Annotated in this window: 44 protein-coding genes and 4 tRNA genes (1 of these 48 only partly in view); 29 read left to right on the top strand and 19 right to left on the bottom strand. The window is 70.8% G+C overall.

What is annotated here, in order from left to right; translation table 11 throughout:
- Positions 1–87 precede the first annotated feature (87 nt).
- Both ABD831_RS18660 and ABD831_RS18655 read left to right on the top strand, forming a co-directional pair.
- Entirely contained in the window at positions 88–942 is an 855-nt protein-coding gene (locus ABD831_RS18660; RefSeq protein WP_344950206.1) for an RDD family protein, read from the top strand.
- 149 nt (positions 943–1,091) lie between these two features.
- Positions 1,092–2,654 carry a DHA2 family efflux MFS transporter permease subunit gene (locus ABD831_RS18655; RefSeq protein WP_344950203.1) on the top strand — a complete coding sequence of 521 codons (1,563 nt, stop codon included), beginning with the start codon at positions 1,092–1,094 and terminating at the stop codon, positions 2,652–2,654.
- Between the two features lie 29 nt (positions 2,655–2,683).
- Here the strand turns inward: ABD831_RS18655 and fahA are convergent, their stop codons facing one another.
- Together fahA and ABD831_RS18645 are read right to left on the bottom strand one after the other, a co-directional pair.
- Positions 2,684–3,919 carry a fumarylacetoacetase gene (gene fahA, locus ABD831_RS18650; RefSeq protein ID WP_344950200.1) on the bottom strand — a complete coding sequence of 412 codons (1,236 nt, stop codon included), beginning with the start codon at positions 3,917–3,919 and terminating at the stop codon, positions 2,684–2,686.
- Positions 3,916–4,785 carry a hypothetical protein gene (locus ABD831_RS18645; RefSeq protein WP_344950197.1) on the bottom strand — a complete coding sequence of 290 codons (870 nt, stop codon included), beginning with the start codon at positions 4,783–4,785 and terminating at the stop codon, positions 3,916–3,918. The genes fahA and ABD831_RS18645 overlap by 4 nt, the downstream gene beginning before the upstream one ends.
- A gap of 82 nt (positions 4,786–4,867) precedes the next feature.
- Between ABD831_RS18645 and ABD831_RS18640 the strand changes: the two genes are divergently transcribed.
- From ABD831_RS18640 to ABD831_RS18630, 3 genes are all read left to right on the top strand, one after another.
- Positions 4,868–6,142, top strand: coding sequence for a homogentisate 1,2-dioxygenase (locus ABD831_RS18640; RefSeq protein ID WP_344950194.1), 1,275 nt, complete (start codon positions 4,868–4,870; stop codon positions 6,140–6,142).
- Between the two features lie 4 nt (positions 6,143–6,146).
- A complete protein-coding gene (locus ABD831_RS18635; protein ID WP_344950191.1) occupies positions 6,147–6,821 on the top strand; it encodes an IclR family transcriptional regulator in 675 nt (224 codons plus the stop codon).
- A 184-nt stretch (positions 6,822–7,005) separates the two neighbouring features.
- Positions 7,006–7,821, top strand: a complete 816-nt coding sequence (locus ABD831_RS18630; protein WP_344950188.1) for a DUF6299 family protein — start codon at positions 7,006–7,008, stop codon at positions 7,819–7,821.
- Positions 7,822–7,931: 110 nt separating this feature from the next.
- Here ABD831_RS18630 and ABD831_RS18625 read toward each other — a convergent pair whose 3' ends face one another.
- Positions 7,932–8,546, bottom strand: coding sequence for an isochorismatase family protein (locus ABD831_RS18625; protein WP_344950185.1), 615 nt, complete (start codon positions 8,544–8,546; stop codon positions 7,932–7,934).
- Between the two features lie 3 nt (positions 8,547–8,549).
- Entirely contained in the window at positions 8,550–9,863 is a 1,314-nt protein-coding gene (locus tag ABD831_RS18620) for a nicotinate phosphoribosyltransferase (RefSeq protein ID WP_344950182.1), read from the bottom strand.
- Positions 9,864–9,936: 73 nt separating this feature from the next.
- On the opposite strand from ABD831_RS18620, the gene clpS reads away from it, so the two are divergent.
- From clpS to ABD831_RS18585, 7 genes are all read left to right on the top strand, one after another.
- Positions 9,937–10,242, top strand: coding sequence for an ATP-dependent Clp protease adapter ClpS (gene clpS / locus ABD831_RS18615; RefSeq protein ID WP_344255443.1), 306 nt, complete (start codon positions 9,937–9,939; stop codon positions 10,240–10,242).
- Positions 10,242–10,940: a DUF2017 domain-containing protein gene (locus tag ABD831_RS18610; protein ID WP_344950180.1), complete on the top strand. Its 699-nt coding sequence runs from the start codon at positions 10,242–10,244 to the stop codon at positions 10,938–10,940. The genes clpS and ABD831_RS18610 overlap by 1 nt, the downstream gene beginning before the upstream one ends.
- Positions 10,941–10,996: 56 nt before the next feature.
- Positions 10,997–11,764, top strand: coding sequence for an MBL fold metallo-hydrolase (locus tag ABD831_RS18605; RefSeq protein ID WP_344950177.1), 768 nt, complete (start codon positions 10,997–10,999; stop codon positions 11,762–11,764).
- 139 nt (positions 11,765–11,903) lie between these two features.
- Positions 11,904–12,773, top strand: a complete 870-nt coding sequence (locus ABD831_RS18600; RefSeq protein WP_344950174.1) for an aldo/keto reductase — start codon at positions 11,904–11,906, stop codon at positions 12,771–12,773.
- Positions 12,774–12,893: 120 nt separating this feature from the next.
- Positions 12,894–13,673, top strand: coding sequence for a ribonuclease PH (rph, locus tag ABD831_RS18595; protein ID WP_344950171.1), 780 nt, complete (start codon positions 12,894–12,896; stop codon positions 13,671–13,673).
- Positions 13,670–14,290, top strand: coding sequence for an RdgB/HAM1 family non-canonical purine NTP pyrophosphatase (gene rdgB, locus ABD831_RS18590; RefSeq protein WP_344950168.1), 621 nt, complete (start codon positions 13,670–13,672; stop codon positions 14,288–14,290). Before rph ends, rdgB begins: the two co-directional genes overlap by 4 nt.
- Complete coding sequence (locus tag ABD831_RS18585) at positions 14,287–15,852, top strand: molybdopterin-dependent oxidoreductase (protein WP_344950165.1); 1,566 nt, start codon at positions 14,287–14,289, stop codon at positions 15,850–15,852. Before rdgB ends, ABD831_RS18585 begins: the two co-directional genes overlap by 4 nt.
- On the opposite strand, the gene ABD831_RS18580 is transcribed toward ABD831_RS18585, so the two are convergent.
- Positions 15,833–16,249, bottom strand: coding sequence for a RidA family protein (locus ABD831_RS18580; protein ID WP_344950162.1), 417 nt, complete (start codon positions 16,247–16,249; stop codon positions 15,833–15,835). The genes ABD831_RS18585 and ABD831_RS18580 overlap by 20 nt on opposite strands.
- Positions 16,250–16,289: 40 nt before the next feature.
- On the bottom strand, positions 16,290–16,526 hold the full coding sequence (locus ABD831_RS18575) for a hypothetical protein (protein ID WP_344950159.1): 237 nt from the start codon (positions 16,524–16,526) through the stop codon (positions 16,290–16,292).
- Positions 16,527–16,640: 114 nt separating this feature from the next.
- Here ABD831_RS18575 and ABD831_RS18570 point away from each other — a divergent pair.
- The 3 genes from ABD831_RS18570 (at position 16,641) to ABD831_RS18560 (ending at position 17,587) form a co-directional block, all read left to right on the top strand.
- A tRNA-Leu gene (locus ABD831_RS18570) sits at positions 16,641–16,721 on the top strand.
- Between the two features lie 97 nt (positions 16,722–16,818).
- Positions 16,819–17,292 (top strand): thioredoxin-dependent thiol peroxidase, encoded by a 474-nt coding sequence (gene bcp, locus ABD831_RS18565; protein WP_344950156.1) that lies wholly within the window; start codon positions 16,819–16,821, stop codon positions 17,290–17,292.
- A 28-nt stretch (positions 17,293–17,320) separates the two neighbouring features.
- The gene (locus ABD831_RS18560) at positions 17,321–17,587 is read left to right on the top strand and encodes a DUF3618 domain-containing protein (protein ID WP_142179957.1); all 267 of its coding nucleotides are present in this window, start codon (positions 17,321–17,323) and stop codon (positions 17,585–17,587) included.
- Positions 17,588–17,715: 128 nt separating this feature from the next.
- On the opposite strand, the gene ABD831_RS18555 is transcribed toward ABD831_RS18560, so the two are convergent.
- From ABD831_RS18555 to orn, 3 genes are all read right to left on the bottom strand, one after another.
- Positions 17,716–17,788: transfer RNA gene (locus ABD831_RS18555), tRNA-Lys, on the bottom strand.
- Between the two features lie 367 nt (positions 17,789–18,155).
- Positions 18,156–18,231 (bottom strand) — tRNA-His (locus tag ABD831_RS18550).
- Positions 18,232–18,401: 170 nt separating this feature from the next.
- Positions 18,402–19,025, bottom strand: a complete 624-nt coding sequence (orn, locus tag ABD831_RS18545; protein ID WP_344950152.1) for an oligoribonuclease — start codon at positions 19,023–19,025, stop codon at positions 18,402–18,404.
- A 94-nt stretch (positions 19,026–19,119) separates the two neighbouring features.
- On the opposite strand from orn, the gene ABD831_RS18540 reads away from it, so the two are divergent.
- The 6 genes from ABD831_RS18540 (at position 19,120) to ettA (ending at position 26,764) form a co-directional block, all read left to right on the top strand.
- Positions 19,120–20,322 (top strand): PrsW family intramembrane metalloprotease, encoded by a 1,203-nt coding sequence (locus ABD831_RS18540; protein ID WP_344950149.1) that lies wholly within the window; start codon positions 19,120–19,122, stop codon positions 20,320–20,322.
- Positions 20,323–20,377: 55 nt separating this feature from the next.
- Positions 20,378–20,450, top strand: a tRNA-Arg gene (locus tag ABD831_RS18535).
- Positions 20,451–20,792: 342 nt separating this feature from the next.
- The gene (locus ABD831_RS18530; protein ID WP_344950146.1) at positions 20,793–22,502 is read left to right on the top strand and encodes a GTPase family protein; all 1,710 of its coding nucleotides are present in this window, start codon (positions 20,793–20,795) and stop codon (positions 22,500–22,502) included.
- Positions 22,499–24,208 (top strand): GTPase, encoded by a 1,710-nt coding sequence (locus ABD831_RS18525; RefSeq protein ID WP_344950143.1) that lies wholly within the window; start codon positions 22,499–22,501, stop codon positions 24,206–24,208. Before ABD831_RS18530 ends, ABD831_RS18525 begins: the two co-directional genes overlap by 4 nt.
- A gap of 207 nt (positions 24,209–24,415) precedes the next feature.
- Positions 24,416–25,012 (top strand): single-stranded DNA-binding protein, encoded by a 597-nt coding sequence (locus ABD831_RS18520; protein ID WP_344950140.1) that lies wholly within the window; start codon positions 24,416–24,418, stop codon positions 25,010–25,012.
- Positions 25,013–25,081: 69 nt separating this feature from the next.
- On the top strand, positions 25,082–26,764 hold the full coding sequence (ettA, locus tag ABD831_RS18515) for an energy-dependent translational throttle protein EttA (RefSeq protein WP_142179962.1): 1,683 nt from the start codon (positions 25,082–25,084) through the stop codon (positions 26,762–26,764).
- 74 nt (positions 26,765–26,838) lie between these two features.
- On the opposite strand, the gene ABD831_RS18510 is transcribed toward ettA, so the two are convergent.
- Together ABD831_RS18510 and yczR are read right to left on the bottom strand one after the other, a co-directional pair.
- Positions 26,839–27,882, bottom strand: a complete 1,044-nt coding sequence (locus ABD831_RS18510) for a magnesium transporter CorA family protein (protein WP_344950135.1) — start codon at positions 27,880–27,882, stop codon at positions 26,839–26,841.
- 68 nt (positions 27,883–27,950) lie between these two features.
- Positions 27,951–29,396, bottom strand: a complete 1,446-nt coding sequence (gene yczR / locus ABD831_RS18505; RefSeq protein WP_344950132.1) for a MocR-like transcription factor YczR — start codon at positions 29,394–29,396, stop codon at positions 27,951–27,953.
- 61 nt (positions 29,397–29,457) lie between these two features.
- On the opposite strand from yczR, the gene yczE reads away from it, so the two are divergent.
- Positions 29,458–30,192, top strand: a complete 735-nt coding sequence (gene yczE / locus ABD831_RS18500; RefSeq protein WP_344950129.1) for a membrane protein YczE — start codon at positions 29,458–29,460, stop codon at positions 30,190–30,192.
- A 4-nt stretch (positions 30,193–30,196) separates the two neighbouring features.
- Here the strand turns inward: yczE and ABD831_RS18495 are convergent, their stop codons facing one another.
- Complete coding sequence (locus ABD831_RS18495; protein WP_344950126.1) at positions 30,197–30,736, bottom strand: 2'-5' RNA ligase family protein; 540 nt, start codon at positions 30,734–30,736, stop codon at positions 30,197–30,199.
- Positions 30,737–30,744: 8 nt separating this feature from the next.
- On the bottom strand, positions 30,745–31,377 hold the full coding sequence (locus ABD831_RS18490) for a TetR/AcrR family transcriptional regulator (protein WP_344950123.1): 633 nt from the start codon (positions 31,375–31,377) through the stop codon (positions 30,745–30,747).
- Positions 31,378–31,475: 98 nt separating this feature from the next.
- On the opposite strand from ABD831_RS18490, the gene ABD831_RS18485 reads away from it, so the two are divergent.
- Both ABD831_RS18485 and ABD831_RS18480 read left to right on the top strand, forming a co-directional pair.
- Positions 31,476–32,621 (top strand): acyl-CoA dehydrogenase family protein, encoded by a 1,146-nt coding sequence (locus ABD831_RS18485; protein ID WP_344950120.1) that lies wholly within the window; start codon positions 31,476–31,478, stop codon positions 32,619–32,621.
- Positions 32,621–33,397 carry an SDR family oxidoreductase gene (locus tag ABD831_RS18480; protein WP_344950117.1) on the top strand — a complete coding sequence of 259 codons (777 nt, stop codon included), beginning with the start codon at positions 32,621–32,623 and terminating at the stop codon, positions 33,395–33,397. The genes ABD831_RS18485 and ABD831_RS18480 overlap by 1 nt, the downstream gene beginning before the upstream one ends.
- 27 nt (positions 33,398–33,424) lie before the next feature.
- On the opposite strand, the gene ABD831_RS18475 is transcribed toward ABD831_RS18480, so the two are convergent.
- Entirely contained in the window at positions 33,425–34,615 is a 1,191-nt protein-coding gene (locus ABD831_RS18475; RefSeq protein ID WP_344950115.1) for a baeRF3 domain-containing protein, read from the bottom strand.
- A gap of 391 nt (positions 34,616–35,006) precedes the next feature.
- On the opposite strand from ABD831_RS18475, the gene glgX reads away from it, so the two are divergent.
- Genes glgX through treZ form a run of 3 tightly spaced genes read left to right on the top strand, consistent with a single transcriptional unit; the run spans position 35,007 to position 41,430 of the window.
- On the top strand, positions 35,007–37,178 hold the full coding sequence (gene glgX / locus ABD831_RS18470) for a glycogen debranching protein GlgX (RefSeq protein WP_142179979.1): 2,172 nt from the start codon (positions 35,007–35,009) through the stop codon (positions 37,176–37,178).
- A complete protein-coding gene (treY, locus tag ABD831_RS18465) occupies positions 37,175–39,604 on the top strand; it encodes a malto-oligosyltrehalose synthase (protein WP_344950111.1) in 2,430 nt (809 codons plus the stop codon). Before glgX ends, treY begins: the two co-directional genes overlap by 4 nt.
- Positions 39,601–41,430, top strand: a complete 1,830-nt coding sequence (gene treZ, locus ABD831_RS18460) for a malto-oligosyltrehalose trehalohydrolase (RefSeq protein ID WP_344950108.1) — start codon at positions 39,601–39,603, stop codon at positions 41,428–41,430. The genes treY and treZ overlap by 4 nt, the downstream gene beginning before the upstream one ends.
- Before the next feature lie 154 nt (positions 41,431–41,584).
- Here the strand turns inward: treZ and ABD831_RS18455 are convergent, their stop codons facing one another.
- Together ABD831_RS18455 and ABD831_RS18450 are read right to left on the bottom strand one after the other, a co-directional pair.
- Positions 41,585–42,553 carry an acyl-CoA thioesterase gene (locus ABD831_RS18455; protein WP_344950105.1) on the bottom strand — a complete coding sequence of 323 codons (969 nt, stop codon included), beginning with the start codon at positions 42,551–42,553 and terminating at the stop codon, positions 41,585–41,587.
- Positions 42,554–42,605: 52 nt separating this feature from the next.
- Entirely contained in the window at positions 42,606–44,759 is a 2,154-nt protein-coding gene (locus ABD831_RS18450; protein ID WP_344950102.1) for a RecQ family ATP-dependent DNA helicase, read from the bottom strand.
- A gap of 122 nt (positions 44,760–44,881) precedes the next feature.
- On the opposite strand from ABD831_RS18450, the gene ABD831_RS18445 reads away from it, so the two are divergent.
- Both ABD831_RS18445 and ABD831_RS18440 read left to right on the top strand, forming a co-directional pair.
- Complete coding sequence (locus ABD831_RS18445) at positions 44,882–45,367, top strand: acyl-CoA thioesterase (protein ID WP_344950099.1); 486 nt, start codon at positions 44,882–44,884, stop codon at positions 45,365–45,367.
- Positions 45,364–46,002, top strand: a complete 639-nt coding sequence (locus ABD831_RS18440; RefSeq protein ID WP_344950097.1) for a DUF8185 domain-containing protein — start codon at positions 45,364–45,366, stop codon at positions 46,000–46,002. Before ABD831_RS18445 ends, ABD831_RS18440 begins: the two co-directional genes overlap by 4 nt.
- Positions 46,003–46,064: 62 nt before the next feature.
- Here ABD831_RS18440 and ABD831_RS18435 read toward each other — a convergent pair whose 3' ends face one another.
- The 3 genes from ABD831_RS18435 to ABD831_RS18425 form a co-directional block, all read right to left on the bottom strand.
- Positions 46,065–46,856 carry a glycerophosphodiester phosphodiesterase family protein gene (locus ABD831_RS18435; RefSeq protein WP_344950094.1) on the bottom strand — a complete coding sequence of 264 codons (792 nt, stop codon included), beginning with the start codon at positions 46,854–46,856 and terminating at the stop codon, positions 46,065–46,067.
- Positions 46,857–46,946: 90 nt separating this feature from the next.
- A complete protein-coding gene (locus ABD831_RS18430; protein ID WP_344950092.1) occupies positions 46,947–47,468 on the bottom strand; it encodes a DUF2247 family protein in 522 nt (173 codons plus the stop codon).
- Positions 47,465–48,986, bottom strand: partial view of a hypothetical protein gene (locus tag ABD831_RS18425; protein ID WP_344950090.1) — the 3' portion only. It continues 1,304 nt past the right edge of the window; 1,522 of the gene's 2,826 nt are visible here — the last part of the coding sequence; the start codon falls outside the window, past its right edge — the gene reads right to left on this strand; its stop codon occupies positions 47,465–47,467. Before ABD831_RS18425 ends, ABD831_RS18430 begins: the two co-directional genes overlap by 4 nt.

The following is a 48,986-nucleotide window of genomic DNA, read 5'->3' as shown; positions in this document are numbered from 1 at the left end:
GACCCGGCATGCCGGGTCAGCGGCCGATCGACCGCGGACCCGGCATGCCGGGTCCGCGGTCGACCGCCGTCGTGGCACAGTTGAGCCATGAGCCAGCAGCCCTCCGGGTGGTACGACGACCCCAGCAACGCCGACATGCTCCGCTACTGGGACGGCGTGACGTGGACCAACCACACCGCTCCGAAGAAGTCGCCGACCGTGTCGCAGAGCACCATCGGACTGCCGCAGCAGAGCCAGCAGGCGCAGCACGGGCAGGTGCCGCCGGACCGCACCGGTGCGCCCACGCCCACCACCCCGATGCCGCAGGGGAGCGGCTGGCAGACGCCGTCCCAGGCGCCGCAGCAGCAGGCGCCGCAGGGCTACTACCAGCAGGCACCGGCCAACGCTCAGTGGATGCACAACATCCGCACCACCGCCGACGGCATCCCGCTCGCGTCGTGGGGCAAGCGCTTCGGGGCGTGGATCCTCGACGGCATCATCCTCGGCATCGGCTCCTACCTGCTCCTGCGGGCCTTCGTCCCGGAGTACTTCACCTCGATCCAGCGCGTCATCGACGCGGCCGCCGCGGGGGACCAGACGACGGCGAGCTCCCTCATCAACGACGTCGCGGGGCAGGCGGTCAGGGCCGGCCTCGTGTCGTGGGTCTTCTCGGCGGTCTACTGCATCGCCTTCTGGACGACGACCGCACAGACCCCGGGCAAGATGGCCCTCGGCATCAGCGTCCGGCGAGCCGATGCACCCGGCCCCCTCGACATCGTGACGGCCATCCGCCGCCGCCTGCTGTCCGCGCTCCAGCTCGTGCCCTTCGTCAGCGGCGTCTACTTCCTCGTCTTCCTGCTCGACGGGCTCTGGCCCCTGTGGGACGACAAGCGCCAGGCCCTGCACGACAAGGTCGCCAGCACGCAGGTCGTCGAGGGCAAGCAGCCGCGCAAGCAGGCGTGAGCAGGCTCCCCGTGGCAGGGTGACGGGTCGGCCGGCGGCGTAACTCGCTTGCGCCGTTGTCGGTGGCCGGCGCGAGAATGGATGCCTCGCGGGCAGTCCCGCGACCGCGGCGTGAGGCGTCGCGCACCACCGCCCGAACGGGAGTCCCCGTGTCTGCTCACACCCCTACGGCCCAGCCCGAGTACCCCGACACCATCGACGGGGCCGTCCTCAAGATCGCCGGGGTCGTCGTCCTCGGCGCGATCATGTCGATCCTCGACATCACGGTCGTCAACATCGCCCTGCCGACCTTCCAGACGGTGTTCGCCGAGAGTCCGGAGGAGCCCCTGCCCTACTCCACCGTCGCGTGGACGGTCACGGCCTACACCCTCGCGCTCGCGACGGTCATCCCGCTGACGGGCTGGGCAGCCGACCGGTTCGGCACCAAGCGGCTCTACATCCTCGCCGTCGCCCTCTTCACCGCGGGCTCCGCGCTGTGTGCCACCGCCGGTTCGATCGAGCTGCTCATCGGCTTCCGGGTGCTGCAGGGCCTCGGTGGCGGCATGCTCATGCCGCTCGGCATGACGATCATGACCCGCGCAGCCGGCCCGGCCCGGATGGGTCGGCTCATGGCGATCCTCGGCGTCCCGATGCTGCTCGGCCCGATCTTCGGACCCATCCTCGGTGGCTGGCTCATCGAAGTCGCGAGCTGGCACTGGATCTTCCTCATCAACGTCCCGATCGGCGTGGTCGCGGCGCTGTACGCCCTGTGGGCCCTACCGTCCGACGCTCCCGAGCCGTCGGAGTCCTTCGACGTCGTCGGCATGCTCCTCATGTCGCCCGGCCTCGCGCTCTTCCTCTACGGCATCAGCTCGATCCCGGGCGAGGGCACCTTCATCTCCAGGAAGGTGCTCATCCCGCTCGGCATCGGGCTCGTCATGCTCGTCACCTTCGTCTTCTACAGCTTCCGACCCCAGCACCCGCTGCTCGACCTGCGGCTCTTCCGCAACCGGCGGCTCACCGTCGCGACGATCACGATGTTCCTCTTCGCGGCGGCCTTCTTCGGCGGGCTGCTCCTCGTGCCGACCTACCTCCAGCAGGTGCGAGGGCTCGACACCCTCCATGCGGCCTTCCTCATGGTGCCCCAGGGCCTCGGCGCGATGGTGACGATGCCGATCGCCGGCGCCCTCTCGGACCGCATCCCGGTCGGACGCATCGTGCCCTTCGGGCTGCTCGCCATCACGGGCGGGATGTTCGCCCTGACGCAGGTCTCGGTCGACACCCCCTACTGGGGCTTCATGATCCCGGTGCTCTTCGTCATGGGCCTCGGCATGGGCGGCACGATGATGCCGCTCATGACCTCGGCGCTCAAGACGCTGCAGAGCCACCAGGTGGCGCGTGGCTCCACGCTGCTCAACATCACCCAGCAGATCGCGAGCTCGGTCGGTGTCGCCGTCATCTCGGTGGTCTTCACCAACTACCTCAGCGCCGCCCCCCTGGCGGGTCCGGCCATCGCCGCGTCGCACGACCCGAGCCTCGTCGACGACATCGGCGGCCCGGCCGCGGTCCAGGAAGGCCTGGCCCAGGCCGCGGACGCCTTCGGTGCCACCTTCCTCGTCGCTGCGATCCTCGTGGCCCTGACCCTGATCCCGGCGTCGTTCCTGCCGCGGAAGCACGAGGAGTCCCACTTCCTCGACGACCAGACCGAGGCGGCGCCGGTCATCCTGCACTGAGAGCGGCAGCCACCGGCCGCCCCGGGGGCTCAGCGGGCGGGTCGGATGGTGCCGGTCACGTCGCCGAGGCCGATGCGCGAGCCGTCGGGTCCCGGCGCCCAGGCCGTCATGGTGACGGTGTCGCCGTCCTCGAGGAAGCCTCGGGTCGTGCCGTCGGCGAGCGTCAGCGGCTCGGTGCCGTTCCACGTCAGCTCGAGCAGGCTGCCGCGAGTGTCACGCGTCGGCCCGCTGATCGTCCCCGAGCCGAAGAGGTCGCCGTCCCGCAGGGAGGCGCCGTTCACGGTGAGGTGCGCGAGCATCTGCGCCGGCGACCAGTACATCCCGGCATGCTCGGGGCGCGAGACGACCGTGCCGTCGAGGCTGACCTCGACGTGCACGTCGAGGCCGAAGGCGTCACCGCGAAGGTAGGGCAGCACCTCCGGATCCGACTGTCCCGGAAGGGGAACGCGGGCCGCCGTCAGCGCCTCGAGCGGGGTGACCCAGGCCGAGACCGACGTGGCGAACGACTTGCCGAGGAACGGGCCGAGGGGGACGTACTCCCAGGCCTGGATGTCCCGGGCGCTCCAGTCGTTGAGGATGACGACGCCGAAGAGGTGGTCGGCGGCCTCGTCGACGGAGACGCGGGAGCCGAGCTCGGTCGCGCCGCCCACGACGTAACCGAGCTCTGCCTCGATGTCGAGGCGGATGCTCGGCCCGAAGACGGGGGCGGCGTCCTGCGGCCCCTTGCGCTGACCGGTGGGACGCACGACGTCGGTACCGGAGACGACGACCGTGCCCGCACGCCCGTGGTAGCCGATGGGCAGGTGCTTCCAGTTCGGTGGCAGGGCCGCGTTGTCCGGGCGGAAGATCTGCCCGACGTTGCTCGCGTGGTCCTCGCTGGCGTAGAAGTCGACGTAGTCGGCCACCTCGATCGGCAGGTGCAGCACGACGTCGGCGAGGTGGTGCAGGTGGGGCGAGACGCCCCCACGGTGCACGTCGTCACCGAGGATCTCGGTCAGCCACTCGCGCGCGACCGTCCAGGCCGGCCGACCCAACGACAGGAACGCGTTGAGGCTCGGGGTCTGCCACGCCGTGGCGAGGTCGGGCCCCTCTCCGACGAGCCCCGCGTCACGCCCGATGGCGGCGACGGCTCCTGCGTCGAGCACCAGGTCGCCGATGCGCACACCGACTCGTCGGGTCGGGTCGTCGGCCGTGCTGAAGACGCCGTAGGGCAGGTTGTCCATGCCGAAGAGGTGGTCGTCGGGCACGTCGAGCCAGGTCGTCACGGGTGCTGCTCCTTCGCGTCGGTCACGGTGATGAGTCCGAGCGCCTCGAGCTCGGTCAGGGGGTCGAGCACGCCGCAGCAGCCGTAGCTCGTGAAGCTCGCGCGGACGCGCAGGGCCTCGACGGGGTTCAGGCTCGACAGGGCCGTCACGAGCACCTCGGTGTCGTGGCGGGCCAGGGCGCCGGCGAGCTCGTCTGCCTCTGCGCCGTGCAGTGCCTCATGGGTCGCGAGCAGGACGTTGAGCACCCCGTGCACGGGCTGGCCGGCGTCGCTGCCCCGGACCGCGTGGTGCAGTCCTCCGGTGAGCTTGAAGCGCAGTCCGTGCAGGACGACGGCATCGAGGAACCGGCCGAGCGACTGCTCGTCCGGCCACGCCCACGTCGGGGTCGCGCCGGTGCGGAACTTGACGGCCACGTCGCGCTCGTCGTCGACAGCGGCTGCGACGTCGTCGAGCCCGCGGGCCTGGTCGTCACCGAGTCCGACCTCGACGACCACCGGGACGTCGGCGTCGAGGACCCGCCGCCACTCCTCCGACCAGCCTAGCTCGGCTGCGGTGACGAGCACCCGGTCGTGGTCCCGCAGCGCGGCAAGAGCCTCGACGAGCGGCTGCACGGGCGCACCCGGGCGCACGACGAGGCCCACCTCGAGGGGCAGCTCCGACGTGCGTGGATCTGCCGCGGCGAGGGCTGCCAGCTCGCCCGCATCCGTGGCGGGCACGAGCAGGGGACCGATGTGGGCGGCATACGGACCGGTGCGCCGGTCGAGGTGCTCGCGCACCGCGACGTCGAGCGGTGACAGGCCGGGAGGGAAGACCGCGGCGTCGTCGACGAGGCGGTCGAAGAGGGGCGCGAACGGCGTCCTTGACATGACCGGGAGCGTACTCCACTGTTGCAATAGCGATACACCCGCGTCCGCTCATCGGACGCGCTCGACGGAGAGGCTCTCGCCCATGGCGCACTACCAGGCGATCGGAAGCATCCCGCCCAAGCGGCACACCCAGCACCGCCGACCGGGCGCGGGCAGCACGCCGGGCGAGCTCTACTACGAGGAGCTCATGGGTGAGGAGGGCTTCAGCTCCGACAGCTCGCTGCTCTACCACCGCAACATCCCGTCGACGACCATCGGCGCCGCCGTCTGGGAGGTGCCCGACCAGTCGACGACCCCGAACCACCCGTTGACGCCTCGCCACCTCAAGCTCCACGACCTCTTCGAGGCCGAGGCGGTCCCCGGAACCGACGTCGTGACCGGCAGGCGGCTCGTCCTCGGCAACGGCGACGTGCGCATCTCGTATGCCGTCGCCGGCGCACCGAGCCCGTGGTACCGCAACGGCATCGGTGACGAGTGCGTCTACGTCGAGCGCGGCCGCGCCAGGGTCGAGACGGTCTTCGGCTCCTTCGAGGTCGGAGAGGGCGACTACGTCGTCATCCCGCGAGCCACGACGCACCGATGGATCCCCGAGCGGTCGACGACGGACCCGCTGCGTGCCTACTGCATCGAGGCCAACAGCCACATCGCACCGCCGAAGCGCTACCTCAGCAAGTACGGCCAGCTCCTCGAGCACGCCCCCTACTGCGAGCGGGACCTGCGCCAGCCCGCGGGCCCGCTGCTCGCCGAGGACGTCGGTGCCAGCCCCGACGAGCAGACCGAGGTCTACATCAAGCACCGTGGCAACGGCCCGGGCGGTGTCGTCGGCACGATCCACACGCTGCCCTTCCACCCGCTCGACGTCGTCGGGTGGGACGGCTGCCTCTACCCCTACGTCTTCAACGTGCGCGACTTCGAGCCGATCACCGGGCGCATCCACCAGCCGCCACCCGTGCACCAGGTCTTCGAGGGGTGGAACTTCGTGATCTGCAACTTCGTGCCCCGCAAGGTGGACTACCACCCGCTCGCCATCCCGGTGCCGTACTACCACTCGAACGTCGACAGCGACGAGATCATGTTCTACGTCGACGGCGACTACGAGGCCCGCAAGGGCTCTGGCATCGGCAAGGGGTCGATCTCGGTCCACCCGGGTGGCCATCCCCACGGCCCCCAGCCCGGTGCGACCGAGGGCTCGATCGGCGTGGAGAGCTTCGACGAGCTCGCCGTCATGGTCGACACGTTCCGCCCGCTCGAGCTCGGCGAGGGAGGCCTGGCCGTCGACGACGGGCTCTACGCCATGTCGTGGTCCAAGGGCGCGGGCCGCCCGGCAGTGCCCGGCAGCCCCCATTCCGAGGGCTGAGCGCGTGCCCGGCCCCTCGGGGAGCGCGCGTGGGGAGGCCTCCCAGACGCTCGACCGCGGCATCCGGGTGCTCGAGGCGCTGGCGGACGCGGGGGACTCGGCGGGCCTGACCATCACCGAGCTCGCAACCCGGCTCGGGGTCGGACGACCCGTCGTCTACCGGCTCGTCACCACCTTGGAGGATCACCACCTCGTCTCTCGGGCGGTCGACGGGCGGGTGCGCCTGGCTCTCGGCATCAGCCGCCTGGCCTCCGCCGTCACGCCGGTCGTGCGCAGCGACGCGCGACCCGTGCTGCGTGAGCTGGCCGACGCCGTGGGGGCCACGGCCCACCTGACCATCGCCGAGGGTGACGAGGCGCTCGCGCTCGTCGTCGTCGAACCGTCCTGGACCGACGTCCACGTGGCCTATCGCTCCGGGGCTCGGCACCGGCTCGACCAGGGCGCTGCAGGGCGAGCGATCCTGGCGGGACGGGGAGGGGAACGCGGCGTCGTCGGCACCGACGGCGAGCTCCAGGCCGGGGCGCACGGGCTCGCCCTCTCGCTCTCGACAAGCTCCGACCGCGCCCCCGGCGGCATCGAGGCATCGGTCGGAGTCGTCTCCCTCGAGTCGCTCGATGTCCGCATCGTCGGGCCACGGCTCGAGCAGGCGGCCCGAGCCCTGCGCGCCGTCCTGCGCTGATCGGCCGACGGACGGACGCGCCGCCCGGGACGTCGTCGTGAGCACCATCGGAATCGGCCCATTCCGGGCACGACCGTAAAGACTTCGTCTGGAGATGTCCGACCCGACAACCCTCGCGATCCCACAGCGGTCTAGTGGATCGAGGCGCTCGTCGGGGAGTGCCCACAGGGATAGGGGATCATCCATGAGAGCACCACGCCTTCTCGTCGCGCTTGCTGTTGCAGCCCTGCTCGCGCCCCTCGGGGCCACGACGGCCTCCGCGGCGCCGACCAACGACACCGTCGCCGGTGCCACCGCGATCACGTCGCTGCCCAAGACCATCACCCAGGACACGCGCACCGCGACGACGGACACCGTCGACGCGGGCCTCAACGCAATCTGCGGCGCGCCGGCCACCAACGCCAGCGTCTGGTTCACCTACACCGACACGACCGGCTCCGGACTCGTTGTCGACGTCCGCGACTCCGGCTACTCGGCCGGCGTCGCCATCGTGGCCGGCAGCCCCACGGCGGGCGGCGAGCTGGTCGCCTGCTCGCCCGGCGTCGCCGCAGCCAGCGGAGCAGCTGGGACGACCTACTACGTCATGGCCTTCTCGGACACTCCGGGCGTCAACGGCGGCGACCTCGTCGCGACCTTCGAGCCCACACCGCCGGCGCCTGAGACGACCGTGACCGTCGACCCGCGAGCGACCGCCTACAAGGACGGCAGCGCCCGGCTCACCGGCACCTACTCGTGCATCAACGCCGATGGCTACCAGAGCGACATCGAGGGGGAGCTCGTCCAGCAGGTGGGTCGGGTCAAGATCTCCGGCATGTTCTTCGTCTACCCGCTCGAGTGCGACGGCACGGTCCACCCGTGGGACGCGATCGTGACGAGCCAGAACGGCCTCTTCGCCGGTGGCAAGGCGGCCAATGTCTCTGTCGCCTTCGCGTGTGGTCTGGTCGAGTGCTCCGCGGCCTTCGTAGAGCAGCGGGTCCAGGTCAGCCGCAACGGCAAGTGAGCTGACCCGGAGGGCACGGTGCGTGGTGGCGACAGGGGCCGCCACCACGCACCGTGCCAATCGCCCGCGTGATGGGCGTCGTTGCCGCACAAGACATCTGGCGTATGCCGTCAGGCCGTGACGGTGGGTGCGCCGAGCAGGCGCACGCCCGCCTCGGCGAGCTGGGCGAGGGCCGTGTCGGTCGTGGCCCGAGCCACGCCGGCGGTGAGGTCCAGCAGCACCGTCGTCTCGAAGCCCTCACGCCGCGCGTCGAGGGCCGTGGCCCGCACGCAGTGGTCCGTGGCGATGCCGACGACGTCGACGCGGGAGACCTCGTGCTGCGTCAGCCAGGTCGCGAGCGCCACGTGCTCGTCGTCTGCCGAGCGGCCCTCGAACCCGCTGTAGGCAGCGGCGTGCTCGCCCTTGCGGAAGACCGCCTCGATGTTGTCGAGGGCGCCGACGAGGTTGGGGTGGAAGTCCGCTCCGTCGCTGTCGGCAAGGCAGTGGACCGGCCACGAGTCGACGTAGTCGGGAGTGGTCGAGAAGTGGTCACCCGGGTCGATGTGCCAGTCCGCGGTCGCGACGACGTGGTCGTAGTCCGCCACCCGGGCGTTGACGTGCTCGCTGATGCGGCGAGCCACGTCGGCGCCACCCCGGACCGCCAGGGAGCCGCCCTCGCAGAAGTCGTTCTGCACGTCGACGACGATCAGTGCGCGGCCGCCGTCACGCTGCGTGGATGCGTCCATGGCTCAGTCCTCCTCGTAGATGGTGGGGATCACGGGCTCACCGCGCGACAGCTGGGCAGCCGCCCGAGGCAGCTCCGCCCTGGACGCCTGGTGCCGGGCGCGTGCCTCATGGATGTCCTGGTGGTCGACGACCTCACCGGCACGGACGAGGTCGATCATGAGCGGACGGTCGTTGCCGTCGTCGCGCGGGTGCTCGCCGATGCCGATGACCTCGGCCTGCGCCACCCCTGAGCCGTCGAGCCGGCGCATGGCCCACTTGCGACCGCCGACCGACGCCTTGTCCTTGCTCTTCTTCGCGACGCCCTCCATCCGGCCCGACGCGTCCTCGCGTTGCACGAGCTTGTAGACCATCGATGCCGTGGGGGCGCCCGAGCCGGTGACGAGGGCGGTGCCGACGCCGTAGCCGCTGACCGGGCCGGCCGCGAGACCCGCGATGGCGTACTCGTCGAGGTCGGACGTCACGATGATGCGCGTGTCGGTGTTGCCGGCCGCGTCGAGCTGGGCGCGCACCTCGGTGGCCTGGATGAGCAGGTCGCCCGAGTCCAGGCGCACGGCGCCGAGCTCGGGACCGGCGATGTCCATGGCGAGGGCGACGGCGGTCCTGACGTCATAGGTGTCGACGAGCAGGGTCGTGCCCTTGCCGAGCGCGTCGACCTGGGCGGTGAAGGCCGCCTTCTCCGAGTCGTACAGCAGCGTGAAGGCGTGGGCGGCCGTGCCCGTCGTCGGCACGCCGTAGCGGCGGCCGGCCTCGAGGTTGCTCGTCGCGTCGAAGCCCGCGATGTAGGCCGCGCGGGCCGCCGCGACGGCCGACTCCTCGTGCGTGCGCCTGGAGCCCATCTCGATGCAGGGTCGGCCGACCGCTGCGGTCGTCATCCGTGAGGCAGCGGATGCGATGGCCGTGTCGTGGTTGAGGATCGACAGCACGAGCGTCTCGAGGATGACGCCCTCGGCGAAGGTCGACTCGACGACGAGCACGGGCGACTGCGGGAAGTAGCACTCGCCCTCCGCGTAGCCGCTGACGTCACCCGAGAAGCGGTAGGCCGCGAGCCAGTCGACGGTCCGGCGGTCGACGACCTTCTGGTCCGCGAGGAATCGCAGCTCGTCGTCACCGAAGCGGAACTGCTCGAGCGCCTCGAGCACCCGGCCCGTCCCCGCGATGACGCCGTAGCGTCGCCCGTCGGGCAGCCTGCGGGCGAACGCCTCGAAGACGCAACGGCGGTTCGCCTCGCCCGAGGCGAGCGCGGCCTGGAGCATCGTCAGCTCGTAGTGGTCGGTCAACAACGCCGTGCTCGCGGCGCGGGGGCTCGTCGGGCTCACGAGCCCACCCTAGGCGCGAACGGGCGTCGGGGACCGTCTGCCCCGCTGACCCCGGTGGACCTAGGGTGGCCCTGTGACCGCAGCCACCCTCTCCCTCGCTCCCGTCGAGCAGGAGGTGACCTCCACCGACGAGGTCGTCGCGCCCGACGTGCCGTGGGTGACCATCGTCTGGAACGACCCCGTCAACCTCATGACGTACGTGACGTGGGTGTTCGAGACGTACTTCGGCTACGCGCGCGCCAAGGCCGAGAAGCTGATGATGGACGTGCACGTGAAGGGTCGTGCCGTGGTGTCGAACGGACCGCGCGAGTCCATGGAGCGCGATGCCGAGGCCCTGCAGGGCTACGGCCTCTGGGCGACCTTCGAGAAGGACAGCTGATGGCTCGCGCCTTCCTGCGCGAGCAGGGCCTCTACGTGGGTCTCCTCGAGCCCAACGAACGCATCGTGCTGCAGGGGCTCATGCAGCAGACGCGGCTGCTCCTCGCGCCGGAGATCGAGCCCACCGGTGACGCGTTCGACGATCTCGTCGCCTCGATGGGGCTGTCCCTGAGCGCTGCCGATGGTCGACCTGCCGAGCCGAACGGCCTTGAACCAGAGTCTGACTCGTCGTCGTTCGCCGACCGGGACCCGGCCTTGGACCGGCTCCTGCCGACGGCGCACCGCGGCGACGACCAGATCGCCGCCGAGTTCCGACGACTGACCGAGGAGGGACTGCGCCAGCGCAAGAGCGGCAACCTCGACGTGGCCCTCCAGTGCGTCGAACGGGCCGTCGGCGACCGCGTCGTGCTCGACGAGTCCCAGGCGCCCGCCTTCCTCATGGCACTGACCGACGTGCGACTGCTGCTCGGGGAGCGCATGGGCATGCGCACCGAGGAGGACGCCGAGGCCCTCCACGCCGCGATGGAGGACATCGACGACGACGATCCGCTGGGCTACGCGATGGCGTGGTACGACTTCCTCACCTGGCTGCAGGAGACCCTGACCCAGGCGCTCATGGGCACCGATCTTCGCGACGTCGTGGCGGCATACGACGACGACGACCTCCCCGGCGAGGACTCCGGCACCGACACGGTGTGACGCATCCGACGCACAGCCGCCGGGCCGACGTCGGCGGCGGCACCTAGGCTCGTCACGTGGACGTCACGATCGTCGGGTGCTCGGGATCCTTCGCCGGGCCACGCTCGCCCGCCTCGTCCTACCTCGTCCGCGCGCAGCACGAGGGACGCACGTGGAGCATCGTGCTCGACCTGGGCAACGGTGCGTTGGGCGCGCTGCAGCGCCACATCCAGCCGTACACCGTCGACGCCGTCCTGCTCAGCCACCTGCACGTCGACCACTGCATCGACATGTGTGGGCTCTACGTCATGATGCGCTACCTGCCCGGCGGCCCGGGGCGCTCGACGATGCCCGTGTGGGGGCCACCCGGCACGGGCGTGCACCTCGCGCGGGCCTACGGCGGCGGTGAGGCGGAGGACGTCCTCGGCGTCTTCGACTTCCACGACGTGCGTCACTGCGACCCCGTCACGGTCGGGCCGTTCACCATCACGCCGGTTCGCGTCAACCACCCCGTCGAGGCCTACGGCTTCCGCGTGGAGGCAGGTGGCCGCGTCCTCGCCTACACCGGCGACACCGACACGTGCGACCAGCTCGACGAGCTCATGACCGGCGCCCACCTGGTCCTGGCGGACTCGGCCTTCGTCGACGGCCGTGACACGGTGCCCGACATCCACCTGTCGGGCCGTCGCGCGGCCGAGGCGGCGGTGCGTGCCGGGGGAGTGGGGCGGCTCATGCTGACCCACATCCCGGCGTGGAACGACCCCGAGGAGTGCCGCGCACAGGCCGCGGCGGTCTGGCCCGGCGAGGTCGAGCTCGCCGAGCCCGACGCCACCTACTGCCTCTGAGGACCACCGGACGAGGTGCCGGCGTGGGACGGCGAGGTGATGGCGACTCGTACCCGGGTATGGACCGTGACGGTGCGGCACGCTCTCGGCACTCGCCGGGAGGAACGCCGCCCCGACAGACCGAACCCAGGAGGCACCGTTGCAGCAGCGAACCATCGGATCGAGGAAGGTCAGCGCGATCGGGCTCGGGGGCATGCCGATGTCCATCGAGGGCAGGCCCGACGAGGACCGCTCGATCCGGACCATCCACGCCGCCCTCGACGCCGGAGTCACACTGATCGACACGGCCGACGCCTACCACCGCGACGCGGGCGAGGTGGGGCACAACGAGTCCCTCATCGGCAAGGCGCTGTCGTCGTGGTCGGGCAGCACGTCGGACGTGCTCGTCGCGACGAAGGGCGGCCACCTGCGCCCCGGCGACGGCTCGTGGACGCAGAACGGCCGACCCGACCACCTCAAGGAGGCCGCGAAGGCCTCGCTTCAGCGTCTCGGTGGTGACGCCATCGGGCTCTACCAGTTCCACCGCCCCGACCCCGACGTGCCCTATGCGGAGTCCGTCGGCGCCCTGGTCGACCTGCTCGACGAGGGCGTCATCGAGATGGCGGGCATCTCGAACGCGGACCCGTCCCAGATCCGCGAGGCCCAGGAGGTTCTCGGAGGCCGGCTCGTGTCGGTGCAGAACCAGTTCTCGCCGGCCTTCCGCAGCAGCAGGCCGGAGCTCGACCTGTGCGCCGAGCTCGGCCTTGCCTTCCTTCCGTGGAGCCCGCTGGGCGGCATCAGCAAGGCCGGTGACCTCGGCAGCAGGCACGACGCCTTCGCGGAGGTGGCCGAGGCCCACGGCGTGAGCCCGCAGCGGGTGGCGCTCGCCTGGGAGCTCGCCCTTGCCCCGATCGTGGTGCCGATCCCGGGAGCCTCGCGTCCGGAGAGCATCGAGGACTCGGTGCAGGCCGTCGACCTCGAGCTGTCCGCCGACGAGCTCGAACGGCTCTCCGCCGAGACGCTCGACTGACGTCCGCACCCCGGGCAGGGCGCGCAGGGACGGGTCCTTACGGTTCGCGAACGAGCCGGCCGGGCCCGTCCCCGCCCCGCGATTGAGGCCTAGCGTGGAGTCATGGCTAGCCTCAAGGGCATGACTGACCGACATGACGGCCGTGCCTCCGACGAGACCCGCGAGGTGCGGATCACCCGCAACTGGCTCGACCACGCAGAGGGCAGTGTCCTCATCGAGTTCGGGCGCACCCGCGTGCTGTGCGCCGCGTCCTTCACCGAGGGTGTGCCGCGCTGGCTCAAGGGCAAGGGCACCGGCTGGGTCACCGCCGAGTACGCCATGCTGCCCCGCGCGACGAACACCCGCTCCGACCGCGAGAGCGTCAAGGGCCGCATCGGCGGTCGCACCCACGAGATCAGCCGGCTCATCGGCCGCAGCCTGCGGGCCGTCATCGACACCAAGGCCCTCGGCGAGAACACCATCGTCCTCGACTGCGACGTGCTCCAGGCCGACGGCGGTACCCGCACGGCCGCCATCACCGGCGCCTTCGTCGCCCTCGCCGACGCGATCGAGCACGCCCGCGCCCAGGGCCTCATCGCCAAGAAGGCCCAGCCGCTGACCGGCTCGGTCGCCGCCGTCTCGGTCGGCATCGTCGGGGGCCGTGCCGTCCTCGACCTCGACTACCCCGAGGACTCGACGGCCGAGACCGACATGAACGTCGTCATGACCGGCGACGGCCGCTTCATCGAGGTCCAGGGCACCGCCGAGGGAGCACCCTTCGACCGCGACCTGCTGGGGCAGCTGCTCGATCTGGCGACGAAGGGCTGCGCCGACCTCACCGACCGGCAGCAGGCAGCGCTCTCCGCGGAGGCCCCGACCACCGGCACGCCGGTGACGGCGGACGGCGGGGTGGTCGCGTGACGAAGGTCGTCCTTGCCACCCGCAACACCCACAAGGTCGAGGAGCTGCGCGAGATCCTCGCCGACGTCAGCGCCGACCTCGAGCTGGAGATCGTCGGCCTCGACGCCTACCCCGACGCGCCGGACGTCGTCGAGGACGGCGTGACCTTCGAGCAGAACGCCATCCTCAAGGCGGCGTCCGCGGCCAACGCCACCGGCCTGCCCGCCCTCGCGGACGACTCCGGGCTGGCCGTCGACGTGCTCGGAGGCGCCCCCGGCATCTTCAGCGAGCGGTGGTCCGGAGGCTGGGGTGACCGGGCCAACCTCGAGTTGCTCCTCGCGCAGCTCGGTGACGTGCGCGACGAGCACCGCGCCGCTGCGTTCGTCTGCGCGGCCGCGCTGGTGCTCCCCGACGGCCGGTCAGCGGCCGAGCTCGGACGCTTCCCCGGCACCGTGGCGCGCGAGCCTCGCGGCACCGGCGGCTTCGGATACGACCCGATCTTCGTGCCATCCGACCAGCAGGACGGCAACGAACGCACGTTGGCGGAGTACGACCCCGACGAGAAGAACAACGTCTCGCACCGGGCGCTCGCCTTCCGCGCACTCGCGCCACACCTGAAGGAGCACCTGAGGCCATGACCACGACCAGCCCGGCCATCCGTCCCGAGACCGCACCCGAGCCGCCGGCCCGTCCGCTGTGGTGGGGCGCCCTCGACGGGGTGGTGGCCGGGCTGCTCACGGTGGGCATCGCGACGCTCGCCGCATCGCTCCTCACGGCGGTCGGCCAGTCATCGGGACAGCCGGCGCCGATCGCGGCGGTGAGCGGAGCCTTCATCGACCGGACTCCGCCGTGGCTCAAGGACTTCGCCATCGCGACGTTCGGCACCAACGACAAGCGCGCCCTGCTCGTGGGGACCGTCGTCGTGCTCACGCTCGCGTGCGCGGCCATCGGGGTGCTCGCCGGCCGCCGCCTCGTCGCGGGGCTCGTCCTCTTCGCCGTCGTGGGTCTCGTCGGCGCGGCCGCCGTGCTCACCCGGCCCGGCGCGAGCCCGGTCGACATCCTTCCGACCATCATCGGCACGGCTGTCGGCCTCTGGTTCCTCAGCAAGGCCGCGGCGCCCTCGTCGAGCGCGCCCGGCGCCGCGAACCCCGGCCGACGCTGGCTCATCGGGGGAGCGGTCGGCGCCGTCGCGGCATACGCCGGCAGTGCCTTCGGTGGGGACTCCGCGGCGGCCACGGTGTCGCGCGACGCCCTGAAGTCGACGCCGCTCAAGGGCACGAAGCTCGCCATCCCGCCCGGAGCCGACCTCAAGCTGCCCGGCCTGACCCCGTACATCGTCCCCAACACCGACTTCTACCGCATCGACACCGCCATCGTCGTGCCGCGCATCGACGCGAACGAGTGGAAGCTCAAGGTCACCGGCATGGTCGACCGTGAGGTCGAGATCGACTGGAAGACCTTGCAGGGCAAGCAGATGCAGGAGGCGCTCGTCACGCTGACCTGCGTCTCCAACGAGGTGGGCGGCGACCTCATCGGCAATGCCGTGTGGACCGGTTGGCCGGTGCGCGAGCTCCTCGCCATGGCCGGGCCCAAGGCCGGGGCCGACATGGTGCTCCAGACGAGCATCGACGGCTTCACCGCCTCGACCCCCCTGGGCGCGCTCACCGACGACCGCAACGCCCTCCTCGCGATCCGGATGAACGGGGAGCCGCTGCCGTTCGAGCACGGCTTCCCGGTCCGGGTCGTCGTGCCTGGCCTCTACGGTTTCGTCTCGGCGACGAAGTGGGTGACCGAGCTCAAGGTGACGACGTATGCCGCCGACGTGGCCTACTGGACGCCGCGTGGCTGGTCGGCGACCGGGCCGATCAAGACCGCGTCACGGATCGACGTCCCCAAGGCGGGCGCCGTCGTCAAGGCCGGCACGGTCGCCGTCGCAGGGGTCGCCTGGGCGCAGCACACCGGCATCTCGAAGGTGGAGGTGCAGGTCGACCAGCAGCCATGGACCGCGGCGCGCCTCGCCGCGGACGCCAGCATCGACACCTGGCGCCAGTGGGTCTACGAGTGGCAGGCGACGCCCGGCAGCCACGACATCCGAGTCCGGGCCTACGACGCCAAGGGCCAGGTGCAGTCGCCGCTCGAGGCCCCGCCCGCCCCGGACGGCGCCACCGGCATCCACGTGGTCAACGTCCGGGTGGAGTGACCGTCCCGGGGCCGGAGGAGCCGACCACGGCGTCCGCCTCGATCTCGACGAGCAGGTCGGGGTCGATGAGGGCGGTCACCTGCACCATCGTCGATGCGGGCCGCACCTCGGCGAAGACCTCGCCGTGGGCACGGCCGACCGCCTCCCAGTCGCGGATGTCGGTGACGAACATCCGGGTCCGCACGACGTCGGCTGCCGACGCGCCGCACTCGGCGAGGGCCTCGACGACGATCTCGAGGGCGACACGCGCCTGCGTGTAGGCGTCGCCGGCGCCCACGACCCGACCGTCGCGGATCGCCGTGGTCCCGGCCACGTGGACGGAGTCCCCGACCCGCACGGCCCGCGAGTAGCCGACGACGCCCTCCCAGGGACTGCCCGTGCCGACGTTTCGTCTCATCCTCGCAGGCTAGCCGTGCCTGCGGCGGCGAGGGACGGCCTCAGGGCGTCCGGCGGCGGGCGAGGACCGCAGCACCACGGCCGGCCGCGCTGGCACTCGTCAGCGAGGCCGCCGGCAGGAGGAACCAGTGCCGGGCCACGCAGACGACGAGCGCGTGCTCGACCGGGCCCTCGGTGCTCTCGAGCACGGGTCGCTCCGTCACCTCGGCGACAGCGCCGCACTCGGGGCACGTCGTCGTGTCGATCACCTGGGCACTGGTGCAGTCCGGCTCGTCCATGGGGCACCTCCTCGTCCGTACCTGTCCCATGACGGAGGCACGGACGCCGCGCCTGATACCACTCCCGCGGCACCACCCCGCCGCCAACTACAGTGGGGGCCGCGCACCCCGCGAGCGGACGTGGTGGAACTGGTAGACACGCAGGATTTAGGTTCCTGTGCCCTAGGTGTGCGGGTTCGAGTCCCGCCGTCCGCACCCAGCCGGACCGGCCCGTGCCCGCTCGAACCCGCGTGGGCCCCGAACGGGTACGAGCAGGTACGAGCTCGGAACACATGACGACGAAGGAGCACACGTGACGTCCAGACTCGAGCCCGGCGAGCAGGCCCCGGCCTTCACCCTGACCGACGACGCCGGCCAGCCCGTCAGCCTCGCGGACTTCGCGGGCCGCAAGGTGATCGTCTACTTCTACCCGGCGGCCATGACCCCGGGCTGCAAGAAGCAGGCCTGCGACTTCAGCGAGTCGCTCGACTCGCTGAAGAAGGACGGCTACGAGGTCGTCGGCATCTCCAAGGACAAGCCGGCCAAGCTCGCGAAGTTCCGCGAGCGCGACCACCTCACCATCCCGCTGCTCAGCGACGAGGACCTCGCGGTCCACACGGCCTACGGCGCCTGGGGTGAGAAGAAGCTCTACGGCAAGACCGTGGAGGGCGTCATCCGCTCGACCTTCGTCGTCGACGAGGAGGGCAAGGTCAGCCACGCGTTCTACAACGTCAAGGCGACCGGCCACGTGGCCAAGCTCCGTCGCGACCTCGGCATCGCCGACTAGAGTCGCACCCGTCCCGAAAGGAAGCCAGATGAGCGACACCGCACGCATCGAGACCGCACGCATCGAGCAGGACATCCAGGCCGCCCGCGCGCGCCTCGAGGGCACCGTCAACGAGCTCGCGTACCGCGCGCAGCCCCAGGTCATCGCCCAGCGCCAGCTGCAGGGCCTCAAGCTGCGCCTCGACGCCGCCACGCACACCGAGGACGGGGAGCTGCGCATCGAGCGCATCGGTGCCGTCGTCGCCGCAGCGGTCGTCGTCGTGGTGGCCGTCGGATGGCTCCGCCGCCGGCGCTAGACCCAGGACAGCAAGGGACCCGGCCACGTGTGACGTGGCCGGGTCCTTCCGTCTCTGCCGTGGACACCCGTGCGCTGGGGGCATGAGAAGGCCCCCGTCCAGATCTCTCCGAACGGGGGCCTTGGAAGTGCGCCGCCAGGGACTCGAACCCCGAACCCAGTGATTAAGAGTCACTTGCTCTGCCAATTGAGCTAGCGGCGCAACGAGGTGAAACGTTAGCAGCCGTCCGGGGCCGGGACAAAATCGGCCCTCGAGGGGCCTCTCGCGTCGCTGGTGCGCGCGGACCACAGGGGCGAGCGTCCCGGCCCTGTGGGCGGATTCGTCGGTCTAGGGCGTCGCTGACGCCGACGAGATGAGCGACAGCGCGAGGCTGACCACCATGACGCCGATGATGACGCCGACCGTGATTCGCTGGGCCTTCTTGTTCCCCATGAGCATGGGCCCATTCTGCGTCATCCGGCCCGGCGCCCGCTCGTGCAGGGGCGGGGGACCGGCCCCGGACGCGCGTGTGGCCCGGTGCCCCCCGGGAGGGACATCGGGCCACGTGCGTCCTGCCGAGCAGGAACCATGGGGTGAGTGACGGGACTTGAACCCGCGGCCACCTGGACCACAACCAGGTGCTCTACCAGCTGAGCTACACCCACCATGCACAACACGAGCCGGGCCCGAGGGCTCGGCGCCGTGTCACGGCGTCGACAATGCTACAGGCTCTCGTGAGGTGCTCGTGACCACCCCGCAGACCACGTCGACGACCACCCTGCCGGACGGCATACGCCGTCGGTGGGCGTGTGCCGTGCGGCGCGGTCGGCGAGCGTCAGTGCTCGATGATGTGGGGCGTCGCGAGCGCCTTGGCCGTGGCGCTGTCGGGCCCGGGCTGCGGGACGAAGACCGCCTGGCGGTAGTAGCGCAGCTCGGCGATCGACTCGCGGATGTCGGCGAGGGCGCGGTGGCCGCCGGACTTCTTCGGGGCGTTGAAGTAGACGCGCGGGTACCAGCGACGGGACAGCTCCTTGATCGAGCTGACGTCGATGATCCGGTAGTGCAGGTAGGACTCCAGCACCGGCATGTCCCGGGAGAGGAAGCCGCGGTCGGTCGCCACGGTGTTGCCGCCGAGTGGGGCCTTGCGCGGCTCGGGGACGAACGTGCGGACGTAGTCGAGGACGATGTGCTCGGCCTCCTGCAGGGTGACCCCGGAGTCCAGCTCGTTGATGAGACCGGACGTCGTGTGCATGTCCCGGACGAAGTCGTCCATCTGCTCGAGGGCCTCGTCCGGCGGCTTGACGACGACGTCGATACCGTCGCCGAGCTGGTTGAGCTCGAAGTCCGTGACGAGGGCGGCCACCTCCACCAGGGCGTCGGACTTCAGGGACAGGCCCGTCATCTCGCAGTCGATCCAGATGATCCGGTCGGCGATGGCTCGGTGGTTGGTGTCGCTCACCGCTCCACCATAGAGGCTGAGGTGGGCGTGCCCCGCCGAGTCAGGCGAGCACGAGCACGGGTGCGCGCACGCGAGGCTGCACTAGCCTGCCCTCATGAGTTCAGGGGACGTGACGACGCAGGGTCCAGGCTCGAGCCCGGGTGCCGGCTCGGGCGGGCAGCCGCAGCAATGGAGTCGGGCGCGAAACCCCACCCGGCGGCCACTGCTGCGCACGGCTCTGACGATCGGCGTCGCGGCCTCGGTCTTCCTCGTCTGCCTGCTCATCCTGCTCGGCATCCTGGGCGAGCGGCTCACGATGCAGACGCTCGTGACGTCGACCCTCATGGCGATCATCCCGGTTCTCGTCATCGTGCCGACCTTCCTCTGGCTCGACCGCTACGAGGCCGAGCCGGTGCGCTACATCGTCTTCGCCTTCCTCTGGGGGGCGCTCGTCGCCGTGGTCGGCGCCTTCTTCCTCAACACCTTCGGGCTCAGGCTGCTCGTCGAGGCACGGTGGACCGACCCGCTGGAGACGGGCGCGGTCTACCTCGCGCCCATCACCGAGGAGACCCTGAAGGGCCTGGGCATCCTGCTGATCTACCTGCTCCGGCGCCGCGAGTTCGACGGCATCGTGGACGGGGTCGTCTACGCCGGGCTCATCGGTGCGGGTTTCGCGTTCAGCGAGAACATCCTCTACCTCGGGCAGGCCTACAACCAGTACGGCAGCGAGGGGCTCACCTCGACCTTCCTCGTGCGTGGGCTCATGGGTCCTTTCGGGCACCCCCTCTTCACGTCCCTCACCGGCATCGGCATCGGCATCGCCGTGACCTCGAGGCGGCCGGCCGTGCGCGTCGTCGCCATCGTCGTCGGCTGGGTCTGCGCGATGCTGCTCCACGGTCTGTGGAACCTCTCGGCGCTCGCCGGGATGGAGGGGTTCTTCGCGGCCTACGTGACCTTCCAGGTGCCCCTCTTCCTCGCCTTCATCGGTTTCCTTTTCTGGCTGCGGCGTCGTGAGGGCCGCCTCATCGGCCGCTACCTCTCGCCGTACGCCGATGCCGGGTGGCTCACGCACGCCGAGGTCACGATGCTCTCCCAGCTCCGCCTGCGGCGGGCGGCTCGGGCCTGGGCACGGCAGAACGGTGGCCGCGCGGCGAGGCGGTCGATGGACGCCTTCCAGGACAGCGCGAGCGACCTCGCGCTGCTGCGCTCCCGGCTCGTCCACGGCACGGCGGAGGACGGGGCGTCGGAGCGGGAGATGGTGCTGCTCGAGTCGATCACCGCGCACCGCCGCGCCTTCGTGGGCTCGCCGGTGACCTGATCGGCCCGTCGGGCCGGAGGTGCCTATCATTGGACGGCGCCCGGATCGGGCGACGGCCCCTGTAGCTCAGCGGATAGAGCAAGAGCCTTCTAATCTCTTGGTCGCAGGTTCGATTCCTGCCGGGGGCGCCCGCGAGACCGCGCCGTTCGGCCGCGGCGGAGCAAGGCCGTCGGCGCGGTTCGCGATGGTGTCGAAGGCAGGAATCGGGAGGAGCGGGCGACGGATCCTGCCGGGGGCGCCCGCGAGACCGCGCCGTTCGGCGCGGTTCACGAAGGCGACAGCACGGCATACGTCGTCGTGAATCGTCGGCGTCCCAAGGAGGTTCGACGACCGCCGCGTATGCCGAGTGCGGCCTTCCAGGGTCGATCCGGCTCTCCGCGTGGGCAGTTCAGGTCACGACTCGGGGTACGTCCTGAGGGCGCGCCGCCTTTCGGTTTGGTTGTGCCAGCGCGACACGAAAGGATACGGGCGTGGCAGGTGATTCAGGGGTGGGCAATGCCCGGCTCCTCGCGGGCATTGCGGCACTTCGGTCTGCCGTCGCCGAGACGACCCTGCCACTCGAGCTGGCCGGCGCACCCTCGGCCCGGACGGCACGTGCGCGGCTGCTCGACCAGCTCGACGACTACGTCATCCCGCGGCTGACGTCGCTCGACGCGCCCCTGCTCGCCGTCGTCGGCGGCTCGACCGGCGCGGGCAAGTCGACCCTCGTCAACTCCGTCGTCGGGCGCGAGGTGACGTTGCCCGGGGTCCTGCGGCCGACGACGCGATCGCCCGTGCTCATCCACCACCCCTCTGACGCCGCCTGGTTCTCCGGTCCGCGCATCCTGCCCGGGCTGGCTCGCATCACCGGACGGCACTCCTCGTCCGACGGCCCGGGTGCCGTGCGCCTCGTGTCGACGGACGAGGTGGCGGCGGGCCTCGCTCTGCTCGACGCCCCCGACATCGACAGCGTCGTCGAGGCGAACCGTCACCTCGCCACGCAGCTGCTCGCCGCCGCCGACCTCTGGGTGTTCGTCACGACGGCCGCGCGCTACGCCGACGCGGTGCCGTGGGAGCTGCTGCACGACGCCTGCGAGCGAGGCACGTCCGTCGCCGTCGTCCTCGACCGCGTTCCGCCTGCAGCTGTCGACGAGATCCGCACGCACTTCGCCTCGATGCTGCGCGAGCAGGGCCTCGACCAGGCGCCGATCTTCACGGTCGTCGAGTCCGAGCTCGCCGACGGTCTCCTGCCCGCCGAGCAGACGCAGCGCCTGCGCGGCTGGCTCGCGGCGCTCGCCGGTGACGCCCAGGCGCGCGCCGACGTCGTGCGCCAGACGCTGCAGGGGGCACTCGTGTCCCTCGACGGTCGGGCGCAGGCGCTCGTCGAGGCCTCCAAGGAGCAGACCGCGGCCGGTCAGGCGCTGGTCGACACGGCGGCTGCGGCCTACGACGAGGCCAGGCAGCAGGTGCACCAGGGGATGCTCGACGGCACTCTCCTTCGAGGCGAGGTGCTCGCGCGCTGGCAGGAGTTCGTCGGCACGGGTGAGTTCTTCCGCCAGGTCGAGTCCACCGTCTCGCGGGTCCGGGACCGGTTCACGTCCTTCCTCCGGGGGGAGCCGGCCCGCGCCGACGACCTCGGCGAGGCTCTCCAGTCCGGGGTCGAGTCACTCGTCGTCAACCGCGCCGAGCTGGCTGCGAGCGCGATCGCGCGCGCCTGGCGCACCCTGCCCGGCGGGGACCAGCTGTTGACCGCGGAGCCGTCGCTGGGCCGTGCCGGCGCGGATGTCGAGCGCCGCATCCAGCGCCTCGTGCGCGACTGGCAGGGCGACATCCTGCAGATGGTCCGCGACGAGGGTCGCGACCGGCGCACCACGGCGCGGATCATGGCCTACGGCGTCAACGGGCTCGGGGTCGTCCTCATGCTCGTGACGTTCGCGAGCACCGCCGGCATCACGGGCGCCGAGGTCGGCATCGCCGGCGGCACCGCAGTCGTGGGCCAGAAGCTTCTCGAGGCCGTCTTCGGTGACCAGGCGGTCCGGGAGCTCGCCCGCAAGGCGCGCGAGCAGCTGACCGACCGCGTCGACGAGCTGTATGCCGCCGAGCTCGCCCGCTACGAAGGAGCTGTCACGACGTTGCAGGTCGACACCGACCAGACCGAGCGCCTGACCACGGCCGCCGCAGCGGTCCGGGACGCGCGATGAGCCCGATCAGGATGGGGCGAGCCTCCGTCAGGGCCGTGTCGGCCGCCGAGCTCGGCAGCCGCACCACCGATCTGTCGATGGCGCTCGTGTCGGGCGCCGACGAGCTCGACCCCTCAGGCGTGACGGTCGCTCGGCGCGTCGTCGACAAGGCCGTCGAGCGGTCCGGGATCGGCGGCGACCACACGGTCGTCGCGCTCGCGGGCGCGACCGGCAGCGGCAAGTCCTCGCTGTTCAACGCCCTCGTCGGCGCCGACGTCGCGACCATCGGAGCGCGCCGGCCGACGACGTCGCGACCCACGGCCGGCCTGTGGGGCGACTCCGACGCGTCCGAGCTGCTCGACTGGCTCGGCGTCGCGGCCCGCCACGTCGTCGACACCGGGGCGGCCCCGGCCAAGGGGACCGCCGGCGCACCCGCCGCGTCCGGCCAGGTCGCTGGTTCGCTCGACGGACTGGTGCTCCTCGACCTGCCCGACTTCGACTCACGTGAGCTGGCCCACCGGCGGGAGGCGGAGCGGGTGCTCGAGCTCGTCGACGTCTTCGTGTGGGTGACCGACCCCCAGAAGTACGCCGACGCACGCCTGCACGACGAGTTCGTCAGCCTGCTGTCGCAGCACGACGCCGTCACCCTCGCCGTGCTCAACCAGTCGGACCGGTTGGCCCCCGAGGCGGTCAAGACCCTCACCCAGGACCTCTCGAAGCTGCTCGTCGCCGACGGGGTGACCGACGCCAAGGTGCTCGCGACGTCCACCGTCACCGGACAGGGCATCGCTGAGCTCAAGCAGCGTCTGGCGAATGCCGTTGCGGGACATGCAGCCTCGCGTCAGCGACTCAAGGCGGACATCATCGGTGCCGCCACGAAGCTGCGCGCCGGCGTCGCCGACTCCGAGGCGGACGTGGGCCGCGTGCCCCGCGACGAGCTCGACGTCTCGCTGGCTCGCGCGGCCGGGGTGCCGATCGTGCTCGACGCGGTGGCGCGCGACTACCGCCGGGAGGCCTTCGCCCACACGGGCTGGCTTTTCGCCCGCTGGACCAAGGGCTTCGCTGCTGACCCGCTCCGCCGCCTCCGGCTCGATCGCACCGGCGGCCGTCCGCCGATCCACGTCGAGATCGACGGCGCTGACGTGCGAGCCGTGCTCGGCCGGTCGTCGATCCCGGCACCGACCGTGTCGACCGCCTCGGCCGTCGATCTCGCCACCCGCACCTTCGTGCGCGAGGCGTCCCAAGGACTTCCGGTGCGCTGGACCCAGGCCGTCGAGGATGCCGTCGACGGCGGTGACGGCGCCCTGACCGACTCCCTCGACCGCGCGGTCATCGGCACGTCCCTGCGAGCGCGCCGCCCGGTCTGGTGGTTCGTCGTCAACGTCCTGCAGTGGGTGCTCGGCCTCGTAGCCCTCGTCGGGCTCATCTGGTATGCGGTGCTCTGGGGCTTGGCGCTGCTGCAGCTCCCGCGCCCCGAGACCCCGTCGGTCGGCATCGTGCCGTTGCCGCTCGTCATGCTCGTGGCGGGTGTCCTGGTCGGCATCGGGCTCGGTGTGCTGTCCCGCTGGTGGGCGCGCATCGGTGCCCGGCATCGGAGGACGGTCGTCGCGAAGCGGCTCACGGAGTCGGTGGCCATGGTCGCCGACGAGCACATCCTCATCCCGGTCGACGAGGTGCTCATGCGCCACCGCGAGACCCGCGAGCACCTCGAGGCCGCAGCCGGCTGACGCCGGGGGATCTCTCGGCGCTCGTGTGACGGCTCCGGCGTGACGGCTCCTCGTGGTGGTCCTGCACATCCCGGTCGTCCACACCCCCGGGCCGGGGTGCGCGAGTGTCCACAGGCGGACGACGTGCCCTGTCGGTCGGGGCGGACGGGTCCGAGGGTGGGTTCCAGGCGGCGCGAGGCCGCCTCCGGAACCTCCTGAGGAGCACCGATGAACGAGATCCGCATCACCCTGCACGGCAACGTCGTGAGCGAGCCCGTCGAGCGGCTGGCCCGCAACGGCAGCGTCTACACGACGTTCCGTGTCGCCACGACCCCGTACCGCCGCACCGCCGAGGGCCGCTTCGTCGACGGTGACACGAGCTTCTACGACGTCATCGCGTTCAACGCGCTCGCCGCCAACTCCGCCAAGGCCCTGCGCAAGGGGCAGCCCGTCATCGTCGAGGGCACCTTGGCGATCAAGAGCTACCTCGGCAACGACGGGACCCCGCGCCGCTCCCCGCAGATCGACGCCGACCGCATCGGCCACGACCTGTCCTGGGGGCGGGCCACCTTCGAGCGGGTCAGCCGGGCGGCCGCCCTCGGCCACGACCGCACGGCCGACCCCGACGTCCAGGCATCGATCCGGGCGATGGCCGAGGGCGAGACCGCCACGACCGAGCTGCGCCCGGCACACGTGGACGCGGACGGGGTCGTCGACGACGACTTCGACCCCGAGTCGTCCGATGCGGCGCGCGACGACGACGTGCTCGCGACCGGGGACCCCGAGACCGACGACTACGAGGTGGTCGAGCGGCTCTCGGCCTGACGCCGGTGGTGGTCGGCGGGTGCGGACACCGATTCGGTGCCGCGCTCGCCGACAGATAGCCTTCTGCGCATGGCCGAGTACATCTACACCATGACCCGTGCGCGCAAGGCACACAACGAGAAGGTCATCCTCGATGACGTCTCGATGTCCTTCTACCCCGGCGCGAAGATCGGCATGGTCGGCCCGAACGGCGCCGGCAAGTCGACGATCCTCAAGATCATGGCCGGACTCGACCAGCCGAGCAACGGTGAGGCTCGCCTGGCCCCCGGCGCGACCGTGGGCATCCTGCTGCAGGAGCCGCCGCTCAACGAGGACAAGACGGTCCTCGGCAACGTCGAGGAGGGCGCCGGCGAGATCAAGGCGAAGCTCGACCGGTACAACGAGATCTCGGCCGAGATGGCCGACCCCGACGCCGACTACGACTCGCTGCTCGCCGAGATGGGCAAGCTGCAGGAGGACATCGACCACGCCGATGCGTGGGACCTCGACAGCCAGCTCGAGCAGGCGATGGACGCGCTGCGCTGCCCGCCGCCGGACTCACCGGTCACCAACCTCTCCGGTGGTGAGCGCCGCCGCGTGGCCCTGTGCAAGCTGCTCCTGCAGAAGCCCGACCTGCTGCTGCTCGACGAGCCCACCAACCACCTCGACGCCGAGTCCGTGCTGTGGCTCGAGCAGCACCTCGAGACCTACCCCGGCGCCGTCATCGCCGTCACCCACGACCGCTACTTCCTCGACAACGTCGCGCAGTGGATCGCCGAGGTCGACCGCGGTCGCCTGTACCCCTACGAGGGCAACTACTCGACCTACCTCGAGAAGAAGTCCGAGCGCCTGACGATCCAGGGCAAGAAGGACGCCAAGCTGGCCAAGCGGCTCAAGACCGAGCTCGAGTGGGTTCGCAGCAACGCCAAGGGCCGTCAGGTCAAGAGCAAGGCGCGACTGGCCCGCTACGAGGAGATGGCGGCCGAGGCCGAGCGCACCCGCAAGCTCGACTTCGAGGAGCTGCAGATCCCGCCGGGCCCGCGTCTCGGCTCGACGGTCATCGAGGTCAAGAACCTCAAGAAGGGCTTCGGCGACCGCGTCCTCATCGACAACCTGTCGTTCTCGCTGCCGCGCAACGGCATCGTCGGTGTCATCGGCCCCAACGGTGTCGGCAAGTCGACCCTCTTCAAGACCATCGTCGGCTTCGAGGAGCCGGACGGCGGCGAGGTGAAGATCGGCGAGACCGTCAAGATCTCCTACGTCGACCAAGGGCGCGAGGGCCTCGACCCCAAGAAGAACCTGTGGGAGATCGTGTCCGACGGCCTCGACCACATGAAGGTCGGCAACGTCGAGATCCCCTCCCGGGCCTATGTGTCCCAGTTCGGCTTCAAGGGCCCCGACCAGCAGAAGCTGTCGGGCGTCCTCTCCGGTGGTGAGCGCAACCGTCTCAACCTCGCGCTCACCCTCAAGCAGGGTGGCAACCTGCTGCTCCTCGACGAGCCCACCAACGACCTCGACGTCGAGACCCTCGGCTCGCTCGAGAACGCGCTGCTCGAGTTCTCGGGCTGTGCGGTCGTCATCACCCACGACCGGTGGTTCCTCGACCGCGTGGCGACGCACATCCTCGCCTACGAGGGCACCGAGGAGAACCCTGCGAGCTGGTACTGGTTCGAGGGCAACTTCGAGTCCTACGAGGCCAACAAGGTCGAGCGTCTCGGTCCCGAGGCCGCTCGTCCCCACCGCGTCACCTACCGCAAGCTGACGCGCGACTGACCGGTCCGGTCAGGCGAAGGTTCCGCGAGGTCGACGAAGGGCCGGGGTGCATGTCGCTCCGGCCCTTCGCGCCGTCAGATCCAGCCCCTGCGCCGGAAGACGCCGTAGAGGGTGATCGCGACCCCGGCGATGACGCCTGCGCTGAAGAGCACGCCCCACGGCCGGCCGAAGCCGGGGTAGGGCACGTTCTGGCCGAACCAGCCGGTCACGGCGGTCGGGACCGCGATGATGGCGGCCCACCCGGTGAGCTTCTTCATGACCGTGTTGAGCCGGGCATCCTGCAGCGACAGGTTGGTCTCGAAGATCGTCGTGACCATGTCGCGCAACGACTCGGTCCACTCGGCGGCGCGCAGCACGTGGTCGAACAGGTCGTCGTAGAAGCCGTCCAGCTCCGTGTGACGCTGGTCGAGCTCGCCGCGGTGGCGCAGCACGGCATTGACGACATCGCGCATCGGCAGGACGACCCGGCGCAGCTCGACGAGCTCCTTGCGCAGCCGGTAGGTGCGCACCTGCACGACGTGGACCTGGCCCCGTTCTTCGAAGAGCAGGTCCTCGAGGCCCTCGATGGCGTCGTCGAGCTGCTGGATCGACTCGAAGTGGCCGTCGACCACCGTGTCGAGCAGGCCGTGCACGAGCGCTCCCACCCCGAGCTGGAGCAGCTCAGGGTCGTCGTTCCACCGCTCAAGGACCTGATGCATGTCGAAGTCGGCGCTGCTCCGGACGGTGATGATGCCGCGGGGCAGGATGAACGCCGAGATCCGGCTCGTGCGCAGTCGGGACTCACGCCCTGAGGCGTCGGGATCGGCTGGGGCGCTTGAGGTCTCGGCCCCTGACACGAGTTGTGTCGCATAGACCGTGAGGAAGGTGTGCTTGGCGTGCCGGGTGGCCTTGGGCCGCTCCCCGGCGGACACGGCGTCCTCGACGGCGTGCCGGTCGAGGCCGAGCTCGTCGGCGAGCGCGCGCAGCCCCGCGTGGTCGGGCTCGCAGAGGTCGACCCAGATGAGGGAGTCCTCCCGCTGGAGCAGGTCGGACACGTCCGCGAGCGGGAAGCCTTCATCGACGACCTTGCCCTGCTCCCACCGGCAGGAGGTGATGCGCCCGGCTTCGTCGTTGCTCACGCGCCCAGTCTCGCAGCCACGGCCCTGTCGAGCGGCCCTGCGCTCCCACCGGTCGACGGTGTTGGCGCTCAGGCGATGAGGGGAGTCACGTCGCGGGTGGTCGGCCGCTCGCCGAGCGCGAGCTGCCAGGCGGTTGCGAGGCGTCGTCCGACCTCGTCGGCCTCGTCGGGGGCGACGCAGAACGGCACGCGGACCCAGCGGGCGAAGCCGCCCTCGACCCCGAACTGAGCGCCTCGGGCGAGCCGCACGCCGGCGGACTCGGCGACCCGGGCGAGCTCGTCACCGCGGGGCTCGGGCAGCTCGCACCAGAGGTTGAGTCCGCCCGACGGCACGCTGAAGCGCCACTCCGGCACGTGCCGGGACAAGGCGGCGGCGAGGGCGTCACGCCGGGCGCGAGCCTCCCGGCGCCGTTCGGCGAGCAGGCCCTCGCCCTGTCGGAGCAGGTCGGTGACGACCAGCTGCTCGAGGATCGCCGTGCCGAGGTCGAGGCTGTGGCGCGCCTCGATGACGGACTCGGCGGCTCCTTCCGGTGCGCGTACCCAGCCCACGCGCAGGCCGCCCCACCACGTCTTGCCGGCGCTGCCGAGGGTGTGGGTGTGCCGGGACGAGGCCGCGAACGGCGCCGGACGGGCTGTTCGTGCGGACTCGTCGAGCCCCAGCTCGACGAAGGTCTCGTCCACGACGGGCACGGCGTCGGCGCGCGAGAGCACCGATGCGAGCCGGTCCCGCGTCGGGGTGTCCATGACGAGCCCGGTGGGGTTCTGGTGGTCGGGGATGAGGTATGCCGCTCGCGCCCCACTCTGACGCAGGCCCACCTCGATGGCGTCCACGTCCCACCCCGTCGGCGTGAGCTGGGTCGGCACGGCGCGGTAGGCCGAGCGCCTCACTCCCACAATGGCATTCGGGTAGGTTGGGCTCTCGACCAGAACCCGGTCGCCCACGTCCAGCTGGGCTCGAAGCACTGCGGACAGCCCGCCGTGCGCGCCGGAGGTGACGACCACCTGGTCGGGCGAGGTCGTCAGGCCCCGCGCCTCGAACCACTCGGCCACGGCTGCGCGGGTCTCGGGCAGACCCCTCGGGTCGTAGCCGGCGGTCGCCAGGAAGCGGGGGAGCTCGAGCAGGGCCCGCTCGTACGCGGCCGTGACGCCGGCGGCGGCCGGGAGGGCGGCATACGTCAGGTCGATGACGTCGGGTGGGACGTCGGTGGGGATGAGCCCGGCCTGGGAGAGGGCGAGCCCGGACGGACCGGCGGGGAGGCACACGACGCTGCCCGAGCCGCGGCGGGTGGCGACGAAGCCCTCGTCGCGGAGGGCGTCGAGCGCGGCGCCGACTGTCGTGCGGCTGAGGGCGAGCTCGCTCGTCAGGGTGCGCTCGCTGGGCAGGCGCGTGCCGACGAGCAGCCGACCGTCGCAGACGAGGCGGCGGATCCCGTCGGCAAGACCCCGGTAGGCAGGGCGCGGTAGCGGGTCGGGCCCGAGGAGCAGGGCCAGTGAGCGGGCCGAGACGGTGCGCATCGGTCCAGTGTCCCACGATTGGCCCTTAATAGTCAGTCCAGTCGTCGTCATGATGGAGCGCATGAGACGTCACGTCGCCCTTGCGAACCTCACACCGCGCGAGCAGCTGCGCGCCGGCCTGCTGCCACGCCGCGTCGTCCAGCTGCTCGCCGGACTGGCCCTCTACGGCGTCTCGATGGCGATGATGATCCGTTCGACGCTGGGCCTCGACCCGTGGGACGTCTTCCATGCCGGCATCGCGACCCACGTGCCCCTGACCTTCGGCCAGGTGACCATCGTCGTCGGCGCTCTCGTCCTGCTGCTCTGGGTGCCGCTGCGGCAGTGGCCGGGACTCGGCACCATCGCCAACGTCGTCGTGATCGGGCTCGCCGCCGATGCCGGCCTCGCGCTCATCGACCCTCCCGGGTCGATGTGGGCACGGGTCCTGCTGCTCGGCTTCGGCATCGTCCTCAACGGGGTCGCCGGTGGTCTCTACATCGGCAGCCAGCTCGGCCCCGGTCCGCGTGACGGGCTCATGACGGGTTTCGCGCGTCGCACCGGGCTGTCGATCCGCCTGGTGCGCACGACGATCGAGGTGCTCGTGCTGTCCGTGGGCTGGCTGCTCGGCGGTCCTGTCGGCCTCGGCACCGTGCTGTACGCCGTGTCGATCGGCCCTCTCGTCCAGTTCTTCCTGCCGCGTCTGACGGTCGACCTGCGGCTCGCCGACGGGAGCGAGACCTCGGTCGACGGGGTCGGCGTCGTCGAGAAGCCCGTGCCCGTGACACCGACGTCGGCGTTGGGGTCGACGACGAGCTGACGCGTCAGCCGCCGAGGCGCCACGACTGCAGGATGCGGCACGAGCCCGGCTCGTACCAGGCGAGGTCGAGACGTTCGGCCCGGCAACGAGCCGGCAGCTGCGGAGCGACGAGGTCGTGGGTCGAGCGTTGCGTGACGTCCCCTGACACGGCGTCGAGCGTCAGGTGCGGGACGACGTCGCCGAATCGGCCGGCATACGGCGGGCACTGGGGGAAGGCGTGCCAGAGCGCAGCGGTGAGGGCCGCGAACGGGGTCGACGGCTCGGGTAGGAGGTGGATGATGCCGTTGGGAAACGTGTCCACCCGCTCGAGTGAGAAGTCGAAAGGTGTTGTCGTGCCGGCGATCTCGGCGATGGCAGCCAGCGTCGACGGCGTGAGCTGTGGTGCGCCGAGGAACGGCGCGAGCGCGGTGACGTGCGCGTGCACGAAGGCCGGGTCGGCGGAGACGTAGTCGGTGTCGTAGTGCCGGGTGCGGGCCAGCACGAAGGGCTCGAGCTCGGGCACCGGCACCTGGAGCACCGAGTGGCCCGCGCCGTTCGAGGGCACGGCCGACGTCACGCTCGGTGCGCGGCGCCCACGAGGCGCAGGGCGAGGGCGGCGTTCGTCGCGCCGATCTCGGCCGGCGTGCGGCGGATCGTGGGGGAGTACCACCGAGCGACGTCGACGACGATCGACAGCAGCGCCAAAGCCGTGTCGGCACTGTCGTCGACGGAGAACGAGCCGTCGGCGACGCCGCGGTCGAGGACGTCGCGCACGAGCGAGTCCATCTCCTTGCGGAGCGCGAGCACCTCGGCATGGTGCTCGGGGGTCAGGTGGTGGTGCTCGTACTGCACGACGCGGGCGACCTGGTACTGCTCGACGTGCCACTCGGTGAAGCGCGCCATGGCGGTGACGAGCTGGTCGGCCGGCGTCGAAGCGTCCGCGATGGCCGAGCGCAGCAGGCGCAAGGCGGACTCGTGGCCGCTGCGGCTGAGGGCGAAGAGCAGCTCCTCCTTGGAGCCGAAGTGGACGTAGACGCCGGCGGGGGAGAGCCCGGCGCCCGAGGCGATGTCGCGCGTCGTCGTGGCGTGGAAGCCCTTGTCGGCGAACGCGTGGGCTGCCGCTTGGAGGAGTCTCTCCACCGTGGACGCATCGGGGTCGGACGTCCGGGCTCCCGGGGCTGGCGGGGTCGTGGTGGGCTGCGGCACGTTGACAGCATGCCGCAGGGGAGGGAAACTAAGCAAGCGCTTAGTTACCCGTGGGTACCGGCGCGTCGCACCCGTGAGCACGCCCGATGGAGGACGAAATGCCCCGCAACATCTACGACGAGGACCACGAGGCGATGCGCGCGTCGGCGCGCGAGTTCGTCACGCGCACGCTCGCTCCACGCGCGGACGAGATGATCGCGGCCAAGTCGATCCCGCGCGACATCTGGCTCGAGGCCGGCAAGCAGGGCTTCTTCGGCCTCGACATCCCCGAGGAGTTCGGGGGCGCCGGCGTCGACGACTATCGTTTCAACGCCGTCGTCGCCGAGGAGATGTCCCGCTTCAACGCGGCGACCAGCTCGTGCTTCGGCATCCACTCCGACGTGTGCCCGCCCTACATCGTCGACCTCGGCACCGAGGAGCAGAAGCAGCGTTGGCTCCCTGGCATGGCCAGTGGCGAGCTGATCTGCGCCATCGCGATGACCGAGCCGTCCGGCGGCTCCGACCTCGCGGCCCTGAAGACGACCGCCGTTCGTGACGGCGACGCCTGGATCCTCAACGGCTCCAAGACCTTCATCACCAACGGCTACCGGGCCGACCTCGTCATCGTCGCCGCCCGTACCGACCCGTCCAAGGGAGCCAAGGGCATCACGTTGCTCATGGTCGAGCGCGGCATGGAGGGCTTCGTCAACGGACGCAAGCTCGACAAGGTCGGCATGGACGAGTCCGACACGGCCGAGCTCTTCTTCGAGAACGTCCGCGTGCCCGACGAGAACCGGCTCGGCCCCGAGGGGATGGGTTTCATCTCGATGATGCAGCGGCTCCCGCAGGAGCGGGTCGGCGCGGCCGTCTCCAACGTCGCCCACGCGAAGGCGATCCTCGAGGAGACGATCCAGTACGCCAAGGACCGCAAGGCCTTCGGCCAGCCCATCGGTGCCTTCCAGCACAACAAGTTCCTCATGGCCGAGCTCGTGACCAAGATCGAGGTGGCCGAGGCCTACGTCGACGACTGTGTCGCCGCCCACGCCGAGGGCAAGCTCTCCGCCGTCGACGCCGCCAAGGCGAAGTGGTGGAGCTCGCAGGTGCAGAACGACGTGCTCGACCACTGCGTCCAGCTGCACGGTGGCTACGGCTTCATGAACGAGTACCGCGTGGCGCGCGCCTGGCGCGACGCCCGGGTGACGAAGATCTGGGCCGGCTCCAACGAGATCATGAAGGAGCTCATCGGCCGGGACCTCGGCTTCTGATGGGGGCTGCTGCACGCGGCGGACGCCACGAGGGCGCCGTCGCCATCATCACCGGCGCCAGCCGGGGCATCGGCCTCGGCATCGCCCAGCGGCTCGTCGCCGAGGGCGCCAAGGTCGTCATCACGGCGCGGAAGCCGGACGCGCTCGCGGCTGCCGTCGAGCAGCTCGGCGGCGCTGCCAACGCCCTGGGCGTGGCTGGCAACGCAGCCGACGAGGCCCATCAGGACGAGGTCATCGCCACGGCCCGCGAGACGTTCGGCGGCCTGCACCTGCTCGTCAACAACACCGGCATCAACCCGGCCTACGGTCCGATGCTCGACTCGGACCTCGACATCGCGCGCAAGGTGCTCGACGTCAACGTCGTCGCAGCCTTCTCGTGGATCAAGAAGGCCGTCGCCGCCGGGCTCGGCGACGAGACCCACCCGGGGTCGGTCGTCAACCTCGCCTCCGTCGCAGGCCAGGGGGCGAGCGGGGTCATCGGCTGGTACGGCGTCTCCAAGGCAGCCCTCATCCACCTGACGACCGAGCTCGGCTACGAGCTCGGCCCGGACGTGCGCGTCAACGCCGTCGCCCCGGCCGTCGTCAAGACCAAGTTCGCGGAGGCTCTCTACGAGGGACGCGAGGAGAAGGTCGTCCGCGCCTACCCGATGAAGCGTCTCGGTCTTCCCGAGGACGTGGCCGGCGCCGTCAGCTTCCTGCTGAGCACGGACGCGTCGTGGGTCACCGGCCAGACGCTCACGGTCGACGGCGGTGTGACGTTGGGCGGCGCTCTCTGACCGGCCGGCCCGTCGGCCCCTGGGCCGTCAGAAGCGCAGCAGCGCGGCGGCGCTTCCCGCCACCGGCAGGACCCCGAGCGGGACGCACCGACCCTTGTGTCGGATCGTCTCCGCGACGGCGCTGTCGATGAGCCCGTCGTCCTGGGGGGATGCCGGCCCCGCCGTGTCCGGGACGCTGTTCGTGGCGGTGTTCGGAGCCGTGCTCGTGATGGGCTCCGGGGCGACGAACAGAGTGTCGACCCGACCGTCGCGGGCGGCGGCGAGGAGCTGTTCGGGGTCGCTCGCGGTCAGCCCCGTGCCGTCGGCCTCTCGGAAGCGGTCCAGCAAGGCCTGCTCCCGGTGGCCGATGTCGGCGGCGACGATCTCCCAGGCCGCAGCATGCAGCTCGTCTGCCGTGCGGCGCTCGGGGTTGCCCTCGACGGCCTTGTCCACGACCGTCGGGTAGCGACTCACGTGGCGGTAGATCGGCAGGTAGTAGCCGACGCACGCCAGCACCAGCGGCTCGCCCCGGCGACCGAAGCGCTGGGTGAGCGGCTCGTCGACCGCCCTGAAGAAACGCTCGAGCGCGGCCTTGTCGTAGTCGGCCTCGTTGCCCTGGCCGTGCACCTGCCTCTCGCGGCGGCCGGCAGAGCGTCCGCTCGAGTGGGACTGCCCGTGCCGCTCCATCTCCTCCTGCGGGATGGCCTCCTGCATCGAGGAGGGGATCGCGTCGAGCGGCAGCTCCTGCACCGTCTCCCTTGTCCCGTGCAGGAGCCGGACCCGGTTCTGGGCCAGCGCGAGGACGAGGAAGCCGCTGCTGGGCGTCACGAGCGGGATGAGGGGACGGAGGCGGAAGGCAGGCCCCAGGACCACCTGGTCCGTCGGGGCGACGGGCAGGCGAGCACGCATCGCGAACCCGGGGGCGACGAAGAAGGCGAGGCCGGGGCGCCGGACCTCCCAGAAGTCGGCGTCACTCTCCAGGGTCCTCAGCTGCTCGAGGAGCTCGGCAGCGACCCCCTCGTCGACGCCGGCCTCGGCAAGGTCCGCGGCGGCCTGCCGAACCTGTGTCCGCAGCCGCGACGGGCTGAGTCTCGTGTCCGGGCCGGTGACACTGGTGTGCAGGTAGACGGTGATGCACGGACCGTCGACCTCACTGAGCCGGACCAGGCTCTCGACCGAGACGAGATCGACCTCGTCCCACGGCGTGCTCGGCACGGCAGCTGACGTCTGGGTGTTCATCGGAGCTCTCCTCTCCGTGGGCTCGGCCCCTCCGGCTCACTCACCTCCCATGTCATCACCAGGCGTGCGGGCGACGCAGGGTCCTAGGTCCCGGTGAGCCACGGAAAATCCTCCACCCCGCTGGGGAGCCCCTGCCGAGCGCGACGACGCCACATCCCGTCTCCAACTGCGCCCGACCGGGTACTGGAGGCAGGGACGTCCTGGCTGAGCAGCGTCTTCCCGGCCCCGGTGGACGCCGCGTCGACCGAGCGCGCGCCGACCGGCATACGACCGCATTGCGCTCGATGGGCCCCGGCAGGGAAGAATGCGCTGTGCGGCCACCGTCGTCCGCTGGTCGCCACGCCGTGGCGCCGCGGCTGTGTGCCGCGACCGAACGACGGAAAGTAGGTCCATGGAGATCTGGCCGGGCAAGCCCTACCCCCTCGGAGCCACGTACGACGGCTCCGGGGTCAACTTCGCGGTCTTCTCCGAGGTGGCCGAGCGCATCGAGCTGTGCCTGCTCGACGACGACCTCGCCGAGACGCGGATCGACCTCCCCGAGACGGACGGCTTCGTGTGGCACGGGTACGTGCCCTACGTGCAGCCCGGGCAGCGCTACGGCTTCCGGGTGCACGGCCCGTACGACCCTGAGAACGGTCACCGGTGCAACCCGAGCAAGTTCCTGCTCGACCCCTACGCCAAGGCCATCGAGGGTCAGGCCGAGAACGACCAGTCGCTCTACTCGTACACCTTCGGTGACGAGGACGCCGCGACGACGACGGAGATCAACACCGACGACAGCGTGCGCCACACCATGCACTCGATCGTCATCAACCCGTTCTTCGACTGGGGCGACGACCGCCCGCCGCGCCACGAGTACCACGAGACCATCATCTACGAGGCCCACGTCAAGGGTCTGACGATGCTCCACCCGGAGATCCCCGAGGAGATCCGCGGCACCTATGCCGGCATCGCCCACCCCGCGATGATCAAGCACCTGAGCGACCTCGGGATCACCGCCATCGAGCTGATGCCCGTGCACCAGTTCGTCCAGGACGCGCCGCTCGTCGACCGCGGCCTGTCGAACTACTGGGGCTACAACACCATCGGCTTCCTCGCCCCGCACAACGAGTACGCCGCCGGCGGGCAGCGCGGTCAGCAGGTGCTGGAGTTCAAGGGCATGGTCAAGGAGCTGCACGCAGCCGACATCGAGGTCATCCTCGACGTCGTCTACAACCACACGGCCGAGGGCAACCACATGGGCCCCACGCTGGCCTTCCGTGGGCTGGACAACAACAGCTACTACCGGCTCGTCAGCGACGACCTGTCGCACTACTACGACACGACCGGCACCGGCAACAGCCTCCTCATGCGCAGCCCGCACGTGCTGCAGCTCATCATGGACTCGCTGCGCTACTGGGTCACCGAGATGCACGTCGACGGCTTCCGCTTCGACCTCGCAGCGACCCTGGCCCGCCAGTTCCACGAGGTGGACAAGCTGTCGGCCTTCTTCGACCTCATCCAGCAGGACCCGGTCGTCAGCCAGGTCAAGCTGATCGCCGAGCCGTGGGACGTCGGCGAGGGCGGCTACCAGGTGGGCAACTTCCCGCCGCTCTGGACCGAGTGGAACGGCAAGTTCCGCGACACCGTGCGCGACTTCTGGCGTGGAGAGGGTGGCGCCCTCGGTGAGTTCGCCTCTCGCTTCACGGGATCCAGTGACCTCTACGAGCACTCGGGTCGCAAGCCGATCGCCTCCGTCAACTTCGTCACGGCCCACGACGGCTTCACGCTGCACGACCTCGTCTCCTACAACGAGAAGCACAACGAGGCCAACGGGGAGGGCAACAACGACGGCGAGAGCCACAACCGCTCGTGGAACTGCGGCGTCGAGGGCCCCACGCAGGACCCCGAGATCCGCGAGATCCGGCTCCGTCAGCAGCGCAACTTCCTCACCACCCTGCTCTTCTCGCAGGGCGTGCCGATGATGCTGCACGGCGACGAGCTCGGCCGCACCCAGGGCGGCAACAACAACGGCTACTGCCAGGACAACGACATCTCCTGGATCCAGTGGGTGCTCGACGAGGACGACCAGAAGCTGCTCGTCTTCACCCAGTCGCTCGTGAAGCTGCGGCGCGAGCACCAGGTGTTCCGGCGTCGCCGGTTCTTCGCCGGCAACGCCGACCACGGCGGTGAGAGCGAGCTCGGTGACATCGCCTGGTTCACCCCCGAGGCCCAGCACATGGACGAGGAGGCATGGAGCAACGGCCAGGCCAGGTCGCTCATGATCTTCCTCAACGGCTCTGCCATCCCGGAGCCGGACCCGCGCGGCCAGCAGATCCTCGACGACTCCTTCCTCGTCATGTTCAACGCGCACGACGAGGCGCTCGCCTTCACCCTCCCGGACGAGGAGTACGGCGCGCAGTGGATCCCCGTCATCGACACGGCGCGGCACGAGATCGAGGCCACGCCCCTCGACCCGACGTGGCAGATCCAGGTCCAGGCGCGCAGCATCGTCGTGCTGAGGTGCCCGCGCGAGATGGTCTCGCCCAACATCCCCGGCGTCACGGAGGAGGCCACCGCGTGAGGTACACCAGCGCACCCGTCTCGACCCACCGGCTCCAGCTCGAGCCCGACTTCACCCTCGATGACGCGGCTGCGCAGGTGGATCACCTTGCGGCACTGGGGATCACGCACCTCTACCTGTCGCCGATCCTGCAGGCCACCATCGGCTCGAAGCACGGCTACGACGTCACCGACCACACGTCGGTCGCCGAGGGTCTCGGCGGCGACGCCGGCTTCGCCCGGCTCGTGGAGGCCGCCCACGCGGCCGGCCTCGGTGTCGTCGTCGACGTCGTGCCGAACCACATGACCACGCCGACGCCGCTCTCGCTCAACCGCCCGCTGTGGTCGGTGCTCCGCGAGGGCCGGCAGTCGGCATACGCCACGTGGTTCGACGTCGACTGGGACGCCCAGGACGGGCGCATCCTCATGCCCGTGCTCGGTGCTCCGCTCGTCGAGGTGCTCGCTGCGGGGGAGATCTCCGTGGGGGAGCACGAGGGGGAGCCAGTCGTGCGTTACTACGACCACGTCTTCCCGCTCGCCGCCGGCACCGACGTGAGTATGCCGCTGGGTGACCTGCTCGAGGCCCAGCACTACCGCCTCGCGTCGTGGACCGTCGGCGACTCCGAACTGAACTACCGGCGGTTCTTCGACGTCACGTCCCTCATCGCGGTGCGCGTCGAGGAGCCCGAGGTGTTCGACGCGACGCACGCGCTGCTCGTCGACGGCATCCGCTCGGGCGCCATCGACGGTCTGCGCATCGACCACCCGGACGGGCTGGCCGACCCCGAGGGCTACCTCGAGAGGCTCGCCGAGGCGACCGGTGACGCCTGGGTCGTCGTCGAGAAGATCCTCGAGGGCGACGAGCAGCTGCCGCACGCCTGGCGGACGGCCGGCACGACGGGCTACGACGCGCTGCTGCGCGTCGGCGGTCTCTTCGTCGACCCCGCCGGGGCCGAGCCGCTCGACGACCTCTCGACCGAGCTCCTCGGCGAGCGGCAGGACCTCGGGGCGATCGTCACGGAGTCGAAGCGGTGGGTCGTGCAGGTCATGCTCGCCACCGAGGTGAGCCGGCTGATGCGGCTCGTCGCGCGTGCGCGCCCGGACCTCGAGGAGGCCGCTGCACGCGAGGTGCTCGAGGCGATGCTCGTCGGGATGGACCGCTACCGCGTCTACGTGCGGCCCGGGCACCCACGGGACGGGCTCCACGCTGAACCGCTCGAGCTGGCCGTCGTCGAGGGCGCCGGGTCGCGCTACGGCTCTCTCGACCGCGCGTGCGTCGAGGGCCTGGTCGATCTCGCACTGGGTGAGGGAGACGTCCGTGACGAGGCGGCGCGCGACGAGTTCGTCGTGCGCTTCCAGCAGACGTGCGGGCCGGCCATGGCCAAGGCGATCGAGGACACGGCGTACTACCGCTACGTCCGGCTCGTCGGGCTCAACGAGGTCGGTGGGGACCCGACTCGGGTGGGGGCGCCGACCACGGACTTCCACTGGTTCGCGCAGAACCTGCTCGGGGAGTGGCCCCAGTCGATGACGACCCTCTCGACCCACGACACGAAGCGCGCCGAGGACGTGCGCGCGCGGCTCTTCGTCCTCGCCGAGCGGCCTGACGCGTGGGCGACCTGGGTGCGGGCGGCCCGCGACCTGGCTGCCCCGGTGCGAGCCGAGGAGCTCGACGTCCTCACCGAGTACTTCCTGTGGCAGACCGTGGTCGGCGCGTGGCCGATCAGCGAGGAACGGTTGCAGGCCTACGCCCTGAAGGCCGTTCGCGAGTCGAAGCTCTACACGCGATGGACCGACCCCGACGAGGCCTACGAGTCGGCCGTCGAGCGCTTCGTGACCGGCGTCGTGACCACGCCGGAGATCGTCGCCCACGTCGAGTCCTGGGTGGAGGCCACGCGCCCGGAGACGCGGGCCAACGTGCTCGGCCAGAAGCTCGTGCAGCTCACGATGCCCGGGGTGCCCGACGTCTACCAGGGCACCGACCTCGTCGACCTCTCCCTCGTCGACCCGGACAACCGCCGCGCCGTCGACTACGCCGAGCGCCGCGACCGCCTCGCCCGACTCGACTCGGGACTCGCCCCGGCCGATCTCCACGACGAGAAGCTGCTCGTGACGAGCTCGGCCCTGCGCGTACGTCGCGAGCGTCCGGACTCCTTCACCGGCCAGGGCTCGACCTACGTGCCGGTGGCCACGACGTCCGAGCACGCGGTCGCGTTCGGTCGCGGCACGGGCGAGCGTCTCGAGGCGATCACGGTCGTGACCCGCCTCGCCGGGCGCCTCGCGGACGCCGGCGGGTTCGGTGACGCCACCATCGACCTGCCCGCGGGCCGTTGGCGCGACGTCCTCTCCACGATGTCGTTCGACGCTGGTCCGACCCCGCTGGCGGACGTCATCGGAACCACGGGCCTGCCCGTCGCCCTCCTCGTGCGGGTACGGGACGAGTCATGACCTCCGACACCGACACCATCCGAGTCTGGGCGCCGCTCGCGTCGCGCGTCGACGTCCTCGCCACTCCGGTGGAGGGGCGGCGCGAGCCGACGTCTGCCGCCCGACGTCACGCCATGACGGCCGAGTCCGGTGGCTGGTGGTCGTGGACCCGTCCGGACGGCGGCACGCTGGACTACTCCTTCAGCCTCGACGGTGGGGACCCCCGTCCGGACCCGCGCGGAGCCTGGCTGCCTCATGGGGTCCACGGCGCGAGCCGCACCTTCGACGCCGGCGCGCACACCTGGGGTGACGCCGGCTGGCGCGGCACCCGTGACGGCCGCGGGGTGCCGGGCGGGGTCGTCTACGAGCTGCACGTGGGCACGTTCACGCCCGAGGGCAGCTTCGACGCCGCCATCGGTCACCTCGCCCACCTCGTCGACCTCGGCATCGACGTCGTCGAGGTCATGCCCGTCGCGGCGTTCGGTGGCACGCACGGGTGGGGCTACGACGGGGTGGCGCCGTATGCCGTGCAGCAGGCCTATGGGGGTCCCGCCGCGTTCCAGCGCTTCGTCGATGCCTGCCATGCGCAGGGCCTCGGCGTCTGCCTCGACGTGGTCTACAACCACCTCGGCCCCACGGGCAACTACCTCGCCGAGTTCGGGCCCTACTTCACCGCCACCCACACGACGCCCTGGGGTCCGGCCGTCAACCTCGACGCGGACGGCAGTCACGAGGTGCGTCGCTGGGTGATCGACAACGCCCTGCGCTGGTTCCGCGACTTCCACGTCGACGCGCTGCGGCTGGACGCCGTGCACGAGATGCGGGACGAGTCCGAGCCACACATCCTGGCGCAGCTGTCCGACGAGACCGCCTCTCTGGCAACCGAGCTCGGACGTCCCCTCGACCTGATCGCCGAGAGCGACCTCAACGACGCGATCATGGTCACGCCGACCAGCGAGGGCGGGCGCGGCATGACGGCGCAGTGGGACGACGACATCCACCACGCGCTCCACGTGGCGCTGACCGGTGAGACGCAGGGGTACTACGGCGACTTCGCCGGCGGGACCGAGGCGTGGCCCGACGGTGGGCCCATCTCGGTGCTGGCCAAGACATTGTCCGACGCCTTCCTCCACGACGGCCGCATGTCGACGTTCCGCGGCGCCGTGTGGGGATCCCCGGTCGACCAGGAGGTGCGCTCGGGGCACGAGTTCCTCGCCTACCTCCAGACCCACGACCAGGTCGGCAACCGCGCCACCGGCGACCGCATCAGTGACCAGATCTCACCCGGGCAGCAGGCCGTCGGCGCCGCGCTCTACCTGCTCTCGCCGTTCACGGCGATGGTCTTCATGGGGGAGGAATGGCGCGCGAGCACCCCGTTCGCCTTCTTCACCTCCTTCGAGGAGGAGTGGCTCGCGGAGGCCGTCCGCTCGGGCCGTCGAGCCGAGTTCGCGGCCCACGGGTGGGACGAGGCCGACGTGCCCGACCCGCAGGACCCTGCGACGCGGGCGCGCAGCGTGCTCGACTGGAGCGAGCCGAGCGCTCCCGGGCACAACGAGATGCTGCACTTCTACCGTGAGCTGATCAAGGTCCGCCGCACGCAGCCTGACGTCGCGTCGGGCGACCTGCGGGCCACGTCGGTGAGGTTCGACGAGGACGCGAAGTGGATGATCCTGTCGCGCGGGGCCGTGCACGTGGTGGCCAACCTCGCCGGTCGTGCGCAGGTGGTGCCGTTCGGCGGCGAGGTCGAGCACATCCTCGCGTCATGGGGTCGTGCCCCGATCGTCGACGGCAACGGTGTGCGTCTCGACGGCCACGACGTCGCCGTCCTCCGCACCACCACCATCTGACGCTGCCCGTGGGATGAGCGCCCTACCCGTTCGAGGGGGCGCGTCGCCCCACCCACGCGAGCTGTCCTGGTGCGGGTGGGGGGCACGCAGCCATCCGAGGTGGGAGTCAGGCTGACTCGACGACGGGAGACCTGCGCGCCGGTGGTTTCCTGCGTCAGGACTGCTTGACGCGGACCATGCCCTCCTGCGCGGTCGTGGCGACGAGGGTGCCGTCCTGGCTGAAGATCTCGCCGATGGACAGACCACGACCGCTCACGGCCGACGGCGACTGCTGGGCGTAGAGCAGCCACTCGTCGGCGCGGACGTCGCGGTGGAACCACATCGAGTGGTCGAGGCTCGCCACTCGCAGACGTCGGTCGGTCCACACCAGGCCGTGACGTCGAAGTACCGGCTCGAGGAGCGAGTAGTCGCTCGAGTAGGCCAGCACGGCCGCGTGCAGCAGAGGGTCGTCCGGGAGGCGCTCGACGGCTCGCATCCACACGTGGTTGGTCGCCACCTGCTCCGGCCCGGCGTCGAGGAACATGTTGCTCTCGACGGGGCGCAGCTCGATGGGGCGTGCCTCCGCGATGTGCCGCGCTCCCGGGTGGTCGACGCCGCGGAAGGCGTCCGCCAAGGAGGCGAGCTCCTCGGGGCCCTGGACCTGTGGCATCGGGTCCTGGTGGTCGAGGCCACCGGCCCGCTCCTGGAAGGAGCAGGTCATCGACATGATCGGCGCACCCTTCTGGACGGCGTGCACGCGGCGGGTGGAGAACGAGTTGCCGTCGCGCATCTCCTCGACGGCGAAGCGGATCGGCAGCGTGTCGTCGCCAGGGCGCATGAAGTAGCCGTGGAGCGAGTGGATGGGCCGGGAGCCGTCGCCGTCGTTGAGGTCGCGCACCGTGATGCCGGCGGCCATGACGCACTGGGCCAGGACCTGACCGCCGAAGACACGTCCGTGGGGCATCTTCTGGCTGCGGCCCTCGAAGACACGGGCCGACGACGCGCCGATCGACTCGGCGGCGTCGCGTCCCCGGACGTCGGTGACGGCGATGTGCGCGGTCCCGACGTCCTCGAGGGTCAGCACCTCGAGGAGATCCTCGAGAGGAGGGAGCGGGCGCGGCTCGGAGGGGGCGTCTGCAGTCACAGGACGACCCTAGTGGCCGCGACCGAGTCGCCGTGGCAGCCCGCGACGGCCGTCACGCCTCCATGGCCAGGGCCATCGGGAGCACGGCCGGCGCTCCGGCCTCACGCAGCAGGCCGGCGCACACGGTCAGGGTCCAGCGTGAGTCGCTCACGTCGTCGAGCAGCAGGACCGGTCCCGGGATGCCGCTGAGGGAGCCGGCGAGCTCGGGCCCGACGGCGAGGCGTCCCCAGACGTTGGCGAGCCGGAAGGCGCTGTTGCCGCCGGGCTCGCCGACGGGACCGCCCTCGACCAGGTCGAGCGCGCCGAGATAGGGCAGCCGGCCGAGCTGACCCAGCCCGGTGGCGAGCGACTCGACGAGAATCGGGCGGCGGCGTGACGGGACCGAGACGATCGCGGCGGGGCGCTCCTGCCAGCCCCAGCCGGCCAGGACGTCGACGCAGGCTCGCAGGACCTCAGCCGGGATCTCCCGGTCCTCGCCCCTGAGCAGCTCGCGCAGGCGCTGGCCCCACCCGAGGTCGCTGAGGCGCGCGACGGCCCGGCCCTCCTCCATCGACACCGACGCGGCGATCTTGCCCTTGAAGGGGACGCCGAGACGGTCCATGCCGGAGGGCCACTGGGCGCGGGACTCGAGCACGACGCCCGGACGCTCGAGCCGGGAGCGGGCGGTGTTGATGGCAGCCTCGGGGATGGTCGTGTCGAACCAGGGCTCGACACAGCGGTCGCACCGGCCACAGGGTTCGGCGGAGTCGTCGTCGAGGGTCTCCTGCAGGAACGCCATGCGGCAGCGGTCGGTGCGTTCGTAGTCGACCATCAGCTGCTGCTCGCGCTCTCGGGCCTCGGTCACGCGTCCGTAGCGTTCGGCGTCGTAGGTCCACGGCTCGCCGGTGGCGGTCCACCCTCCCGGCACCCGGTGCACGGCGCCGTCGACGTCGAGCACCTTGAGGAGGAGCTCGAGACGGGTGCGGCGCACGTCGACGATCGTCTCGAGCGCCACCGTCGAGAGGGCCTTCGGGGACTCAGAGAGCGCACGCACGACCGCGTCGGCCTGGTCCTGCCTGGGCATCGAGGCCGAGGCGAAGTAGCGCCAGATGTCCTTGTCCTCGGGCCCGGGCATGAGCAGCACGTCGGCACGCTCGGTGGCGCGGCCCGCACGGCCGACCTGCTGGTAGTAGGCGACGGGCGACGACGGTGCGCCGAGGTGCAGTACGAAGCCGAGGTCGGGCTTGTCGAACCCCATGCCGAGCGCCGAGGTGGCCACGAGGGCCTTGACCTCGTTGTCGCGCAGGGCCTCCTCGAGCCGGATCCGCTCGGACGGCTCGGTGCGCCCGGTGTAGGCGGCGACCGTGTGGCCAGCCTCACGGAGCGCGACGGCGACGTCCTCGGCGGCTGCGACCGTCAGGGCGTACACGATGCCCGACCCGGGCAGCCCCCCGAGATGGGCGATGAGCCAGGCGAGGCGCTGCTCGGGGGCGGCCAGGGGCAGGACGCCGAGACGCAGCGACGCCCGTGCCAGCGGACCCCGCAGGGTCAGGACGTCGCGGCCGCCGGCACCGAGCTGCTCGACGACGTCTGTCACCACGCGCGCGTTGGCCGTCGCCGTCGTGGCGAGCACGGGCGTGCGCTCGGGCAGCGTCGTGAGCAGGTCACGGATGCGGCGGTAGTCCGGTCGGAAGTCGTGGCCCCAGTCGCTGATGCAGTGTGCCTCGTCGACGACGAGCAGGCCGCACGTCTCGGCGAGCGCGGGCAGCTGCTCGTCGCGGAAGCGGGGGTTGTTGAGCCGCTCGGGACTGACGAGCAGCACGTCGACCTCACCACGGGCGAGGGCGCCGGACACGGCGCCCCACTCGTCGGCGTTGGTCGAGTTGAGGGTGACCGCCTTGATGCCGGCGCGCTCGGCCGCCGCGATCTGGTCGCGCATCAGGGCGAGCAGAGGGCTGACGATGACGGTGGGTCCCGCGCCCTCGGCCCGCCGCAGAGCGGTCGCGACGAAGTAGACGGCCGACTTGCCCCATCCGGTGCGCTGCACGACGAGCACGCGCCGTCGCCCGGCCACGAGCTCGTTGATCGCCTCGAGCTGACCGTCGCGGAAGTCGACGTCGTCCCGGCCCACGAGGCGCCGCAACGCGGTGGTCGCCCGCTCACGCAGGGCGGGGTCGACGTCGGCGACGGGCGGTGCGGAGGGTGCCGAGGTGGGGGGTGGGGTCATGGCACCCAACCTACGTGGCTCCACCGACCGGGCCGACCGGCATACGCCAGCTGTGGATGCCCGGGCGGTCCACGCAGGGGATGTGGACGAGCCGCATGGCGCGGGGCTGGAAGGATGGGTCCATGACGGAGACCGAACCGCTGACGACGCCGTACGCCGCGCAGGTGTCGCTGCGCTGGTCCGACATGGACGCGTACGCTCACATCAACAACGTGCAGTTCCTGCGGTTGCTGGAGGACGCGCGCGTCATCGCCTTCCGCGACTGGTTCGACGGCGGGGGCGCGGGCGACAAGACGATGCTCGACGAAGGCGTGCTGGTGTCGCGTCACGAGATCGAGTACCGCCGGCCCCTCGGCTTCCGGCACGCGCCCGTCGAGATCCAGATGTGGGTCTCGCGGGTCGGTGGGGCAGGATTCGACGTCGCCTACATCGTCACCGACCCCGACGGCGTGGGCGAAGGAGAACGGCCTGTGTACGCCGTCGCGGAGACCGAGCTCGCGCTCTACGACTTCGCGAGCGAGTCGCCAAGACGTATGCGTCCCGACGAGCGCACCTCGGTCAGGTCCCGCCTCGGAGCGCCCGCGCCGTTCCGGAGGCGTCGCCGGTGACCGACACGCAGCACATCGACTTCGGCGACCCTCGCGGCCTCGCCGACCTCGGCACCTACCTGGGACGCGCGAGCCGGGCCAACCCCGAGGGCGCCGTGCGCCTCCAGGTGCTCGGCCACCTCCTCCTGACCACCGTCGCCGTCATCGAGGGGACCGGTCTCATGGGTGAGGGCACGGTGCTCGGGATGCGCGTCGTCACCATCGCGCCCTCCGACGACATCGATGCCACGGTGTCCTTCGCCTCGGTCAACGACCGTCTGGCGCGCGAGGGCAACGGTGCCGTGCTCAGCGTTCCGCCCACGACCGTGCGCGCCCCCTGGAGCGGGCTGACGCCTCCGCGCGACGGTTGGGAGCCTGTCGGTCAGCTCGACGGTGACGTCATCGACTCCATTGCGCGCCAAGGAATCTCACAGGTCGCTGAGGGGACGCCCGAAAACGCCGGTGGTCATGCCGTCGACTCGCTCCGACGACGCACGTGGGGTGCCATGAGCGACACGGTGCCGCCGATCGCGGCCGGCCTGGCGTTCGGTGCCCATGTGCTTGGTTTCACGTCCGCGGGGGAGTCGGCATCGATCGCCGCGCACGGCCGCTGGACCCGCCTCAGCACGTCGCGAGGCCACGTCCTCGTCCGCTGACCGATGGCGTATGCCGTCCGTCGCATCCAGAACGGTGGGCGCGGACCGATTCGGCGGGCACCTCAGGCGCGTCCGGTCCAGACGCCGCGTTCGACCAGGACGTCCTTGAGCACGTCGATGCGGTCGCTGACCAGACCATCGACGCCGAGGTCGAGCAGGTGCCGCATCTCGTCGGGGTCGTCGATGGTCCAGACGTGGACCTGCTTGCCGTAACGGTGAGCGGTCTCGACGAGCTGGGCGGTGACGATGCGAACCGGCCTGCCACGCAAGGGAATCACGGGCGGGACCTGGAACACGTCTGCAGGGGTGCGGAAGACCGCGGTGAGGACCTGGGGACCGAAACGGGCCAGGGCCGTGCCGACCTGGGAGGCAGCCGTGGCGACGGTGCCGTGTGACAGGCGCCGGAAGTGGGAGATGTTGCGCTGGGAGAAGGAGCCGACACACACCTGGTCGTGCAGCCCGCGCTCCTCGATGAGGCGCCACAGCGGGTCGGCGGTCCCGGGGGCCTTGAGGTCGATGTTGAGGTTGACGTCGGGCCACAGGTCGAGCAGCTCGGTCAGCAGCGGGACCCGGCCGCCGTCGCCGACCTCGGCGTGCGACACCTCGGACCACGGAAGGTCGCGAATCAGCCCGCGGGCGTTGCTGACGCGGTCGAGCCGCGTGTCGTGGAAGGCGACGAGCCGACCGTCGCGGGTGACGTGCACGTCGGTCTCGAGGTGCGTGTAGCCGAGAGCGACGGCGTTGCCGAACGCGGTCATGGTGTTCTCGAGCCCGATGTTCGGGCCGTAGAGCGAACCGCCCCGATGGGCCAGCGCCACGGGCGTGCGTTCGAGGAAGGCCCGAGTAGTCACCATGTCGCTGAGGCTATATGCCAGCTCTGCAGCCTCCGGCAAACCCCTGAGGACTTCGACGACGTCGGACGGTGGATGGTGATGTCCCAAGTGTCATGAGTCGCCCGGTCTCTGGCGAAGCGAGAACTCGCGTTCGCGATCCTCCAGATATGAGCGCCAACGGCGTTCAAGCGCAACCTTGCCCGGGCGATCCCCCTCAGGAGCCGGAAGGAACGGGACGAATCCCTCGATCTCCTCGGGATAGTCGAAGTCGGCGTAGATCTCATCGATCCTGTCCAAGGCATCTGGTGAGACTCCTCTCCGCTCCCAAGCGAGCAAGAGCACGAGGAAGAGCCAGACCCTCGACGGATCCAGATCATCTGCTGGACCGTCGTGGTCGAGCTGGTCGATCAAGTCGGGGACGCGGTCGATTTCGTCCCTGAGCAAGCAGCTGAGCTCCTCCACCGGCGACGGGTTGGAGTGCCCGCGTCCTACTGCGGTCTCGGCGAGGAGTACCACGTCCTGCTCGTTGATGTAGCCCAGGTGGTAGCCCCTAGCCAGCTCAGCCGGGAGCAGGTCGACATGTCGGGTGATGAAATCAACAGCGATTCGTTGTCTTGACGGGTCTGTTGTCATGGCTTGATGGGCACCCCGTTGATCTTCCCGTTACGGACAAACAGTTGATGAGTGACGCGGTCTCCGTCGAGAATCCACTCGAACCGTCCTGAGACGCCGTTCACGCTACCCGGCATCTGGATGAGCGCCCTTTGCTTTCCGTCGCCGCCAACCAAGGTGAAGACGCTGGCCTGCTCGGCGATGTCATCGACCACCCACGAGCCCGAGCGGTGCCAAGGGTCAGTCTTCTGGGCCGACCCCGTCAGCTTGGCCTCGACTACCTGCTTCTCCGCCTCGGATGGCGTCCGGGGCAAGCGAGCTGGTCTGTCGGACGGTGTGACGTGCACTCGATCTATGGGGCCGGTGTGGTTCCTCAGCCGTTCGTCGACCGACGAGCCGATCCCGGCCGCACCGTCCTTGACGGCGGCGTTGGCGGCAGCCCGGATCTCGGCGGAGCGGGCAGCGCGCAGGGCCTCAGCGGTGGGCAGGGCCGGTGCGCGCCTGGCGCCGACGGACATCGCCGGCAGCACGTCGTTGCGGCTACCGGTGATCGCCTCGATCCGGGTGACCAGGTCGGCACGCCTGGCGTCGTCGACCTCGGTCTGGTCGAGCTCCACGTTGGAGCGGACCAGCGAGATCACGAGCTCGTCGTGCGGAGTTCGCTGGGTGCCTCCGTCCCGATACGAGTGCGCCGCCGTCAAGAGGGCCGTCACGTTGCCGCGGCGGATCTCGAGGAGCACGTGCGCGGCCTCGGCCACGCCGTTCAAGGCCGAGCGGTTGAGCTCGTCCTGCCGTCGGGCCAGGGCGACTAGTGTCGCCGAAGCCGATTGGTCGAAGAACCCCAGCCGAGTCACGTCGTGTCGCACGTCGCCACCGCTTGCCACGGTCTGGCGGGCGGCGTCGAGCTCGCTGTCGACCAGCCGGTCGTATGCCGGCCCGGTGTCCTTGCCGTCGAGCCCCATCCCGGTGTCGACCGCGAGGGCGGCCACGACTCCCGACAGCTCCCGAGGCGTGAGCCACGGCTGGGGTCCGTCGGAGGTGGGCGCGGCGTAAGGGGTGCCCGGACCGGCGAGGAGCGCAGGGGTGACGAGGGCGAGATCGATGTTGTTGCGCATGGCGGCCATCCAGCCGACGACGAGGTCTTCCAGCGGGGCCGTCGTCCCGGTGTAGATGCGGGTCGTCGACGCCTCCGACATGGCGAAGTCACTCGTCCGCGACACCTCGAGCATCAGCCGTGCCCGGGTCTGTGCCGCACCGTCGCCCCTGCTCGACGCGGCGACGTCGGCCAGTCGCCTCAGGTCGGCGTCGGTGCGCAGGCACAGATCCGAGTGGCTCTCGGTTCCACTGGCCTCGTGGGTGATCCAGCGACGCACCAGGTGCTCACCGAGGGTGAGTCTGTCGCCACGTGAGTTGAGCAGCGCATCGCCGCCGGCGGACGACAGCGGCAGCGGCAGCGGTTCGGCGAGCAGCGCAGCGGCGTCAGCAGGGTCGTCACCGACGTGCCCGAGCAGGACGTGCAGCGCATCTCCCGTCTCGGCG

The organism is Terrabacter ginsenosidimutans (assembly GCF_039539425.1).
Classification (GTDB): domain Bacteria; phylum Actinomycetota; class Actinomycetes; order Actinomycetales; family Dermatophilaceae; genus Terrabacter; species Terrabacter ginsenosidimutans.
Note: the sequence above shows the minus strand (reverse complement) of the source record. Positions and strands in the feature narration are given on the sequence as shown.

Coding starts and splice junctions, on each gene's coding strand:
- ABD831_RS18660 (WP_344950206.1), top strand. CDS start 88: ATGAGCCAGCAGCCCTCCGGGTGGTACGACGACCCCAGCAACGCCGAC.
- ABD831_RS18645 (WP_344950197.1), bottom strand. CDS start 4,785: ATGTCAAGGACGCCGTTCGCGCCCCTCTTCGACCGCCTCGTCGACGAC.
- ABD831_RS18640 (WP_344950194.1), top strand. CDS start 4,868: ATGGCGCACTACCAGGCGATCGGAAGCATCCCGCCCAAGCGGCACACC.
- ABD831_RS18630 (WP_344950188.1), top strand. CDS start 7,006: ATGAGAGCACCACGCCTTCTCGTCGCGCTTGCTGTTGCAGCCCTGCTC.
- ABD831_RS18625 (WP_344950185.1), bottom strand. CDS start 8,546: ATGGACGCATCCACGCAGCGTGACGGCGGCCGCGCACTGATCGTCGTC.
- ABD831_RS18610 (WP_344950180.1), top strand. CDS start 10,242: ATGGCTCGCGCCTTCCTGCGCGAGCAGGGCCTCTACGTGGGTCTCCTC.
- rph (WP_344950171.1), top strand. CDS start 12,894: ATGACTGACCGACATGACGGCCGTGCCTCCGACGAGACCCGCGAGGTG.
- ABD831_RS18585 (WP_344950165.1), top strand. CDS start 14,287: ATGACCACGACCAGCCCGGCCATCCGTCCCGAGACCGCACCCGAGCCG.
- ABD831_RS18580 (WP_344950162.1), bottom strand. CDS start 16,249: ATGAGACGAAACGTCGGCACGGGCAGTCCCTGGGAGGGCGTCGTCGGC.
- ABD831_RS18575 (WP_344950159.1), bottom strand. CDS start 16,526: ATGGACGAGCCGGACTGCACCAGTGCCCAGGTGATCGACACGACGACG.
- ABD831_RS18560 (WP_142179957.1), top strand. CDS start 17,321: ATGAGCGACACCGCACGCATCGAGACCGCACGCATCGAGCAGGACATC.
- ABD831_RS18540 (WP_344950149.1), top strand. CDS start 19,120: ATGAGTTCAGGGGACGTGACGACGCAGGGTCCAGGCTCGAGCCCGGGT.
- ABD831_RS18525 (WP_344950143.1), top strand. CDS start 22,499: ATGAGCCCGATCAGGATGGGGCGAGCCTCCGTCAGGGCCGTGTCGGCC.
- ABD831_RS18520 (WP_344950140.1), top strand. CDS start 24,416: ATGAACGAGATCCGCATCACCCTGCACGGCAACGTCGTGAGCGAGCCC.
- ettA (WP_142179962.1), top strand. CDS start 25,082: ATGGCCGAGTACATCTACACCATGACCCGTGCGCGCAAGGCACACAAC.
- yczR (WP_344950132.1), bottom strand. CDS start 29,396: ATGCGCACCGTCTCGGCCCGCTCACTGGCCCTGCTCCTCGGGCCCGAC.
- yczE (WP_344950129.1), top strand. CDS start 29,458: ATGAGACGTCACGTCGCCCTTGCGAACCTCACACCGCGCGAGCAGCTG.
- ABD831_RS18485 (WP_344950120.1), top strand. CDS start 31,476: ATGCCCCGCAACATCTACGACGAGGACCACGAGGCGATGCGCGCGTCG.
- ABD831_RS18480 (WP_344950117.1), top strand. CDS start 32,621: ATGGGGGCTGCTGCACGCGGCGGACGCCACGAGGGCGCCGTCGCCATC.
- ABD831_RS18475 (WP_344950115.1), bottom strand. CDS start 34,615: ATGAACACCCAGACGTCAGCTGCCGTGCCGAGCACGCCGTGGGACGAG.
- glgX (WP_142179979.1), top strand. CDS start 35,007: ATGGAGATCTGGCCGGGCAAGCCCTACCCCCTCGGAGCCACGTACGAC.
- treZ (WP_344950108.1), top strand. CDS start 39,601: ATGACCTCCGACACCGACACCATCCGAGTCTGGGCGCCGCTCGCGTCG.
- ABD831_RS18450 (WP_344950102.1), bottom strand. CDS start 44,759: ATGACCCCACCCCCCACCTCGGCACCCTCCGCACCGCCCGTCGCCGAC.
- ABD831_RS18445 (WP_344950099.1), top strand. CDS start 44,882: ATGACGGAGACCGAACCGCTGACGACGCCGTACGCCGCGCAGGTGTCG.
- ABD831_RS18435 (WP_344950094.1), bottom strand. CDS start 46,856: ATGGTGACTACTCGGGCCTTCCTCGAACGCACGCCCGTGGCGCTGGCC.
- ABD831_RS18430 (WP_344950092.1), bottom strand. CDS start 47,468: ATGACAACAGACCCGTCAAGACAACGAATCGCTGTTGATTTCATCACC.